This window comes from Hafnia paralvei ATCC 29927, from assembly GCF_001655005.1.
In the GTDB taxonomy this organism is placed as follows: domain Bacteria; phylum Pseudomonadota; class Gammaproteobacteria; order Enterobacterales; family Enterobacteriaceae; genus Hafnia; species Hafnia paralvei.
In genome coordinates this window covers 1-57,671 of the sequence record NZ_LXET01000047.1, presented here as the reverse complement: position 1 = coordinate 57,671, position 57,671 = coordinate 1, and the positions used below count along the sequence as shown (strand labels likewise).

General features: G+C 46.7%; 56 protein-coding genes and 4 pseudogenes (1 of these 60 running past the window's edge). 38 read left to right on the top strand and 22 right to left on the bottom strand.

Annotated features, from left to right (window positions below; translation table 11 throughout):
- The 26 genes from cbiD to M988_RS22480 all read left to right on the top strand — a co-directional run.
- Positions 1-1,085: the 3' portion of a cobalt-precorrin-5B (C(1))-methyltransferase CbiD gene (gene cbiD, locus M988_RS15480; protein ID WP_008812537.1), read on the top strand. Its footprint begins 79 nt before the window's first position; 1,085 of the gene's 1,164 nt are visible here — the last part of the coding sequence; its start codon lies beyond the left edge, outside the window; it ends in the stop codon at positions 1,083-1,085.
- Positions 1,082-1,684 (top strand): cobalt-precorrin-7 (C(5))-methyltransferase, encoded by a 603-nt coding sequence (locus tag M988_RS15475; RefSeq protein ID WP_039187370.1) that lies wholly within the window; start codon positions 1,082-1,084, stop codon positions 1,682-1,684. Before cbiD ends, M988_RS15475 begins: the two co-directional genes overlap by 4 nt.
- Positions 1,674-2,243 carry a decarboxylating cobalt-precorrin-6B (C(15))-methyltransferase gene (locus M988_RS15470; RefSeq protein ID WP_039187367.1) on the top strand — a complete coding sequence of 190 codons (570 nt, stop codon included), beginning with the start codon at positions 1,674-1,676 and terminating at the stop codon, positions 2,241-2,243. Before M988_RS15475 ends, M988_RS15470 begins: the two co-directional genes overlap by 11 nt.
- Positions 2,236-3,009, top strand: a complete 774-nt coding sequence (locus M988_RS15465) for a cobalt-precorrin-4 methyltransferase (RefSeq protein ID WP_039187364.1) — start codon at positions 2,236-2,238, stop codon at positions 3,007-3,009. The genes M988_RS15470 and M988_RS15465 overlap by 8 nt, the downstream gene beginning before the upstream one ends.
- Entirely contained in the window at positions 2,990-4,099 is a 1,110-nt protein-coding gene (locus M988_RS15460; RefSeq protein ID WP_064574907.1) for a cobalt-precorrin 5A hydrolase, read from the top strand. The genes M988_RS15465 and M988_RS15460 overlap by 20 nt, the downstream gene beginning before the upstream one ends.
- The gene (locus M988_RS15455) at positions 4,099-4,839 is read left to right on the top strand and encodes a precorrin-3B C(17)-methyltransferase (RefSeq protein WP_008812542.1); all 741 of its coding nucleotides are present in this window, start codon (positions 4,099-4,101) and stop codon (positions 4,837-4,839) included. Before M988_RS15460 ends, M988_RS15455 begins: the two co-directional genes overlap by 1 nt.
- An 86-nt stretch (positions 4,840-4,925) precedes the next feature.
- Positions 4,926-5,753 carry a cobalt-precorrin-6A reductase gene (locus tag M988_RS15450; protein WP_064574902.1) on the top strand — a complete coding sequence of 276 codons (828 nt, stop codon included), beginning with the start codon at positions 4,926-4,928 and terminating at the stop codon, positions 5,751-5,753.
- Between the two features lie 15 nt (positions 5,754-5,768).
- Positions 5,769-6,560, top strand: coding sequence for a sirohydrochlorin cobaltochelatase (gene cbiK / locus M988_RS15445; protein ID WP_061060469.1), 792 nt, complete (start codon positions 5,769-5,771; stop codon positions 6,558-6,560).
- Positions 6,560-7,300 (top strand): cobalt-factor II C(20)-methyltransferase, encoded by a 741-nt coding sequence (locus M988_RS15440; RefSeq protein WP_130996287.1) that lies wholly within the window; start codon positions 6,560-6,562, stop codon positions 7,298-7,300. Before cbiK ends, M988_RS15440 begins: the two co-directional genes overlap by 1 nt.
- A complete protein-coding gene (locus M988_RS15435; protein WP_008812546.1) occupies positions 7,297-8,025 on the top strand; it encodes an energy-coupling factor ABC transporter permease in 729 nt (242 codons plus the stop codon). Before M988_RS15440 ends, M988_RS15435 begins: the two co-directional genes overlap by 4 nt.
- A gap of 1 nt (position 8,026) precedes the next feature.
- A complete protein-coding gene (locus M988_RS15430) occupies positions 8,027-8,308 on the top strand; it encodes an energy-coupling factor ABC transporter substrate-binding protein (protein WP_008812547.1) in 282 nt (93 codons plus the stop codon).
- Entirely contained in the window at positions 8,295-8,972 is a 678-nt protein-coding gene (gene cbiQ, locus M988_RS15425; protein ID WP_008812548.1) for a cobalt ECF transporter T component CbiQ, read from the top strand. Before M988_RS15430 ends, cbiQ begins: the two co-directional genes overlap by 14 nt.
- Complete coding sequence (locus M988_RS15420; RefSeq protein ID WP_008812549.1) at positions 8,972-9,787, top strand: ATP-binding cassette domain-containing protein; 816 nt, start codon at positions 8,972-8,974, stop codon at positions 9,785-9,787. Before cbiQ ends, M988_RS15420 begins: the two co-directional genes overlap by 1 nt.
- A 9-nt stretch (positions 9,788-9,796) precedes the next feature.
- Positions 9,797-11,341, top strand: a complete 1,545-nt coding sequence (locus M988_RS15415; RefSeq protein ID WP_064574897.1) for a cobyric acid synthase — start codon at positions 9,797-9,799, stop codon at positions 11,339-11,341.
- Positions 11,338-11,886: a bifunctional adenosylcobinamide kinase/adenosylcobinamide-phosphate guanylyltransferase gene (gene cobU / locus M988_RS15410; RefSeq protein WP_064574895.1), complete on the top strand. Its 549-nt coding sequence runs from the start codon at positions 11,338-11,340 to the stop codon at positions 11,884-11,886. The genes M988_RS15415 and cobU overlap by 4 nt, the downstream gene beginning before the upstream one ends.
- A 108-nt stretch (positions 11,887-11,994) precedes the next feature.
- Complete coding sequence (cobT, locus tag M988_RS15405; protein WP_008812552.1) at positions 11,995-13,044, top strand: nicotinate-nucleotide--dimethylbenzimidazole phosphoribosyltransferase; 1,050 nt, start codon at positions 11,995-11,997, stop codon at positions 13,042-13,044.
- Positions 13,045-13,832: 788 nt separating this feature from the next.
- Complete coding sequence (locus tag M988_RS15400) at positions 13,833-14,378, top strand: fimbrial protein (RefSeq protein ID WP_008812553.1); 546 nt, start codon at positions 13,833-13,835, stop codon at positions 14,376-14,378.
- A 151-nt stretch (positions 14,379-14,529) separates the two neighbouring features.
- A complete protein-coding gene (locus M988_RS15395; RefSeq protein ID WP_008812554.1) occupies positions 14,530-15,057 on the top strand; it encodes a fimbrial protein in 528 nt (175 codons plus the stop codon).
- Between the two features lie 185 nt (positions 15,058-15,242).
- Positions 15,243-17,798, top strand: coding sequence for an outer membrane usher protein (locus M988_RS15390; protein WP_008812555.1), 2,556 nt, complete (start codon positions 15,243-15,245; stop codon positions 17,796-17,798).
- A 4-nt stretch (positions 17,799-17,802) separates the two neighbouring features.
- Positions 17,803-18,525, top strand: coding sequence for a fimbria/pilus periplasmic chaperone (locus tag M988_RS15385; protein ID WP_008812556.1), 723 nt, complete (start codon positions 17,803-17,805; stop codon positions 18,523-18,525).
- 11 nt (positions 18,526-18,536) lie between these two features.
- A complete protein-coding gene (locus tag M988_RS15380) occupies positions 18,537-19,160 on the top strand; it encodes a fimbrial protein (protein ID WP_008812557.1) in 624 nt (207 codons plus the stop codon).
- A 49-nt stretch (positions 19,161-19,209) separates the two neighbouring features.
- Complete coding sequence (locus tag M988_RS15375) at positions 19,210-19,740, top strand: fimbrial protein (protein WP_008812558.1); 531 nt, start codon at positions 19,210-19,212, stop codon at positions 19,738-19,740.
- Between the two features lie 148 nt (positions 19,741-19,888).
- A complete protein-coding gene (locus tag M988_RS15370; protein ID WP_248846515.1) occupies positions 19,889-21,514 on the top strand; it encodes a PglL family O-oligosaccharyltransferase in 1,626 nt (541 codons plus the stop codon).
- Positions 21,511-22,170 carry an EAL domain-containing protein gene (locus tag M988_RS15365; RefSeq protein WP_064574889.1) on the top strand — a complete coding sequence of 220 codons (660 nt, stop codon included), beginning with the start codon at positions 21,511-21,513 and terminating at the stop codon, positions 22,168-22,170. The genes M988_RS15370 and M988_RS15365 overlap by 4 nt, the downstream gene beginning before the upstream one ends.
- A 22-nt stretch (positions 22,171-22,192) precedes the next feature.
- Positions 22,193-22,894 (top strand): LuxR C-terminal-related transcriptional regulator, encoded by a 702-nt coding sequence (locus M988_RS15360; protein ID WP_008812561.1) that lies wholly within the window; start codon positions 22,193-22,195, stop codon positions 22,892-22,894.
- Between the two features lie 126 nt (positions 22,895-23,020).
- On the top strand, positions 23,021-23,284 hold the full coding sequence (locus tag M988_RS22480; protein WP_020303900.1) for a FaeA/PapI family transcriptional regulator: 264 nt from the start codon (positions 23,021-23,023) through the stop codon (positions 23,282-23,284).
- A gap of 269 nt (positions 23,285-23,553) precedes the next feature.
- Here M988_RS22480 and M988_RS15350 read toward each other — a convergent pair whose 3' ends face one another.
- The 3 genes from M988_RS15350 to M988_RS15340 all read right to left on the bottom strand — a co-directional run bounded on the left by M988_RS15350 (position 23,554) and on the right by M988_RS15340 (position 26,321).
- Positions 23,554-24,555: a fimbrial protein gene (locus M988_RS15350; protein ID WP_008812562.1), complete on the bottom strand. Its 1,002-nt coding sequence runs from the start codon at positions 24,553-24,555 to the stop codon at positions 23,554-23,556.
- Between the two features lie 10 nt (positions 24,556-24,565).
- Positions 24,566-25,102, bottom strand: coding sequence for a fimbrial protein (locus M988_RS15345; protein ID WP_020303899.1), 537 nt, complete (start codon positions 25,100-25,102; stop codon positions 24,566-24,568).
- Between the two features lie 337 nt (positions 25,103-25,439).
- Complete coding sequence (locus M988_RS15340) at positions 25,440-26,321, bottom strand: LysR substrate-binding domain-containing protein (RefSeq protein WP_008812564.1); 882 nt, start codon at positions 26,319-26,321, stop codon at positions 25,440-25,442.
- A gap of 108 nt (positions 26,322-26,429) precedes the next feature.
- On the opposite strand from M988_RS15340, the gene M988_RS15335 reads away from it, so the two are divergent.
- The 3 genes from M988_RS15335 to M988_RS15325 all read left to right on the top strand — a co-directional run bounded on the left by M988_RS15335 (position 26,430) and on the right by M988_RS15325 (position 28,511).
- Positions 26,430-27,407: a TDT family transporter gene (locus tag M988_RS15335; RefSeq protein ID WP_224452295.1), complete on the top strand. Its 978-nt coding sequence runs from the start codon at positions 26,430-26,432 to the stop codon at positions 27,405-27,407.
- Positions 27,408-27,659: 252 nt separating this feature from the next.
- Positions 27,660-27,968: an ArsR/SmtB family transcription factor gene (locus M988_RS15330; RefSeq protein WP_008812566.1), complete on the top strand. Its 309-nt coding sequence runs from the start codon at positions 27,660-27,662 to the stop codon at positions 27,966-27,968.
- A gap of 9 nt (positions 27,969-27,977) precedes the next feature.
- Positions 27,978-28,511, top strand: a complete 534-nt coding sequence (locus M988_RS15325; protein WP_064574887.1) for a rhodanese family protein — start codon at positions 27,978-27,980, stop codon at positions 28,509-28,511.
- Positions 28,512-28,565: 54 nt separating this feature from the next.
- Here the strand turns inward: M988_RS15325 and M988_RS15320 are convergent, their stop codons facing one another.
- The 4 genes from M988_RS15320 to M988_RS15305 form a co-directional block, all read right to left on the bottom strand.
- Positions 28,566-28,901, bottom strand: coding sequence for a hypothetical protein (locus M988_RS15320; RefSeq protein ID WP_008812568.1), 336 nt, complete (start codon positions 28,899-28,901; stop codon positions 28,566-28,568).
- 262 nt (positions 28,902-29,163) lie between these two features.
- Complete coding sequence (locus M988_RS15315) at positions 29,164-30,357, bottom strand: MFS transporter (RefSeq protein WP_020303898.1); 1,194 nt, start codon at positions 30,355-30,357, stop codon at positions 29,164-29,166.
- Between the two features lie 233 nt (positions 30,358-30,590).
- Positions 30,591-31,085 (bottom strand): FidL-like protein, encoded by a 495-nt coding sequence (locus M988_RS15310; RefSeq protein ID WP_008812570.1) that lies wholly within the window; start codon positions 31,083-31,085, stop codon positions 30,591-30,593.
- The gene (locus M988_RS15305; protein ID WP_008812571.1) at positions 31,082-31,954 is read right to left on the bottom strand and encodes a winged helix-turn-helix domain-containing protein; all 873 of its coding nucleotides are present in this window, start codon (positions 31,952-31,954) and stop codon (positions 31,082-31,084) included. The genes M988_RS15310 and M988_RS15305 overlap by 4 nt, the downstream gene beginning before the upstream one ends.
- A 471-nt stretch (positions 31,955-32,425) precedes the next feature.
- Here M988_RS15305 and M988_RS15300 point away from each other — a divergent pair, with 471 nt between their 5' ends.
- Positions 32,426-33,001, top strand: coding sequence for a helix-turn-helix domain-containing protein (locus M988_RS15300; RefSeq protein WP_008812572.1), 576 nt, complete (start codon positions 32,426-32,428; stop codon positions 32,999-33,001).
- A gap of 213 nt (positions 33,002-33,214) precedes the next feature.
- Positions 33,215-40,174 carry an autotransporter outer membrane beta-barrel domain-containing protein gene (locus tag M988_RS15295; protein WP_064574884.1) on the top strand — a complete coding sequence of 2,320 codons (6,960 nt, stop codon included), beginning with the start codon at positions 33,215-33,217 and terminating at the stop codon, positions 40,172-40,174.
- A gap of 57 nt (positions 40,175-40,231) precedes the next feature.
- Here M988_RS15295 and rcnR read toward each other — a convergent pair whose 3' ends face one another.
- Positions 40,232-40,504: a Ni(II)/Co(II)-binding transcriptional repressor RcnR gene (gene rcnR / locus M988_RS15290; RefSeq protein ID WP_064574882.1), complete on the bottom strand. Its 273-nt coding sequence runs from the start codon at positions 40,502-40,504 to the stop codon at positions 40,232-40,234.
- Between the two features lie 120 nt (positions 40,505-40,624).
- Between rcnR and M988_RS15285 the strand changes: the two genes are divergently transcribed.
- The 5 genes and pseudogenes from M988_RS15285 to M988_RS23385 all read left to right on the top strand — a co-directional run.
- Entirely contained in the window at positions 40,625-41,776 is a 1,152-nt protein-coding gene (locus M988_RS15285) for a nickel/cobalt efflux protein RcnA (RefSeq protein ID WP_064574880.1), read from the top strand.
- A gap of 124 nt (positions 41,777-41,900) precedes the next feature.
- Positions 41,901-42,233, top strand: a complete 333-nt coding sequence (locus tag M988_RS15280; RefSeq protein WP_064574877.1) for a TehB family protein — start codon at positions 41,901-41,903, stop codon at positions 42,231-42,233.
- A 14-nt stretch (positions 42,234-42,247) separates the two neighbouring features.
- A complete protein-coding gene (locus tag M988_RS15275) occupies positions 42,248-42,586 on the top strand; it encodes a DUF1869 domain-containing protein (protein ID WP_039187428.1) in 339 nt (112 codons plus the stop codon).
- A gap of 991 nt (positions 42,587-43,577) precedes the next feature.
- A complete protein-coding gene (locus M988_RS15270) occupies positions 43,578-46,520 on the top strand; it encodes an autotransporter outer membrane beta-barrel domain-containing protein (RefSeq protein ID WP_064574874.1) in 2,943 nt (980 codons plus the stop codon).
- Positions 46,521-46,684: 164 nt separating this feature from the next.
- Positions 46,685-46,901, top strand: a pseudogene (locus M988_RS23385) (phage polarity suppression protein); the annotation flags it as partial.
- Positions 46,902-47,474: 573 nt separating this feature from the next.
- Here the strand turns inward: M988_RS23385 and M988_RS15260 are convergent.
- From M988_RS15260 to M988_RS22470, 5 genes and pseudogenes are all read right to left on the bottom strand, one after another.
- Positions 47,475-47,975 carry a hypothetical protein gene (locus M988_RS15260; protein ID WP_064574867.1) on the bottom strand — a complete coding sequence of 167 codons (501 nt, stop codon included), beginning with the start codon at positions 47,973-47,975 and terminating at the stop codon, positions 47,475-47,477.
- Positions 47,953-48,291 (bottom strand): STAS-like domain-containing protein, encoded by a 339-nt coding sequence (locus M988_RS15255; protein WP_064574864.1) that lies wholly within the window; start codon positions 48,289-48,291, stop codon positions 47,953-47,955. Before M988_RS15255 ends, M988_RS15260 begins: the two co-directional genes overlap by 23 nt.
- Positions 48,281-49,387, bottom strand: coding sequence for a hypothetical protein (locus M988_RS15250; protein ID WP_064574862.1), 1,107 nt, complete (start codon positions 49,385-49,387; stop codon positions 48,281-48,283). The genes M988_RS15255 and M988_RS15250 overlap by 11 nt, the downstream gene beginning before the upstream one ends.
- A 14-nt stretch (positions 49,388-49,401) precedes the next feature.
- Positions 49,402-50,601 carry an integrase domain-containing protein gene (locus M988_RS15245; RefSeq protein WP_064574860.1) on the bottom strand — a complete coding sequence of 400 codons (1,200 nt, stop codon included), beginning with the start codon at positions 50,599-50,601 and terminating at the stop codon, positions 49,402-49,404.
- A gap of 326 nt (positions 50,602-50,927) precedes the next feature.
- Positions 50,928-51,056, bottom strand: a pseudogene (locus M988_RS22470) (DUF4942 domain-containing protein); the annotation flags it as partial.
- 372 nt (positions 51,057-51,428) lie between these two features.
- Here M988_RS22470 and M988_RS15240 point away from each other — a divergent pair.
- Entirely contained in the window at positions 51,429-52,760 is a 1,332-nt protein-coding gene (locus M988_RS15240) for an AAA family ATPase (RefSeq protein ID WP_064574858.1), read from the top strand.
- On the top strand, positions 52,760-53,461 hold the full coding sequence (locus M988_RS15235; protein ID WP_064574856.1) for an HNH endonuclease: 702 nt from the start codon (positions 52,760-52,762) through the stop codon (positions 53,459-53,461). Before M988_RS15240 ends, M988_RS15235 begins: the two co-directional genes overlap by 1 nt.
- Before the next feature lie 190 nt (positions 53,462-53,651).
- Here the strand turns inward: M988_RS15235 and M988_RS23380 are convergent.
- The 9 genes and pseudogenes from M988_RS23380 to M988_RS15195 form a co-directional block, all read right to left on the bottom strand.
- Positions 53,652-53,929 (bottom strand): annotated as a pseudogene (locus M988_RS23380) (type IV toxin-antitoxin system YeeU family antitoxin).
- Between the two features lie 18 nt (positions 53,930-53,947).
- Positions 53,948-54,067: pseudogene (locus M988_RS22890) on the bottom strand (DUF987 family protein); the annotation flags it as partial.
- A gap of 3 nt (positions 54,068-54,070) precedes the next feature.
- Positions 54,071-54,553, bottom strand: a complete 483-nt coding sequence (locus M988_RS15225; protein ID WP_064574854.1) for a JAB domain-containing protein — start codon at positions 54,551-54,553, stop codon at positions 54,071-54,073.
- Between the two features lie 8 nt (positions 54,554-54,561).
- Positions 54,562-55,020: an antirestriction protein gene (locus M988_RS15220; RefSeq protein WP_064574852.1), complete on the bottom strand. Its 459-nt coding sequence runs from the start codon at positions 55,018-55,020 to the stop codon at positions 54,562-54,564.
- 102 nt (positions 55,021-55,122) lie between these two features.
- Positions 55,123-55,362, bottom strand: a complete 240-nt coding sequence (locus tag M988_RS15215) for a DUF905 domain-containing protein (RefSeq protein WP_057056085.1) — start codon at positions 55,360-55,362, stop codon at positions 55,123-55,125.
- A gap of 77 nt (positions 55,363-55,439) precedes the next feature.
- Positions 55,440-55,850 carry a hypothetical protein gene (locus M988_RS15210; RefSeq protein ID WP_064574849.1) on the bottom strand — a complete coding sequence of 137 codons (411 nt, stop codon included), beginning with the start codon at positions 55,848-55,850 and terminating at the stop codon, positions 55,440-55,442.
- Between the two features lie 66 nt (positions 55,851-55,916).
- Positions 55,917-56,354 (bottom strand): hypothetical protein, encoded by a 438-nt coding sequence (locus tag M988_RS15205; RefSeq protein WP_064574847.1) that lies wholly within the window; start codon positions 56,352-56,354, stop codon positions 55,917-55,919.
- Positions 56,355-56,395: 41 nt separating this feature from the next.
- Positions 56,396-56,932 (bottom strand): DUF4339 domain-containing protein, encoded by a 537-nt coding sequence (locus M988_RS15200; RefSeq protein WP_064574845.1) that lies wholly within the window; start codon positions 56,930-56,932, stop codon positions 56,396-56,398.
- Between the two features lie 25 nt (positions 56,933-56,957).
- The gene (locus M988_RS15195; protein ID WP_064574948.1) at positions 56,958-57,668 is read right to left on the bottom strand and encodes a DeoR family transcriptional regulator; all 711 of its coding nucleotides are present in this window, start codon (positions 57,666-57,668) and stop codon (positions 56,958-56,960) included.
- Positions 57,669-57,671 lie beyond the last annotated feature (3 nt).

Here is a 57,671-nt window from a genome sequence, read left to right as displayed (position 1 = left end):
CGGCAGCGGCTAAAGTGGCGGCGTTGATGGCGCTACGTCAGCAGGTGATTAATCAGGTTTCGATTGTGACCCCTTCTGGCATCACGTTACGGCTAAACGTTGAACAACCGCTCATCTGCGGGCAGCAAGCCAGTGCGGCTATACGCAAAGACGGCGGAGATGACGTTGATGCAACCCATGGAATGTTGATTTTTGCGCAGGTCGCACTTAATGACAGCGGCAGCATTACCATCGGCGGTGGTGAAGGGGTCGGTACCGTTACGCGTAAGGGGATTGGGCTACCTATCGGTAGCGCGGCAATAAACCGTACACCGCGACAAACTATTGAGCAGGCGGTGCGTGAAGTCATAGGTCCCGAACGCGGCGCTGATATCGTGATTTTCGCCCCTGAGGGTGAGGAGCGGGCGCAAAAAACCTATAACGGGCGGTTAGGCATTCTGGGGGGAATTTCGATTATCGGCACCACCGGCATTGTGACCCCAATGTCGGAAGAGAGCTGGAAACGTTCGCTGGCTCTTGAATTGGAAATGAAGCGCGCTCAGGGCATGACAAGTGTGATTTTGGTGCCGGGTAACCACGGCGAACGCTTCGTGCAGGAACATATGCAAATTGACGCTGAGCGCGTGGTGACTATGAGTAATTTCGTTGGCTATATGCTGCAAGAGGCACAGCGACTGGGATTCCAGCACGTAGTGCTGGTGGGGCATTTAGGCAAACTGATCAAAGTCGCGGCGGGGATTTTTCATACCCACAGCCATATTGCCGATGGGCGGATGGAAACACTGGTTGCTCGATTGGCGTTGTTGGGGGCCCCGCATGAATTTCTGCGCGCGGTCTTTGAATGCAGCACGACGGAAGCTGCAATGGAGCTGATTGAACAGCAGGGTTGGCAGGCTGTTTATGATGATATTGCACAGGCCATTGGTGAACGGGTGAAACAAATGCTGCGTTTTGCTCCACAACCTTTTTGCTGCGATGTAGTGCTGTTTTCATTCGACAACGTTGTGCTCGGAAGTAACCGTCCAATCAGCGAGATTGTGTCAGCGCTCCACACACAAATGACCTACGAAAAGGAGTCGTTATGATTCACATAGTTGGTATGGGGCCAGGAGATCTGGATTACATCACCCCGCTAGCGCTGCGTTTAATTGCGCAAGCCGATGTGTTGGTCGGCTGGCCGCGTCATTTAGCGTCGTGTGCTGATTTCCAAGGAGAAAAACGCTCAATTGGCACCGATCTGGCTAAAGCTGCGGCGTGGCTACAATGCAATGCCGATCGCAATATCGTAGTGTTGGCGTCGGGCGATCCGATGCTATTCGGCATCGGTAAACGGCTATCGCAAGATCTCGAACCGACCAAGATCCGGATCGTACCGGGAATTAGCTCGATTCAGTATCTCTTCTCGCAGATTGCCATCGATATGAATGACATCTACATCACCAGCAGCCACGGTAAAAAGCCGGATTTCAATTTCATCTTGCAGCACGACAAAGTGGCAATGGTCACGGATTTGCATATTGGCCCTTATCAGATCGCCCAAGAGATCCTCCTCCGCGGACAAAAGCGCACGCTGGTTATCGGCGAGAACCTGACTTATCCCGATGAATGTATCCATATCTTGCCGCCTGAAAAGGTACAGCAAGCGTATGCCATGAACGTAGTGGTGATCCTCAATGAAAGATGATCTATTTTTGCGCGGCCATAAAGTGCCGATGACCAAAGAGGAAGTCCGTCTAGCGGCACTGGAGCGTCTGAACCTGCCAACGGCGAAACGCCTGATTGATGTAGGCGCGGGAACCGGCAGTGTTTCCCTAGAAGCCGCTTTACGTTACCCCGATTTACAGATTACCGCCATCGAACGTAACCCCGTAGCGCTGGCGCTGATCGCTGACAACTGCCGCCATTTCGGTTGTCCCAATATAGCGATTGTTGATGCTGATGCACCGCTGCCGTTAGACGTACGCGCTGATGCGATATTCATCGGCGGTAGCGGAGGAAACCTTGCTGACATTATCGACTGGTCATTAGGGCTGCTTAACGACGGCGGTAGTCTGGTGATGAATTTCATTCTATTGGAAAACTATCAGCAGGCATTCAGTCAGCTACAAAACCGCGCTGTTACCGAGCTAGAAAGCAGCCTGATTCAGGTATCCCGTCTCACCGCCTTGGGCAGCGGACACTATTTCAAACCGAACAATCCGACTTACTTGATTTCCTGCCGTAAGGAGCAAACGCATGGTTGAGCCTATCGACCCTTCACAGGTCTATTTCATCGGCGCAGGGCCGGGCGATCCTGAGCTGATTACGCTGAAAGGGCACCGGATTTTGTCACAGGCCGATGTTGTGATTTATGCCGGATCGCTGATTAATCACGATCTGCTGAACTACTGTAAGCCGCAGGCGCAGTGCCACGACAGCGCAGGTTTAAATCTCCAACAGATTATCGATCTGATGGTGGAGGGGGTACGTGCAGGAAAACGAGTAGTGCGTTTACAGACCGGTGATTTGTCACTGTACGGCTCTATCCGTGAACAGGGCGAAGAGTTGGGTAAGCTGGGCATCGGGTTTAGCTCAGTACCGGGCGTTAGCTCGTTTTTAGGTGCGGCTTCGCAGCTTGGCGTGGAATACACAGTACCAGAGGTTTCGCAAAGCTTAGTGATCACGCGAATGTCGGGGCGAACGCCAACGCCAGCACGTGAGTCGTTGGAGTCATTTGCTGCTCATCAAACCTCGATGGCTATTTTTCTATCGGTTCAGGAAATCGAAGACGTTGTTCAGCGCCTGATCGACGGTGGCTACCCAGCCACAACGCCGGTGGCCGTTGTGTATAAAGCGACGTGGCCGGATCACCAAACGGTGCGTGGCACCTTGGAGAATATTGCCCCACGAGTGCGTGATGCGGGTATTCGCAAAACTGCGCTGATTTTAGTTGGCGCATTTTTAGGTGATGAATACCACTATTCCAAGCTGTACGACGCGGGTTTTAGCCATGAATACCGTCAGGCCTGAGGCAACGAAGCTGAATTCGCTAGCGTTGTTTTGCCTGACGCCGGGCGGCGTTCGCTTGGCGCAACGCCTACAGCCGATGTTGCCGCAGATATCGCTATACAGTGAGAGTTTCACTAGTGAAAAACTTGCAGTGTCTGGATTCAGTACGTTTGACGGATCTTTTGCCGCCAGTATGGCTCAGGCATTCACGCGTTTTGATGCGCTGGTGGTCATTGGCGCGACCGGCATCGTGGTACGGGTGCTGGCTCCGCTGCTGCAAGACAAATTGCAAGATCCTGCGGTTGTGGTGCTCGATGAGCGGGGCCAGCATGCAATTAGCCTGTTGTCTGGGCATCTGGGCGGAGCTAATCGGCTAGCGCGACAAATCGCCGCGCTGATAGAGGCAGAACCGGTGATAACGACCGCCACCGATGTTAACGAGGTCGCCGCGCTGGATATGCTAGCGCAGAGGCTCGACGCGCAGCTGGCTGATTTTCGTCAGGGAGTGAAACGCGTCAACCAGCTGCTGGTGAGTGGCGATCGTGTTGGTCTATGGATTGATCCGATGTTCGACGAGCATGTGAGTGAGCAAGATCGGCGCGGATTTATTGTGGTTGACGATCTGGCGGCGCTGCCGGATCTCACGGCTTTGGTGTGTATTTCATGGCAGGCAAATTTGCCGCCGTTGACGCTGCCCGTTTTCAAACTTGTGCCGAAGCGTGTGGTGCTGGGCGTGGGGTGCCGCCGAGATACACCTTTTGCCACGGTACATCATCTGCTGTTGCAGCAACTGACCTTGTTAAACATCGATCCGTTAGCGTTTCGCGCAATCGGCAGTATTACTCTCAAACAGGATGAGGCCGCGCTGCAACAGCTTGCGCAGCGTTATGCGGTGCCCTTTCACCTGTTTACTCCCGATGCGCTTCGTGAGCATGAACACCGTTTTCCGTGTTCCGAATTTGTACGTAAGACCGTGGGCGTGGGGTGTGTTTCACAGCCTGCGGCGTGGCTGCTGCTTGAGAAATATGGCGGCGGAAAATTCGTTGGAGAAACGCTGCGTGAACAGGGCGTAACTCTCACCTTAGCCTTAACTCTTCAGGAAACTTTCTGATGTTATATGTAATCGGCATTGGGCCGGGCAGTCAGTCCATGATGACGCTAGAAGCCATCGAAGCGATCCGTGACGCGGACATTATCGTGGGCTACAAAACTTACACCCATCTGGTAAAGGCGTTGACCACCGATAAAGAGGTGATCAAAACCGGCATGTGCAAAGAGATTGAGCGTTGCCAAGAAGCCTTGAACTTAGCGGTTGAGGGTAAAAAAGTTGCGCTGATCAGCAGCGGCGATGCCGGCATTTATGGCATGGCGGGATTGATTCTTGAGCTGGTCACTAAGCAAAAACTGGATGTCGAAGTGAAGCTTATCGCGGGTGTTACCGCCAGCACCGCAGCGGCTTCGTTGCTAGGCGCGCCGCTGATGCATGATTTTTGCCATATCAGCCTAAGCGATCTGTTAACGCCGTGGCCGGTCATCGAACAGCGGGTGATTGCCGCTGCGCAGGCCGATTTCGTGGTCTGTTTCTACAACCCTCGCAGTCGTGGTCGCGCAGAACATCTCTCCCGCGCTTTTGATCTGATGCGTCCTTATGTCGCTGCGAGCACTCCCGTTGGCGTGGTGAAAGCGGCGGGACGTAAGAAGCAGGAAAAATGGATCACTACCTTTGGTGAGATGGATTTCGAAAACGTTGATATGACCAGTTTGGTGATTGTGGGGAACAAGACCACCTATTGTCAGGATGGCCTGATGATTACGCCGCGCGGTTATGTTCTAGACCCCAGTGATGCCTGAAGTTGCCTCTCCGTTAGCTGCGCTCGTTGACCCGAGCCACTGACTTGCTGCCTTAATGCAACGCCGATTACTTTGGGGATAAGAGGATGTTTAATAACGATATGTCTCATAACGCGACCGCAAAAGAATTCCGACTTCATGTCTTTGGTGGAACCTCAGATGCACGCCGTATTTGCCAACGTCTTGATGCTATAGGGGTGAGTTACAGCCTATCGGTAGCGACCGATGCGGGTCGTGAGTTGGCTGGCGAGATCAAGGGCGAAATTATAGTCGGTCGTATGGACGCGTCTCAAATGAGTGCATGGCTGCAACAGCAAAATATCACCCACGTTATCGACGCCTCGCACCCCTATGCGGGTGTGCTGAGTGCCAATATTGCTGGAGCTTGTTCCGAGCTGCATATCACGCTGACGCGCTACCTGCGTCCGAGTGAAATTGAGGCGTTAGAACATCCGCTGCTACACAAAGTTTCTAGCGTGGAAGAGGCATGCGTTTTGGCTCGCAATCTTGGGGCGCGCATTTTATTGACGACAGGCAGTAAACAGTTAGCTGATTTTGTGCGTTTGCTAGCGGACCGAAATCTGTTTGCCCGGGTGTTGCCGACGCCAGAAGTATTGATGCAGTGCCGTGATTTGGGGCTCGGCGTTGACAACGTGCTGGCGTTGAAAGGGCCATTTAGCGCCGAGATGAATCATGCCACCTATCGTCATTGTCAGGCCGACGTCGTGATCACCAAAGAGTCAGGTGCTGAAGGAGGCTATCAGCAAAAGGTCGCGCCTTGTCTGGCGTTGGGCATTCACTGCATCGTAATTTGCCGTCCACCAGAACTATTCGTTGCTGGGCAAACTCAAGTCACGTCACTGGCTGAACTGGAACCCCATCTGGCGAGCTGGTTGCAGCTTCAGAATAATTAATACGGAAGAAAAATGATGAAAAAAGCCATTTTGATTATCAGTTTTGGTACCAGCTATCACGAGACGCGAGAGAAAACCATTGACGCCTGTGAGCGCCGCTTAGCAGCGTCCTGCCCCGATCGCGATGCGTTTCGCGCCTTCACCTCGGAGATGATTATCCGCAAGTTGGCAAAGCGTGATGGGATGAATATTGATAACCCTCATCAGGCACTGATGCGTTTGGCAGATCAAGGCTATCAGGATGTCGTGATCCAGTCATTACACATCATCAACGGCGACGAATATGAAAAAGTCGTGATGCAGGTCAACGCTCATGCGGGAATGTTCAAGCGTATTCGCATTGGTGCGCCTTTGCTGAGCAGCCATCAAGATTTTGAGCAGTTGATTGGCGCGATGCAGTCACAAATGCCCGCGTTGGCAGATGATGAGCGCGTGGTGTTTATGGGACACGGTGCGACGCATCACGCCTTTGCTGCCTACGCCTGCTTAGACCACATGCTGATGGCTCATCAGATCCCCGCGGTGGTCGGCGCCGTGGAGAGTTATCCCGAAATTCATCATGTGGTCGCACGTTTGCAGCGGCAACATGTACGCCATGTTCACCTCATGCCGCTGATGTTAGTGGCTGGCGACCATGCGATTAACGATATGGCTTCCGATGAAGAGGATTCGTGGAAAACTCAACTGGCTCAGGCGGGGATCGAGGCCACTCCTTGGCTGCAAGGCCTAGGAGAGAATCCGTTGATTCAACAGATGTTTGTCGAGCATTTACACGAGGTGATTAACGACGTGGAGGAGGTCGCCTGATGAACATATCGGTGAAAGGTAAAGTCTGGGCGATATCCACGGGACCCGGCAGTAGCGATCTCATCACGGTGCGCGCGGCGCGCCAGTTGGCGACGTTGGACGTGCTGTATGCACCCGCGGGGCGAAAAGGCGGAGATAGCCTAGCGTTGTCTATTGTGCGCGAATATCTGCGGCCTGATCTGGAAATTAAAGAGCGCCACTTTCCAATGAGTGCCGATCAGGGCGAAAAGAGCTCGGCATGGGACGGTGTCGCGCAAGAGATGCGCGCCGATGCAGACCACGGGCTGCAGGTAGGATTTATCACGCTTGGTGACGCGATGCTGTTTAGCACGTGGGTATTTTTGCTTGAGCGCTTGCAGGGTGGAGTCGATATCGAAATTATTCCTGGGGTCACCTCATTTGCCTGTATTGCTGCTCGCGCCCAGTTTCCTTTGGCGATGGAACAACAGTCGATGGCGGTGGTGGCTTGTACGGCTCCAGAATCGGAGTTGGAGCAGGCTCTGCGGAATCATGAATGCGTCGTGATGATGAAAGTCTACGGTCGAGTGCCGCAGATACGTGAACTGCTGCGACGCTTAAACCTACTGGATCACGCCATGTTAATGGCCGAGGCGTCGCTGCCTAATGAACAGTGTTTCCGTCATCTTGATGAGATTAGCGAGCAGACTGTGCTGCCATATTTCTCAACGATCTTGGTCAATCGCACCGTGTCGACAAAACAGTCTAAGGAGCATCAATGAAAAATCTCCAACGATTTCCTCTCTATGGAATGGCATTAGCCGTTCTGCTGACGTTAGCGCCTCAGGAGGCTTTTGCCATGCATATCATGGAGGGTTTTCTGCCTCCGTTTTGGGCGCTGGCGTGGTGGCTGATGTTTTTGCCCTGTCTGGTGATTGGCGCGACGCGGCTAAAAAATATCGTGCGTGATGATAGTGATAAAAAGGTTCTGCTCGCGCTGTGTGCCGCCTTTATTTTTGTGCTGTCGGCGCTGAAAATACCTTCGGTAACCGGTAGCTGTTCACACCCCACCGGCGTTGGTCTGGCGGTAATTTTATTTGGGCCGTGGGTGGTGTCGGTACTGGGCGCAATTGTTTTACTGTTTCAGGCGCTGTTCTTGGCCCACGGCGGTTTAACCACGCTGGGCGCCAATGGTATGTCAATGGCGGTCATTGGCCCGATGGCGGGTTACGTGGTGTGGAAATTAGCCACGCGGGCGGGCATTCGCCGTGATGTAGCGGTGTTCCTGTGCGCTGCGTTGGCGGATCTGGTGACGTATTTTGTCACGTCAGTGCAGTTGGGGTTAGCTTTCCCCGACCCTCAGCTTGGGGTCATGGCGTCGGTCACCAAGTTTATGGCGATATTCTGTCTGACACAGGTGCCCATTGCGATCGCTGAAGGACTTCTGACCGTTCTAATTTATGACCAGCTTTGCAAACGCCAACTGATTGGCGCAAGGAGTCACTAAAATGAAAAAAACGCTGATTTTGATTCTCTTGGTTATTGCATTAGCGGTGTTGCCATTCTTTATCAATCACGGTGGGGAATATGGCGGTTCCGACGATCAGGCCGAGGGCGTTATTGCCCAGATGGCTCCGGATTATAAACCGTGGTTCGAGCCTTTGTATGAACCTGCCAGTGGAGAAATCGAAAGCTTACTGTTTACGCTACAAGGTTCATTTGGCGCTGCAGTCATTTTCTATATTTTAGGCTACTACCGCGGGCGCCGCGCTGCTCATGTTGGAGATTGATAAACTCTCTTACGGAAGCCGTTGGAGCCAGAAAAAACCGGAGCATAAGCTGGTTCTTTATCTGGTTTTACTGCTCATGGCGCTGCTAGGGACACGCCTTATTCAGCTTGGCGTGTTACTGCTGTGTGCGGGGCTAACATGTTATTTACTGCGTGTTGGATGGCGTCGTTACCTGCGCTGGCTAGCGGTGCCGCTGGCTTTTTTATTCACCGGGTTGCTGGGCGTGGTGCTCTCCTTTTCGTGGCAGGCTGACACATTGCTTTATAGCATTCGCATCGGCCACTTGGCGCTGGGTGTTGAGCGTAGCGGTCTGATCACAGGCATTAATACGCTGTGCCGCAGTCTGGCTGCATTGGCTTCTACTTATCTGTTTGTGCTAACGACGCCGTTTAGCCAGTGGGTTCTGCTGTTAAAACGCAGCCGTTTGCCGTTGGTTTTGATAGAACAAGTGCTGCTCACCTACCGTTTTATCTTCATCTTTATTGAAGAGGCTGCGGCGATTCATCGTGCGCAATCGCTGCGTTTTGGCTATGTGTCTTTGCGGAGCAGCTACCGTTCGCTATCGATGCTGGTAGGGATGCTGCTGGCGCGCGTTATGGAGCGCCACAAGCAAATGAGTATCGCGCTAGAAGTAAAACTGTATAACGGAGATTTCCATCTGTGATGACCCCAACGTTCGCAACTCAGCACCTGAGTTTCCAGTATCAGGATGGTGAAACAGTGCTGCATGATTTGTCGCTGGACTTTAGCCGTGGGCAAGTCACGGGGCTATTGGGGGCTAACGGCTGTGGAAAATCGACGTTGTTCATGAATTTGCTGGGGATTTTACAGCCACAGCAAGGAGCGGTGTTGTGGCAGGGCAAAAAACTGGGCTATGACAAACGTAGCTTACGTGAGTTACGCCAGCAGGTTGCCATGGTTTTTCAGGAACCCGATCAACAGATCTTTTATACCGACATCGACAGCGATATTGCTTTTAGCCTGCGTAATTTAGGCATGGATGAAGAAACCATCCGCCAACGCACCGAGCAGGCGCTTTCGCTGGTGGATGCGCTCGGTTTTCGCCATAAGCCAGTGCAGTATTTAAGCCACGGGCAGAAAAAACGGGTGGCGATTGCAGGGGCATTGGTGATGAATGCAGAGTATCTCCTGTTGGATGAACCTACTGCCGGACTCGACCCAGCGGGGCGCCAGCAGATGATCCATATTATTCACAAAATTGTGGCTCAGGGAAAACGCGTGGTTATTTCGAGCCACGATATTGATTTAATTTATGAAGTTTGTGATTACCTGTATGTTCTCGCGCAGGGAAAACTGGTGTGTGAAGGCAGTGAGCGAGACGTTTTTCTGCAGCAAGAAATGCTAAAACAGGCCGGATTGGTACAGCCATGGCTGGTGAAAATTCATCAACAGCTGGGGCTACCCTTGTTTAAGACTGAGCATGAGCTGTTTGCTTCCATGCCAAAATACGTTAAGTAGGCGGAAATTATGGGTTTATCCATTATGGTGCAGGGCACGGCATCAGACGTCGGAAAGAGTGTGCTGGTTGCTGGACTCTGTCGTATTTTCCATCAGGACGGGTATCGTGTCGCCCCCTTCAAATCCCAGAATATGGCGTTGAATTCAGGTATCACCGCTGACGGCGGCGAAATGGGGCGTGCGCAGATTTTTCAGGCAGAAGCTGCTGGTATTGAGCCTGATGTCCGAATGAATCCGGTGTTGCTCAAGCCTACCAGCGATTTGCGGGCTCAGGTGGTACTGATGGGGAAAGTGGCGAATCAGATGGACGCCGTAACCTATCATGAATTCAAACCTCAGTTGCTTGAGCAGATTGCAAAGGTGTATCGCAGCCTCGCCGATGAAGTGGATATTATGGTGCTGGAAGGGGCGGGGAGTCCTGCGGAGATCAATCTGCGCGACCGCGATATTGTGAATATGGGGATGGCTGAGAAAGTCGACGTGCCCGTGATTTTAGTGGCAGATATTGACCGCGGCGGGGTGTTTGCTTCGATTTATGGCACCTTGGCATTACTGGAACCGGCTGAAAAGGCGCGCGTCAAAGGGGTTATCATCAATAAATTTCGTGGTGATGTCAGCCTGCTAACGTCGGGCTTGCGCCAGATTGAAGAGCTTACCGGTGTACCCATTATCGGTGTGATGCCGTGGATTGAGGTGCAACTAGAGGACGAGGACGGGGTTGCGCTGCAAAAAGGGAAATATCGCCATCAGGATGAAAACCTGTTGGATATTGCCGTCATTCAAACTCCCTACATTTCCAATTTTACTGACTTTAATGCGCTCAATGCACAGCCTGATGTTCGCCTGCGCTATGTGTCCCACCACGATGAACTAGGATACCCCGACTTACTGATTTTACCCGGTAGTAAAAATACCCTGAGCGACCTTAGCTATTTACACAAAAGCGGCCTGACTCATCAAATTTTGCTGGCGCATCAGCAAGGTACACCAGTGTTGGGGATTTGCGGTGGTTTCCAAATGTTGGGAAAACATATTGTTGATGGCGTGGAGTCTGGCGTTGAACAAATGGCAGGGCTTGGGTTGTTGGATTGTGAAACCACATTCTCACAGCAAAAAGTGACTACTCAGGTAAGTGGGGAAATTCGGCCAGATTTGGCGGGGGTTTTTGCTGCCTGTCAGGAGCACTCTCTGGTGGGCTATGAAATTCATATGGGGCATACCGAACTCGGTGAACAGGCACAGCCTTTTAGCGTTTTGCATAAGCGCAACGGTGAAAGTATCAACCAGTGTGATGGTGCAATCCATCTCGATGGTTCGGTGGCGGGAACCTATATCCACGGTTTCTTTGATTCAGATGGTCTGACTCGTAGTTTGTTGAATTCGCTGCGTGAGCGCAAAGGATTAGAGCCGCTGTTGGGCGCTGAATTCCACTATCAGGCATTCAGAGAGCAGCAGTTTGATCGACTAGCTGCAGCGATGCGCGAGAATATCGACATAGAAGCCGTTTACGCGATTATGCGTGATCACGTCGCTATGCAGGAGAAACCACAGTGATTTTGATTACCGGCGGAGCTCGCAGTGGAAAAAGTGCTCTAGCAGAAAAACTCGCGGCTCAGCATGGCCATCGAGTTTTGTATATTGCCACCTCGGTGGTGACCGATGAGGAAATGGAGCAGCGCATCGCTCATCATCGCGAAACACGTCCAGCACAGTGGATGACCCATGAAGGATATCGCGATCTGGGGGAGATTATTCGCTCGCAAGGGGGGAATAGTGACGCCGTTATGTTGGAGTGCATAACGACGATGGTCACTAACCTGCTGTTCGATCAGTCTGGAAACGTTGCTCCTGAAGAAATGGATTTTGAGCATCTGGAGAAAATGATTCATCTGCAAGTTGATGAGTTAATTCAGGGCTGTGAACGTTGTAACGTACCGGTGTATATCGTCACCAACGAACTGGGGATGGGGATTGTCCCTGATAATCTTTTAGCGCGACGTTTTAGGGATATTGCGGGGCGGGTTAATCAGCGTTTGGCTGCGCAGGCGCAGCAGGTCTATCTCGTGGTTTCGGGGATTGAAGTGAAAATAAAGGGATAGCTTAACCCTTTAGCAAACATCCTTTCGACAGATCACGAAAACGACTTACGTTATCGCTTTTGTAACGGCTTTTATCGCGTGACCCTTTTAATTTCATCAGAGACAAACATGCAAACACTAGAACAAATTATTGCTCAGATTCAGCCCTTGAACCAAGACGCAATGGTCAAGGCACAGGTTAAGTTGGATGGTTTGTTAAAACCGACAGGAAGTTTAGGGCGTTTAGAGACACTGGCGATTCAGTTGGCTGGGATCTTCGGCGAAAAAAACGTAAACGTGAACCGCAAGCAGATTGTAGTGATGGCAGCGGATCATGGTGTTTATGATGAAGGTGTGGCTATATCTCCTCGTGTCGTCACCGCGATCCAAGCGCAAAATATGATTCACGGCGTTACAGGCGTATGCGTTTTGGCTAAGCACGCAGGTGCTGAAGTGGTGATTGTGGATGCTGGCATTGACTGTGAGCCGATCGAGGGCGCCGTTGATATGCGGATGGCTCGTGGGAGTGGCAATATCGCCCGCGAAGCAGCGATGAGCCGCGAGCAGGCGGAGTTTTTGTTGACGAAAGCGGCAGATTTCGCCATGACGCAGGCGGCAAATGGCGTGCGTTTACTTGGGGTTGGCGAGCTTGGGATGGCTAATACGACACCTGCCGCGGCAATTGTGAGTGTCATGGCGAAACGACAACCGGAGGAAGTTGTTGGCGTTGGCGCAAATTTCCCGAGCGCACAGCTACACCATAAAGTTGACGTGGTACGTAGAGCGATTGCCTGTAATCAGCCAAATGCGACTGATGGCGTTGACGTTCTAGCAAAAGTCGGGGGCTTTGATTTGGCTGGTATGACAGGCCTAATGCTAGGTGCTGCGGCAGCGGGTATTCCGGTAGTATTAGATGGTTTCCTGTCATATGCGTCGGCGTTAATTGCGTGTCAAATTTCACCGCGGGTGCATGATTATTTAATTCCCTCTCATCTCTCCGCGGAAAAAGGGGCGAGAATCGCACTCCAGCAACTGAAGCTGGAGCCTTACCTTCAGCTAGAAATGCGTTTGGGGGAGGGGAGTGGTGCTGCCGTTGCTATGAATATTGTGGATGCTGCCTGTGCCGCCTATAACGAAATGGGGAGTTTAGCTGACAGCAATATTATCCTTCCCGCCTAAGTCCTTTTCTTTTCTTAACCACGCCCTGCGCTCATACATGTGCAGGGCGTTTTTTTTGTAAAGAACACGGATAACCCCCTGTATTTCACTGCACCTTAGCGATAACTCTCTGCCATCTAAGGTGGTATCGCACATCATTTCTTATAATTAGTAATTATCCTATTGTAGTGCGTTTGTGCCTAGCGAGATGGGGTAATGTATTTTCGATAATCGTAAATACTATTTACACAAATTTCTTTTGATTTATCCGCAAAAGGTAAAATTTATTATTTGGTATTAATCCTAGTCTGGCGAATTGTATTTTTACTCCTCTTTGTTAATTATTTGTTATATCGTTGTTTTGAAATTGATCTAAAATGGCCTTTTTTGGCTTTAAATACCGATTTTATCTGCTTTATAAAATTTTACTTTCTATATTGTCTTTCTTTAAAAGATAATGTGTCGCATCTTATGATTTTGCGACAAATTAGCTCGCATAAATGATAGGAAATATCTTATTTGGGTGAAACTGTCGTATTAACCTATTAGTGTAAATTTTTGTTTTTTTATGACATGGTCGGAATTATTATTTCCTCATCCAGATGTGAGTGAGAATTGTGCATTTTTATCTGGGGAGTGAAATTTTCAAACTGGCTATATGACTTAATCTCCTGTTTGCATGAGATAAATTATTAAATATATTTATCTGAAAACAATGAAATAAAATTTCACAGGGAATAAATGCTTTATGGATATTTTCGCCTTAGCTGGCGAAGGATCTCTTATTACTTAAATTTATGGAAATAAAAATGAAACTGAATAAATTAGCTGTGGCATTGGTTATGACTATGGGTATCGCTTCTGCTGCGGCTAACGCTGCAGGCACTGTGGGCGGCAATGGTACTGTTAAATTCCACGGTTTTATTGTTGATGCTGCATGTTCTATTGCACCAGGTAACAGTGAACAAACAGTTGATCTGGGTTCCATTGCGATTAAAGCATTGAAAGACGGTGCTAAATCAACGCCAGCTAACTTCAAAATTGTTCTGGATAACTGTGATGTAACCGGTGGTGCTGCGCCTAAAGCCTCTATCACTTTCAACGGTTCTAACGCAGGCGGTTCAAGCAACCTGCTGGGTATTACCAGCAGCACCGCGTCTGGCGTAGGTGTTGGTATTGCTGATGCAAACGGTAAAGATTTCGAGCTGGGTAAAGAAACCGAAGTTAAGACTTTGATTTCTGGTACCAACGAACTGGACTTCACCGCTTACGTTCAGGCAACCGGCGCTTCTGGCTCTTCAATCACCGCGGGTGAATTCAACAGCCAAACCGACTTCGTAATTTCTTACAACTAATATGTCTTTATGGTTCGGGCTGCCTCTCATTGGCTGAAACTCAATCTCCTGACGTAGCTCGAATTATTCAAGATATTACGTTGTATTAATTACTCAGGGCGTAAATTGCTACGCCCTTAATTCAAAGTCGCGGTTTAGCAGGAGAGATAGCATGGTAGTCCGCACGCTCTGTGCCTTTATGGTTTTCTTTGTGACAACGGCGTGGGCGATGGGAGAGCAACAAGGGCGCGTTAAAATGACGGGAACCTTGGTGGCGACTGCATGCAGTATATCTTCTGAGTCATTGGAGCAGGTGATTGATTTGGGCTCTATGCCAATCAGTGAACTCGCTAAAAATGGTCAAGGCCCAGAAAAAGAGTTTGTTATTAAATTAGAAAACTGTGAGCTGACTTCTCAAGACCATTTACGGCCAGATTTTAAAAGTGTGCACCTGACGTTTGATGGGACTCGGGATGAAATTGCAAATTTACTGAGTTTGCAGGGTGAGGCGAGTGGAATAGGTCTGGTTCTAAAGGATGAGGCAGGCAATATCATCGTGCCAGGGCAAAACTTGCCGGATATACCACTGAATGTTGGCTCGATGGTGCTCAATTATAAGTTAGCCATCCAACGGAATAATCATGAGCTGCGAGCAGGGAATTACAGGGCAATCGTAAAGTTCAAAGTGGAATATCTATAATAAAAATAGATTAATCCGAAAAATAATTATTTCTCTTGCCATGAACATTTTCGGTGGGAGAGGTTCGCGCAAAAAATAAATCGCCGATGACGTTTTATCTCTGTGGTATGCGCGCATGGACGAATAGTTTTCTGTAAGAACTGTTTTTGTTTGGTGCATCTGAGCTAGAAATAATAGAGACGGTAATGTCTACATTCCATATCAATAAAATCAGTTTGGCTATGGCGTTAGCCGTGGCTGGCACCAGTCTATCGAGTGAAGCCGTTGAGTTTAATACGGACATGCTGGATACCGCGGATAAGGCGAACATCGATTTCTCTCGGTTCTCAAAAGCAAACTATATTTTGCCGGGGCTGTATCAGCTAGCGCTGCGAGTGAATGACCAAAGCGTGGGGGAATATCCCTTTAACTTTTATCCTCGCGAAAATGAACCCGATAGCAGTGAAGCTTGCCTTTCACCAGAGCTGGTGAGTGAGCTGGGATTAAAGCCCGCCGCACTGAATAAAGTGACCTACTGGCACCAGGGAGAGTGTGCGGACTTTAGCCAACTTCAAGGCACCACCGTACGCGGTGATTTATCCAATTCGAGCTTACAGCTTTCGATTCCACAGGCGTGGATTGAATACAGCGATCCGAACTGGGTGCCCTCTTCACGCTGGGATGAAGGCATCCCTGGTTTATTGCTGGACTATAACCTCAATGCGTCGGCAACGCGTCCAAATACGGGGGGCGATAGCCAGAATGCCAGTATTAGCGGGACCGTTGGGGCGAATGCGGGGCCGTGGCGTTTGCGCGGTGATTATCAGGGGAGCTATAGCCGCACCTCTGGCTCAGATCAGGGCAGCCAGCACAACATGGATTGGAGCCGCGTGTATATGTACCGCGCGCTTCCTCAGCTGCGTTCGACGTTATCGATGGGTGAAAACTATCTGTCGTCCAGCATTTTCGACTCATGGCGTTACACCGGCCTATCGCTGAGTAGTGATGACCGTATGTTGCCTCCTGCTCTACGAGGCTATGCGCCAGAAGTATCAGGGATCGCCAAGACTAACGCCAAAGTGGTGGTCTCCCAGCAGGGACGTGTGCTGTATGAAACTACGGTGCCTTCAGGCCCGTTTCGTATTCAGGATTTAAGCAGCGCCGTTACCGGCAAGTTAGATGTAAAGGTTGAAGAACAAGACGGAACTGTCCAGACATTTCAGGTTGATACCGCGACGATCCCGTATCTGACTCGTCCCGGAATGGTGCGTTATAAGCTCGCGATGGGGCGGCCATCAACCTACGAACATCATTTGCAGGGACCAACGTTTGCTACCGGTGAGTTCTCATGGGGTATCGCCAACAGTTGGTCACTGTATGGCGGTAGCATTCTTGCAGGTGATTACAACGCTGCATCAATCGGTATTGGGCGTGATTTGTTCTTACTGGGGGCGGTATCCGCGGATGTTACCCAGTCGTTTGCCAGCGTGCCTGGTGAAGCAAAACGTCAGGGGAAATCTTGGCGTTTAAGCTATTCCAAACGTTTTGACGAATACGATAGTGAAGTGACCTTTGCGGGCTATCGATTCTCCGAGCGTGACTATATGTCGATGGGGGAATACCTCGATGCGCGTTACCACGAGCAAAACTCAGGTCACGATAAAGAGTTGTATACCGTTACGGCGAATAAAAACTTCTCTGATGTGGGGCTGAGCTTTTACTTCACCTATAGCCATCAGACCTATTGGGATCAGCCTACCGACGATCGCTACAGTCTATCAGGTAGCACTTTTATGAATTTGTGGGCGCTGAAAAATGTCTCCCTCAATATTTCGGCTACGCGTAGCAAGATTAACCAGCGTGACGACGATGCGGTGTTTGTCAGTCTGTCTATCCCAATGGGAAGTTCGGCATCGGTGAGCTACGACGGCCAGTACAACAATAGCCGCTATAGCCAAAACGTGAGCTATTACGACCGTATTGATAATAACAATAACTACCGTGTTTCTACGGGCTTGAGCAGCGGCGGCGATGAAAGTACTCGCGGTCAGTTTAACGGTTATTACAGCCATCGCGGTGACTTCGCCAACATGAGTGCTAATGCGGCCTACTCACAGGGGAACTACTCCTCGGCGGGTATGACTATGCAGGGCGGCGCAACTATTACGGCAAAAGGTGCAGCGTTGCACTCCGGCGGTATCAGCGGCGGAACGCGTTTGATGGTCGATACCGAAGGTGTCGGTGGCGTGCCAATCAACGGAGGTCGTGTTCATACCAACGGTTATGGTATCGGCGTGATTACCGATATGAACAGCTATTACCGCAATTCTACCAGCATCGATTTAACCAAAATGGCCGATGACGTGGATTCCAGCCGCTCGGTTGTTGACTCTGCGCTGACGGAGGGTGCCATCGGTTACCGTAAGTTTGGCGTAGTGAAAGGGGCGAAAGCGTTAGCGGTATTGGCATTGGCTGACGGTAGTCATCCTCCGTTTGGTGCCAGCGTGAAAAACAGTGAAGGCCGCGAACTGGCGATTGTTGGTGACGGTGGTATGGCTTGGCTAACCGGTTTACAGGGCGGGGAGTCTCTCGACGTGCTGTGGGATGGTGCTAAGCAATGCACGGTGGTTATTCCTAAAACCTTGAGCCAGCAAGAACAGTTGCTGCTGCCATGCCATCCAGAGAGCCAAACACAAATTCCTGCAGCGGTGAAAAATGTTCCTGCGGCAAACCCAATTGATAACATCCATGAAGAGCAATAACACCATGAAATTAAAACAGACTTTATCATTAAGCTTCGTTTTGTTACTGAGCGCGCAGGCCGCCCAGGCGGCAATTGCTCTAGATCGTACACGTGCGATTTTCGAAGGAACTCAGAAATCAATCAGCCTAAATATTCGTAACGACAACACTCAGTTACCGTATTTGGCGCAGTCCTGGCTGGAAGATATCAACGGGAAAAAGATTAGCGATCCATTAGTGGTCGTTCCCCCTGTTCAGCGCGTCGAACCGGGTTCAAGAAGCCAGATTCGTATTAACGCGACGGGCGGTATTGCCAAATTACCTCAGGATCGAGAGACCGCGTTTTACTTCAATGTGCGCGAAATTCCACCGCGTAGCAGCAAACAAAACGTGATGCAGATTGCGCTGCAAACCAAGATAAAACTGTTCTATCGTCCTGCCGCGATTGCCATCGATCCAGATACCGTATGGCAGGATCAGATCGTATTGACCAAAACCAGTGACGGCTACCAAATCCAAAATCCGACACCTTACTACGTCACTGTCATCGGTATTTCCGGCCAGCCGAAAGGTGAGTCTGCGAAAGATTTTCGTCCGGTGATGGTTGCGCCTAAGTCGACTCAAAAGGCGGTTACTCCAGCGTATTCCACTCCTTATGTCACCTATATCAATGACTTTGGTGGCCGTCCAGAGCTGAAGTTCACGTGCAGCGGCAATGAGTGTCGTGCAACGACGAACCGGAGCTAGTGGCCAACGCTATGCGTACTTCATATCTAAGATTGACTCGCACTACGCTGTGGATCTGCCTGCTTTCTGGGGCTGTGACCTTTTTTGATCTACAGCTGGCTAAAGCGAAAAGCATCGATGGATGGGACGTGTATGGCATGCATGGCGAAATGACGGTTCAAGGCTCATTGACTGAGCCCGCCTGTGTGTTGGCGATGGAGTCGAAAGATCAGTCGATTGATTTAGGTATAACTTCTCGCGTCAGTTTGAATCGGATCGGTAATCGTACCGATCCAGTGACCGTGCATTTTCAATTGAAAGATTGCGGTGTTGTGGGGAACTCGCCCAGAGACGACTCCCACGGCGGCAACATCACCTTTCTTCCTGGGCAGTTGGTTTCTTATGTGACCGTCAGTGGGGTTGCGAGTGATAGCAACAAATATCTGATGAAGGTTTCTGGCTCCGCTGGAGGGGTGGGATTGCGTTTGGAAGATTACAAACATCGGCAACTGATCCCCGGAGAGCACAGCGAGCCTTTGATTATGTCGCAGGGAAATACGGATTTGGTGATGTATGCCATGTTGGAACGTATTCCTGAAGAACTGATTGAAGGTGAATATCACACCACGATTAATTTAAACCTTACGTATCAATAAGTACCCAGACTAGAAATAGGCGTTCGTGATTTTGCAGAGGGAAATATATATGAGGCTCTTAGCTTTGCTAGGTATGGCGCTATTTTCTAGCTCTTCATTGGCAGCGGTAGATATCAATTTTCATGGTGAGGTTGTCAGCGAACCCTGCGAAGTCGACATCAATGCAGACGGCCAAGATGTGGATTTTGGCACTATTGCGATTAAGACATTTTATGCCGAGGGTCGCTCGGAATCGAAGCCCTTCAGCATCAACTTAAAAAACTGCGATATTTCGATCTCAAAAACCGTATTGGTCTCATTTACTGGCACAGAAGATGGCGAGCAAACAGGCTATCTCTCCTTGCAAAGTGCGAAGGTAAAAGGCTTGGCAGTGGGGCTTGAGTCAGTGTCTGGCGATGTGCAGAGCCCAACATCGTTCATTCCGCTCAACAACGGCTCGGCTAAATACAACCTCAATCAAGGGGCTAACTCCCTTAAGTTTTCTGCATTCATTAAAGCGTCATCCAAAAGTATCGCAGACCACAGTATCACCGAGGGGGATTTTAGTACTACGGCGGAATTCCATCTTGAATACCCGTAGTTGATGTTTCCTGTTGATGTTAGGTCACGCGTTTTAAGAGCAAATTATGCAAGCGATAAACCGAACGGCAATTTTTATTATTTTGCTAATTTATTTGGCGATAGGTATGCACATATTTATTCCTGGCATGGGCGGGAGTGGATTGCGGATGCCTGGAAATATTGTCGCTTGGGTCTTTATCGCGCTGTCTGTATTAGCCTACTGGCTACTGAATTCGCATCGGAATATCACTATTACCACAACGTTTAGACTGATCTTCACTGGCGTTGTCTTCTTGCTGATCCCTTTATTGTATACGCCAGAGAAATGGCTACGCGATGCGCTATTCCAGATGGCTGGCGTTATGGCTGGATTGGCCTTTTATTTCACGCTGTTACAGTGCCGTTTTAGCGAGTTTTGGCGGGTAAGAATCATTAACCTGCTGTTGTTTGCGGTTTTGCTACAGGGTGGGATCGGGTTTATCCAACTTTCACTATTATCACCAGACTCAGGATTAATGGCGCTAAGCGCAGAAGGGGCAAGGCCGACCGGAGTCTTCCGTCAGGTGAATGTTATGGCCTCTTTTATGGCTACCGGCATCGCCAGTGCACTCTATCTGCTCTATTTACCCCAATCATCTGACGCCTCTCAACAAAATGCACCTTTGGTCCCGCGTTTACTGCGGTTGCAGCAGTTGGCTGCCCTTGTTTTGCTACCCGCCATGTTGGTCTTACTTCAGTCGCGTGCTGGCTATATAGGTGCAGTGATCGTCATCGTTGCAAACTTTGCCCTGCGATGGCGCGAGTTCCCACGCCAAACCATCGTATTTGCCGGCCTGATTATTCTTGGTCTTCTGACTGGCTATTCGCTAATGATGGCGGCGGATCTCGTGACGCCAGTCTCCCATGAGGGATCAAATCTTGAACGTTGGAAAATCCTACAGATCACGTTAGCCATGATTGCCACTCATCCGTTAAGTGGTTGGGGATACGGCAGTTTCGAATATAGCTTTGCGCATTTTGCCTTGGGCATGACGCCGCCGATCGCTGGGATGGGGGTGATCACGCATCCGCATAATGAGTTGTTATTTGGCTGGGTAGAGGGGGGCATTTCGGCACTGCTGGGCTATGTACTGATCGCCGTGGCTTTTATCCGTCTGATGTTTTTGGCGTGGAGGCAGGTGAATAAACATTGTTTTGCGCTATGGCTGTTGATGATGCCGATAGCAATACATAGTCAGCTTGAATATCCGTTTTATATGTCTACCGCTCACTGGCTCATCTTTCTCTTATTGCTGAGCCTGACCGATGTTGCGGTTTCAAATATCACCGTTGTGTCTAAGCCAAAAATGAACGGTGTGATTCGAATGGCCATGTGTTTGGCTGCGCTTGCAGGACTGGCACTGATGCTGCCTACGTTGCAAACCCAAATTCTGCTGACTAAGGCCGAACAGCTACAGATGAAGCAAGCAAGAATTCACTTTCCACTGCTGGAACAGCAACTTTGGCAGCCATGGTTGCTGAGAGAACGCGTTGATTATGATCGCCAAGTTAGCCAACTGCTGCAATACAACCAGAGCCGTGCCCCTCAGATCTTACAACATTATTTAGATTGGTCGCAGGTATACCTTTCTCGCCATGTGGACGCGAATGTGTATGCATCCCGAATTGCCATTCTGCGCTTCAACAGAGATGTGGATGAGGCTGAAAAATTGCGTCAGGAAGCCAGCCAAATTTTTAATCGGGATATTCGTTTCCAATTACCGGCTGTGATTGCCGTACAGGAGTCAAAATGATGTTTACTCATTACCCATCTCCGGTCGGAATAAAACTCCAGCCCATTGTTGAATTGAAAACGGGCTTGGTCATTGGTTACGAAGTGCTCAGCCATTTTTCTGATGCCGTTGATTCTGAGAGTTACTTTCGGCAAGTGCCTTCAAATATTGTATTTTCCATGTTTAACCATCAGGTTGAGCGAGTAACAAATTCTTCATCTGACGTGCACTATTTTATCAATTTACCCGTTAGGGATTTATCACGCTCAGATTTGGGCGAGTTGATTCAAATATCACCAGATAAAAAAGTCGTGGTTGAACTGCAAGATCCAGAAAATTTAGTTGGGTTAACGTGTGCCGAGCAGCAAACGCTGGTCAAAAATCTGAATGCATTGCATGAGCAGAATATTGCCGTTTGGCTTGATGATATCGAGGGTTCAATGTTGTCTGTAGTGCGTGAGATCAATTTTCGCTTCGATGGAATAAAAATCGATAAGCATGAATTTTGGCGCTCTCAGTCAATGCCAAGCGTATTGAATCAACTGGTTAAAAACTGCTATCAAATTTCACCCAATGTATTAATTGAAGGCATTGAAACTTTACAGCATAGGGAGATTGCTGCTTGCTCTGGCGCTAGCCATTTACAGGGCTATCTGTGGCCAGAAACGATTATTTAATAATAATATTCCGAGTAATGATATGACGAGAGTTTTGATTGATGATGAAAATACATTCTATCGCGATGGGCTTTGGCATTTTATTAAGCAACATTTTGCTTTAAATGCCTTAGGTCCCGTTGAACTGCTAGAAAGTAGTGAAGATAACCTAAATTCTTCCGATATTATCGTGAAGGTATTTCAAAATGGTGCTGCCTCCGTATGCCATTACGAGTTATTACATCGTAAGAGCAATTCCTTACTGATTGGCGTTTGTACTGGGGAGTGGAAGACATCGTTAGCTCGATTGCCTGATTGCTTAAAAGGTGTGCTGTTCATTAAACGCAACGAATCTTTAAAATCGCTAAGTAAAAAAATCATACTTGCTTGGAAAAACTCGTTCGCCGGAAATGAAAAAGTACGACATTGTCATGAATGTCAAGCGCTCTATTTTTCTCCTCAAGAGGAAAAGGTTGTTCGCTATATATGCTCGGGGTTTAGCGTTGCCCGCATTGCATGGATACTCTCTTTAAACATTAAAACCATCAGTAGCCATAAACGTTCTGTTATGCACAAGTTTAATTTAAATAGCGATGCAGAACTCTTAGCTCTGATGAAAAGCTATGAAGACAGATTGACTTATTCTTCTGGCCGTAAAAGATTTTTCTATATGAGCCCATCCGCGAGAGAGTTAAATATTCGGCATCGCATAGTGGAAAGATTAATACACACCGTAGCTATTTAATTATTAAATTTGGACGCTCATCTCCGATGAGAGAAGTATCTGCTAAGGACAGTAGAATTGCCGCAGATGCGGTAGCAACAACAAAGACACATAACGTTCAATGATAACGAGTCAATGGAGTTGGAAATGGATAAGTTAACGAAGAAAGAAAGAATTTACATGAATCTGGGAAAGATATGTTCAACTAGGATGGGAGAAACTCGGAGTACAGATCCCTATCTACCAGAATCATGTTGGCCAAAAACGAGAGAAGTTGCAGAAGAGTGTGGTGAAAGTATTTACGTAACTCGCCACTGGCTGTTGCAACTTGTTGGTGAAGGAAAAGTAAATTGCTATCAAGGAGGAGCTGGTCGTAGTAATTCTCTACGTTGGTGTATTCCAAATCGCTAATTTTTAGCAAAATAATTCATTATTGATTTTTAGTTTTATCAGGCATGTCCCTCAGGGATAGGCTGTTGCATTGCCAATTTCTCCGAGCATATTTATGTACGGAGCAATTTTCGTGATATTTTGCAATGGAATAATCCTAATTATCAATTATTGACTTTATTTCTACTATTAATAATAGCGCAGATGGGGGGAACCTCATCTGCGTTTCTGCATGCGTTCCTATTATTAATTTCATTGTTAATTTCATCGATAGGATGATTCTTAATCATTTAATAATAATTCACTTTAACAATGGTGGTTGCAACAAATGGACCGGCCTTAATGGTTTGGCCTGGTATCATTGAAATGTTCGCTGTGTAATTTTTACTGATCTCGGTAATACCTTTCATACTGCCAAAATTAGTATATTTATTAAACTCTACGGCTTTATTATCTTGGTCAAGGAAACCAAGCTTTACACCATTGTTTAAGTTTATATTCGTACTATCTAATAAAGTTTCAGTTGTGGCAAATTGGGATGTTAAAGAGAAATCCTCTAGACACCCACCTTCTTTTACGGCCTTCACGGTGAAGCTTTTTGATAATACATTCCCGCTGCTCAGTTCTGTCCGATCGATATCACCAAAGTCCAGATTCTGATTCTCTGGATAAAGCTTGATTTGAGCACCGCAGCTTAAAAAACGTGCGCCGGTTAAGCCTGAAAGCGAGTATTTGAGGTTTTTGGCATCAGGGCGAAAGTTGATTCCGCTTGAGCCATCGAGCTGGAACACGACAAATTCGTCAGCGCCTTGGTAATGCCCAGAAGCAGGAGGCGTTCCATCTGTACGAATATAGAGACGAAAAGTCACGGTTACCGTTTTGGATGTAGGTGTTCCTGATCCCTTTTTATACACTGGGCCGCCGTTAGGTACTTGTAAAGCCTGACCGTCTTGTTCTAGATCTTTCCCTTCATAGGTGACCCCTAATTTTAGCCCCTGACCCAACGATTTTGATTTTGGGTTGAAATAGAAGGTCACATAGTCTTTAAAATTAGATTTGGTGTTGTTATCACAAAAGGCGGTAACGGTGATCGGGTTTGATTCCCAGACTTTGGTCTTATCCGGCACATTAGCGGGTATGGCAAGTTCACCGATATCAATAGGGGGTTTATCAACGACGTTAGTACCGCTTTCGACGCAGTCAAATGCGGATGCATGAAAAGATGCCAACAATAATCCGGCTAAAGGTAGCAGGCGTTTTCCATGAAGTTTTGAAGGTAATGCGTATTTCATTAAGCACCTGTCATAGATAGCGTGTAATCAGCGTGGATGTTGCACTGAAAGTGCCTTCGTTCAGCTCCACCGCATCAGAAATTTTTGTTGGTACTGCGCGTAATTGGATAGTTTGTGTTTTCTGTATGGTGAAGAATTTATTAAGCTCAATATTATTGCCCGTGCTGTCGTCTGAAAGCGCTAGCGCTAAATTGTCCAAGCTGGTCGTCAGGTAATGACTCTTCCCTGAAGAGGTTCCGGTGAATTCTAATTGAACCGTCGCTCCGGTCGTGATACTGCAAACAATATCTATAGGCGTTATGTTGGCATAAGCAATGCCGTCAATTTTATTCAATGCGATGCGTTTGAAATCGATATCAAGGTTTTTATCGTTATTAATCTTGCAGGCTGCAGGCTCATAAATATTGCCGCGAATGTAAAGCGTGCTTTTTGATTCATCATCAGATCGACCGCCGCTAATCGGCGCTAGCGCGGCGAAGGCTGAGCCAAAGAGAGAGGATGAGAATAAAAAAACTAACAACGTTATGTTGCGAAGGCGCATGTTCATCTTATTAACTCGTTACAGCATTGACGGAATTTACCCACTCGTTTTTTCATTGTTCAAATGTCTTGGGGGTATATTGAGCGCAGTAAGGGTAACGTATTCATATGCTGGTAAAAACTAACTTTGTTACTGTAAATAAAATGCGAGTTAATTTGTCGCGTGAGGGCAAATGAGTTGCTCACACGACTAAAAATATTGTGATTTATCTAAATGATAAAATAATTATCTGTTAGATTTATCTTAGTAAGTGTTTCTACTTGTTTGTTGTTTTTTCTTTTTTAAAACAAATGGTTAATCTGTTTATACAGAGAGTCGCCAGGAGAATGGTCATGCTGTTTATCTACACGTGTGTCCACGAGTGGCTGAAGGAGAGCCAACTTTGCAGCGTAGGCGAAATAAATTTATTTTTGTGGTAGCACAACGTTAGCTTTCGCATAAAGCGTTGCTCTGTATGTAGCTGCACAAAGTGTCCTGCATAAAAAGGCTGCTGCAATACGCGTTTAGAAATAAAAGTGATGCCTAGATTGTGTGCTACACAGGAGAGAATAGCGTCAAAGGCATTTAGCGAGAGTGCAACCTGTGGGTTATCAAGATGCAGTGCAAGCTGGTTGTCAAAGAAGGCACGACTGCTGGAGCCTTGTTCGCGTAGTAACCAACGTTCTTGACTGAGTCTGGAATAGGGGACGATTTTTTCTTTCGCTAAGGCATGATCTCGCCCAGCAATCACCACCATCTCATCGTTAAGCCAAGGTTCGCTGATAAGATTAGGTTCGGTGGCGGGGCCTTCTAATAGCGCAACATCGATTTCAAAATGATCCACCATCTTGCTGATTTCTTGGGTGTTAGCGATGACTGATTGCGGCATCCAGCCATTGCCTTTAGCAAAACCTTTTAACATATCAGGCAGTAAGTAGCTGCCAATCGTTTTAGTGCAGCCTAATCGCAGGTGAGTGTCCTGACTCTTTTCCCCAAAGAGTGTTTCCACGCCTTGCATCCGCGCGAGTAGTTCATCTGCGACGGGCAATAACTTCCTTCCTTCGTGATTAATGAATAGACGAGCATGCTGTCTATCAAATAAGCGTACGCCAAGCTGATTCTCTAGCTCGGCCAGCGTTTGCGATATGGCTCCCTTGGTCATAAAAAGAGCGTCTGCGGCGAGAGTCATGCTGCCGTGATGGGCGATAGTGACAAATACGGATAGTTGCTTGAAGGTAATGTTCATCGTTTAGTTTCTCTAAACTCAGTGTCAAAAATAACTCGATTTTTTAAATAATACCCGATGGATATAGTTTGTGTCGCAGAAGAGATGAAGAAAAATCGAGGTGATAACGTGTTGAGACATTTACATCATAGAGTTCGAGGATTACCGACGCCTGTTGCAGGTTTGGCATTAGGGATCGCAAGCTTGGGGTGGTGTTTAGAGAATGCTTTACCGCTGCACGGCGTGGGGCAAAACGCGGGGGCTTTGATTGCGGCAGTGTTGCTATGTGCGATGGCGGCGCGCTTTGTCCTTCATCCCGATACGTTAACGCAGGATCTCAAACATCCGGTTGTGGGGAGTATTGTTCCAACTTTTGCGATGGCTGCGATGGTTGTGTCTAAAGCGTTAGGTCATTTTCTGCCGCTGGCGGGTCAGGTTCTTTGGCTGGGGGCTGTCGTTGTACATCTGATCGCGCTGGCATTTTTTATCTATCATCGTGCACAAGAGCCTAATCTGCATCATATGGTACCGAGTTGGTTCGTACCGCCGGTGGGTATTATCGTTGCAGACGTTACCTGCCCAAGTGATGCCTACACCGAGTTTGCTTTGATTCTGCTGGCGATTGGTATGGTGAGCTATCTGATAATGCTGCCAATGATGATTTACCGTTTTATGTTCCGTAATGAAGTACCGGATGCAGCAAAACCGACGATTGCGATATTAGCAGCGCCGGCAAGCTTGTCATTAGCGGGGTATCTGACCGTGGTTAAAGAGCCGTCGATGCTGATTTGTGCTGTGTTGCTTGGTATCGCCTTACTGATGACCCTTGTGATTTACTGTGCTTTTTTCCGGCTGATGAGACTGCCGTTTAGTCCGGGCTATGCAGCATTTACTTTCCCGATGGCGATTGGTGCAACGGCACTTTATAAAATGGCAAATTTGGTGAGTAGTTATCCACATGCCGCCGAGTATGCTCGCCAACTGCATATGATGGCGACCGCAGAAGCTGCGATTGCGACGTTGGTGATTGGTTATGTATCAGTACGTTTTATCCATAACTATCTGCTCCCTAGCCGGCTGAATATTCATCAAGGCGCGGTCAAATAGTGGGATATAGGAGTTCGACAATAATGAAAGATTCAGAGCAGGTTTCATTCGTTCCCGCTGCGGCATTGGTTTTGTTTTTAGGCTGTTTTGTGTGGGCGCTGTTTTTATAGTTTGGTGTAGGTGGCTTCTGCTGAAGGCTCGTCAAGTGACGGGCCTTCGTCGTATTAATCTATTGGTATTTCTCGCTTGCATTTCATTTGGCTTTATTTTAGATTTATCTAAATTTAGAAAGTTCTAAAGTAAGGCGTCAACATGGATTCTCCCTTCAATCTTGCAGAGTTACAGCAACGCGCGAGCCTAGCCAGTTCCCTATTGAAATCAATGAGTAATGAAAGCCGATTACTGATTCTATGCATTTTGCTTGGTGCGGAGCGTACCGGAGCGGGAGAACTTGCGGCGGCAGTGGGGTTGAGTCCTTCAGCAACGTCCCAACACCTGGCCCGAATGCGCGAAGAGGGATTGGTTGATTCCGAGCGCGTGGGCACTAGCGTGCTGTATTCCATAAAAAACCCAGCTGTTGAGCGCGTTATTGGCGTTCTTAAAGATATCTACTGTTCTTAAGGAGTCATTATGTCATCTGCTATTACTATTTCTCCGCAAATGGCCAGTAAAATGCTCGGGGAAGGCGCACTTTTGGTGGATATTCGCGATCCTCAAGAGTATGCCCGAGAGCACATCTTTCAGGCTCAGCTCTATCCTCTTGGCGAATTAGAGAAGGGGATGAAAATCTCTGGTGTAACGCCTACAAGCAAAGTGATTTTTCACTGTTTATCAGGCATGCGCTCCTCTAAAAATGCCGAACGTTTAGTTCAGGCTGCGGCTCCTGCTCAGGTTTATCTCATGGAGGGGGGAATTAACGCGTGGAAAACAGCGGGATTGGACGTTGAGATAGATAAGCGTCAGCCGTTACCTTTAATGCGTCAGGTTCAGATTTCCGCGGGGACATTGGTTCTGTTGGGGGTTATTTTAGGTTATCTAGTGAACTCCGGATTCTTCTTGCTATCTGGTTTTGTCGGCGCAGGGCTGCTGTTTGCAGGTATCACAGGGTATTGTGGTATGGCTCGTTTGCTGATGAAAATGCCTTGGAATAAAAAACCAACATAAGTGTTCTCCGTTGTAGAGGAGTGGCACAAACAATGTAGCTGGCTTCGAGTGGGTTCAACACGACAGCGATTTAGCTAGGTAGTGAGTGTGTAGATAAATCTCCGCCAGTTCATCCACACTTGACTGTTCCATCTGGGGACTTGCATATTCCAGCACGATCCACAGTAAGGCGCTGCATTGCTGAATAACTAAGCTAACCGAATTATACGATAGCGTTTGTCGCGCTTGCTGCTGTTGGATTAACTCGTTGTTACTCATGTTTAGTAAATTAAAGCCCAACGCCAGTACATCTAATAGGTTATCGGGTAAACCATTTTCCGTGCTGGTGTTAATCACTTGATGCAGGCGCAACATGTTACTGTGCAAAATCGTTAACGTTTTATCACTCATTAAAATCTCCAGTGCTGAAAATTCATAATCTCAAAAAGCGGTTTTCTAGCGATAGTGGCTTCTAGCGATAGAGAATATGCAGCTACCCAATTTGAATCCCTTGCCGAGGAGTCGAAATCGTATTCCTTTAAAAAGTGGCGACAAATTGAAATAGTAGGAAATGAGATGAGCATTCCAAGCAGAATGCGGCAGGAATGTCGTACGACAAATAGACTGGAATCAAGGTAACCCCCGCGAACAATCGCGGGAGCTACCCGTTTGGCTATGCGTTAGATTTTGGCGGTTCCCCTACCGCGGGAGCTAACCAAATGGCAAAGGTGACTAGCGCCAAGACGACGATCATTGCTGAGCGCAATCCTAAGTGCTCTCCCAAGAAGCCAAGCATTGGCGGCCCCACTAAAAAGGCGATATAGCCAGTAGTCGCTACGGCGCTCACGCGCGCCGCTGGATTGGGGCCAGTGTCACTCGCTGCAGACAACGTGAGTGGGAAACCAAGCGATGCGCCTATACCCCAAAATAGAACAGATGCGCTCACCAAAAATGTGTTTTCAGCAAAGATAATCAGTCCTAGACCGATAACGCCAAATATGGCGCTACCCCGTACGACGTTAACACGACCAAATCTGCGTAAAAAATAGCCGCCACAGAATCGTCCAACCGTCATGCCTAATGCAAATCCTGTGTATATCAGCGAGCCTGACGTTGGACTAAATCCATGTCCGTCGACCATTAATAGTGGTAACCAGTCATTAGCTGATCCTTCTGCAAGCGCCATGGCTAATACAATAAGGCCAATGAGGATGAGGCGGCGATCTTTCCAGACGTTAGTTGTCACGCCCGTTGATTTATTGTTATCGGCAGTGTCTGTCACTGAAGGGCGTAGGCCATTACCTTGCGGCACGGATTTTAATGCCCAGAGTGTTGCGGGAATGCAAATAACGCCAATCAATAATAGATGCCACTGAATAGGAAAATTGACCGAGGTTAAACCGTTTCCAATACCGGCTCCGACTAAGGTACCTAGGCTAAAACAGCCATGTAGCATAGGCAGTAGAGGGCGATGAGAGAGACGTTCTACATCTGCGCCTTCAACATTAATAGCAATTTCTGCGGAGCCCATCCCTGCGCCAAATAGACACAGTCCAGCAGAGACGGTGAGCGCCGAAGAACAAAAAGCACCGAGCGCGACAAGTAATATCCCAGCAATAACCAAACTGGTGCCGGCAGCAATGACGGGCTTAGTACTAAATCGTTGTACGAGATATCCTGAGCTGAGAATGCCAGCCATTGAACCAATGGATAGCCCGAATAGCACTAACCCCATTTCTGCCGTGGATGCGCCAAGTTTGTCGCGAATTGCTGGCGTTCGAGTGACCCAAGATGCCATCGAGACGCCAGGTAAGAAAAAGAAGATGAATAGGGCGAGGCTGCGGTGTTTTAGTGAAAGACTGGGCAAAGGAACCGTCCTAAAGGCGTAAAGACTGAGAAACTCAATGAAGGAGAAAGTGAATGTGTCTGATTACACTAAACTGTTTAGCAGGTATTTCAAGGACGAGATGGTGGAGTGGTAGCCTTGAACCTCTAACGCCATGGATAAAATCAATGGCGTTTGTTTGATCCTTTTCTATCTTAGGGGAATGGTTTGTCGTCGTGTTATAGCAAGATAGCTATAAACGTTGTCCTAATGAGTTAGTTTGGTTTTACCACGCAGATTGTCATGGGGGAGAATGAACCACCTAGTAGGTAGGTATTATTGTTTACTTTTTTGATTGTCAGTGCGTACTCATAGGCTTGTTTGATCATGAAACTATTCTCTATGAAATGATCCGGCGCATTATCGGCTAGCGATCTAAGCACTTTTGTTGGTGTTACTTTGTAATAGTCAGCCCCTTCTCTCTCGTAAGTGATGCTGATATCACGATTTAAAAAGTAGGATTTATCACCAATGTCAATCTTAGTTTTGATGCTGATACGCCCCGTGTAATCCGTATTGAAGCGATAGGTGGTTGAACCGTCAGCGCGTATTTTCACTTTTTCATTAGCAATTTCACTCATGCCTGAGCTTTCGCAATTGATGTTAAGGCGGGTTTTATAAGAGTAAAAGAAGTAAGCTATGTTAATAAGAGAAATGAAAGCAATAAAAAGAAGGATGTGATTTATTTTCACTTTTATTATCAGACTCATTTTGTATCCCAAGGTGAATAGTAAGAGCTATCGCATGCAATGAACTGGTTTGTACTCGCGTCTCGCAGGGTACATCTGGCGATGAAAATGTCGCCAATTCGCCCAAAGACTAAACTGTCATCAATGTAGGTATAAAATTCAGTCCCAGTAATGCAGCTGAGCTTGCTCCTGGTTATTGCAGTTTCAAATATTTTCTTTTTTATTGGTATTGCCTGTTCCGAGTTGGGGTGCAATGTGTAAACTCGACAGCTATCAATAGTGGTCAATAAATAGCTATGTACGGTTTCGCTTTTGATCTGATTACTAAAGCTAAATACAAATAGTAAAACATTGCCAATAAATAAGATTAGAAGTGAATAAAAAACACACCGTTTTTGGGTGTCATGGCCGTTTTTGTCGTTCGGCGTTGCTTGGATATTTTTCGTTTCATATTTTTCTTCATGATTAGTTTGGTGTTTTTTTATTGGCACAGCATCTGATTTTTCAGACTGACTCTCTTTTTCATGTTTGTCTTGGTAGGAGTCGTCGGCATCCTCTATACGTTGAATTATACTAGGATTAAGTTTGAATCCAACTTTAGGTATTGTGATTATTGAGTTCTCTGCAACCCCAAATTCATAAAGGCATTTTCTTAGAGTGCGTATATATTGATTTAATCCTGCATTAGATGAACGCTGCCCATGATTTTCCCATATTTTTTCAAATAACTCTTCTCGACTCACCACGCAGCCATAATTTTCCAGCAGTAAGTTAAATAACCTTGCTGTTGTTGTGGTTAGTGCTAACTGGTTTTCATCATTTTGAAGTGACCTTAGAATGCCATCTTCAGAGTTATAAGTAACAAGATCATCGACGATATAAATACTCATTATTAAGTACCATAAATATCAAGGGGGTTTTTATGATGCATATAATATATTTTTTGGTCAAATCATGAGATTTTTCTAACGACAGTGTTGAGTGAAAATATAATTTTATTTAACAGGTGTGTATCTTGGCGTTATAAAAATTAACTCTAATTATGAATAAATGAATATATATATTTTTATGTAATTATCTTGCTGGAAGTATAGCTGCAATATTAGCTTTTTTAATGGCTTTTTAATATGAAAAACAAATGATTTTCAGACAAAAATATCATTTTTTCGATGAATATAGGTTCATCTGTCTAGGTTGTGGGCGGGTGGTTATAATTACCACACAAAAGTATTGAAGGCTGTTTTGTTGTAGGAATAATCTTAACTGATTTTGTGGTGCTTTTTCACTAATGTTGGGAATGTTTTTTATTACCAATGAGATTTAGCCTAAGCCCACAGTATCTGTGACTTCTGGTGGATGAAATGGTTAATGTCGTTACCCAAGGTTTAGATAATTATGCCAAGAAAGGCATTTATGCAGTTGTTGAGGGGATATATGGTGAGGACTCAATCAAAAAGAGTGAGATTGATGATTTAGACGATCCTTGCGAGGACGTCACATTATACTTTCGTACTAAATTTGAGGGATTAAGTCATTGTACTTGTCATCTGACAAACAATAATGTCGCAGTGGTTACAGTGCTAAGTGATAAATCCGATGTAGGACATCTGGGTAATGAGGCGACTTTTACTATCTCGGATAGTTTTACGGATATCGAGAATAAAATAAAAAAAGTAATGAATCTCCATAAGAAAATCATGAATGAGGCAAGGCCTTCTCAATGCCTGTATTGCAAGATGCTTAAGGTATTAACACCAGAGGAGAAAAAGGTTGTTTTATTAATGAATAAAGGCCTTAGCTCAGTCATGATCGCTACATTACTTAATAAGAATATTAAAACGGTGAGCAGCTATAAACGCAGCATCATGAGGAAAATTGGTGTTAGGAGTAATGTGCAGCTGTATCGTTACCTTTCGACGATTTCGGTAGACCATTGATGTTTAAATTATAACTAATCCATTTCATGCTTAATACATGATATGCGATATCTATTCAGCCATCAGGCTTTTTTCAGGTTTTCTTTAGGACATTCATAAATTTTTTACGTTTCAGCCGTAAAAAATTCCAATTCCAGGTTTGTCAATCAGCGAAACTCAGATATGGAGTCAATTCTTTTCGAGCCATGCTGATATTAACAAAGGCATATTATAGTGAATAAAATTTTTAAAGTTATTTGGAATCATAGCTTACAGTGCTTTGTCGTTGTGTCGGAGCTAGCACGTGGAAAACTTAAGACTGATTCTACAATAAAAATGAATGAGAATGCTCCTAAAAATCAATTTAAAATTTCCCTGCTATCAACTTCTTTGCTGATGGCAATATCGGGCTATGCTCAGGCTGCGGATATTACTGTTCATGATTTTAAACCTACAGACCCTTTTGAAGAGGTTATTGTTGGCTCAAGTAATTTAACAGGGAGTTTTGCGGGTATCCAAAAGGGAGAAAGTGGATCCAAGTGGACGACATTGGGACAAGCTAAAGCTGATGGCTTGATCACAGGCGATAGTGCCCAATGGGTTGACCATGATATTTTTAGAATTGGTTCACAGACTAAATCGATTAACTACATAGATCCTGTGACTGGCAACACGGTGACGATGAAAGTCTATGATAATAACGATATTCAAACGGAGCCTGCTGCAGATTTTCGTATAACAATCTCAACCCCAGTGGGAAAAGATGGTCAATATGTCGATAGAAACTTTTACCAGATTGGTTCTGGCGCGTCTCTAGACGTCAATGTTGGTAAAACCACAGGAAACTGGGTCGGAGCTGCAGAAAACCAATTCAACGTTATTTTGAAAAGTTCTTCCAAAACTAAGAATAATTCTTCAGCATTTCATGTGACAGATGGGGGTCAACTTAACTATCTGTCGAAGACCGTTGTTCAGCTCGGTAATAATGATAATAACATCCGAGATTCCAGTAACCCTGTTGCTTGGATGACGACAGCAGACTTTGTTGGCTCTTTTGATAGTGTGATTGGCCCACAAAATATTACTAACATTGATGAGTTTAAAGCCTATAACGATGCTTTAATTAAAGCCCTACAAGACGGTAAAATTCAGTTAACTGAGGCTGAATATTCTGCTGAATTGAACAAGGCCAGAGATCAAACATTACATGGGATTGTCGTTAATACAGATAATATTGCTTCTGACGATGCAGTAAGAGCGACTGTCAATCGAGACGTCGTGTCTTATCTCCATGCTGAAGGTGCTGGTTCTAATATTAACATTGGCGCTGACGCTAACATCCAGCTAGTCGGCTCTGATGCCACCGTTGTTAATCTGGAGAATGGGGCTAAATTAACCAACAATGGCACCTTGGGGACGGCGGGAAATACTTTCCGTGGTGCTTATGTTATAGCAGCCCGCAGTACATCCTTTGTTGAAAACAATGGCGTGATCGATGCAGGTACAAACCCTGAAATGGCAGACTTCTTTCAGGGCGGAGCTGCAGGAGTGGCGAATGGCACCCATACCGCAATCTTAGCGAACGGCGCGTCGGTAGTTAACAACAATAACACTGGCGTGATTAATGTTGCCGCAAGAGGTAACTACTATGGCAATACCGGAGTATTGCTCGGCTCCTCTGCTACGTTAAATAACTATGGCGCGATTAATATTGCGGCTAGCAATGAAGCAAGCAGCATTTTGGGTGACGGTTCTAATATTGGTGTGGTCACTCAGCAAAACACCACATTTAATAATGAAGGTACGTTATACATTGGCCGTATGGCGCAACGGACGCCATCTGATAGCACTGATGATTTGGCCATAAAGCAATCATCAATAGGCGTGCATCTCTATGGTAATGGTACTTATAACGGAAAAACTAATTCAGAAATTATCATTGGTTCTAAGGTTCAGAATGCGACTGCTATTGATGTTGGTGGCTCAGCAACGTTAAATCAGCAGGGTACTATCCAACTTAATGGCGCGGTATCTGGAGAGTCTGTCTCTAGTAATACAGGGATTCTTGTTCGCGAAGGCACCAATGCTAACAAAGTAATCAATAGTGGCACTATTGATATGAATGGGTTGAATAGTACTGGGATTAAGGTGTTAGCGAATGGGCAAATTACAAATTCAGGGACGATCAATGTTAATGGTGGCCTCGACCCAGTAACACATTACGCCAACTATGGTATTTACGCTCAGGGTGAAAAAGCATTAGCGATCTTATCCGGTAAAGTGAATCTTACCGGTGATGGCGCCATCGGCGTTCATGCTAGAGATAAAGGTGAGATTGATGTCACTCAAAATGGTGTTGTGACGTTCAACGGCGGTACTAACCAAACGGGTTACTATATTTTCGGTGCCGGCTCAAAAATAAAAAACGATGCTAGCAGTGTGCAAGATGTGTCAACGCAAGACTCAACACTCTACCGAGTTGACGGAGGCGCCTCCTTTGACGGCTCTGGTAATAGTGCTGCGCAACTTAATGCCTCTGGCGATAATGCGACCATCATTCGCACTACTGGTGCGGGGAGTCAATTCAGCTCAGGCAAATTAGCACTTAGCGTTACCGGAGAGGGAGCCACAGGGATCCGAATTGAAGGCGGTGCCACGGGAGAAATTACTGCGGACGCCGTGATTGTAAAAGTGGCGGGCAAAGATACTACTGCGGGCATTGTGGACGGTAATTACTATGAGTTGGATGGTTCTGAGAATGCCGCTAAAAAAGGTAATTCCGTTCTGACCAGCTATGCCAATTTGGAAACAGCAAATACTGCTGATGGGGCATTTGGCTATATTGCGCGTAACGGTGGCAAGTTGATCCATGAGGGAAGCATCGACTTCACCGAGGCGAATAGCACGGGAGTATTGGTTGACGGCGGTATTTTGGATAACCGGTCTACTATTGTAGTTAATGGTGTCGCGGTGAATATTCAGGGGGCCAGTTCTGAAGTCACCAATACTGGAACGGTCACTGCAACGGATGGTACTGCCGCCTATTTAGTCGGGAAAGACGCCACATTGGCGCTAAACGGTAATGGTATTACGCAGGCTGCGGGTTCGGCTCACGGTATTTTATTAGATACCGGTGCGAAAGGCTTAACGGTAGACGGTGCCACCATAACCATGAGCGATACCGGCAGTGGTAGTGCTATTGAAAACAAAGCCGATATCGTCGGTATTCAGCTTAAAGATACGACGATCAACGTCGGTAGCGGTATTGGTGTTCACACTGGAGCCTCTATGGCTCAAACCAACTCCGGTACGATTAATGTCACCGGCAGCGGTACCGGTATCCTGTTTGAAAACATTGATGGCTCGCAGACCGATCAAACACTGGATATGTCCGACTCAAAAGATTTGGTGATTAATGTTCAGCAGGCTGGAGGAAAGGGGATTGTGACCAATGCTTCTTCTGACCTGAAAACCGGCGTGAGCGTTAATGTACTCGATGCTGCGGGAGGCGCAGCGCTGATAGTCAAAGGTTCAACACAAAAGGTTGAACAGTCAGGAAAACTTACCTCTAAGTCGACGACGGATGCGGTGGTTGATATTAACAACGGTAGCGTAAGCGAATTCGTGAACCGTGGTGATATTTTGGCACTCAATGCCTCACAGAAAGCCGTCGAAACGACCAGCGGCTCAGGTGTGCAGTTCACCAATGCTAATGGTGGGAACATCATTGGGCAGGTCAATCTTCTTACTGGTAATAACGTTGTGACGTTGGAGTCAGGCAGTACGGGAACTGATTTCACCACGGGTAGTGGTAGCGATCTGTTCTTACTTAAAGATGTTCAAGAGAGTGAAACCAACCTGTTTACATCTCTTAATGGTGGGCAAGGCGAGGATGTCTTGAAACTGGATAATTCCAGCTATGTGTTAAATCGCGCCGATGCCATTACCGGAATGGAGCATATCGACCTCACTAACGGTTCGACTTTCACCCTAGATAACGTGCTGCTGGCGCTAGGCGATAGCCGTGATGATAGTGTTTCAACGGGCTATTCCATTGATTCTACGAGTACTTTAGCCGTTAAAAATAGCGCTAGCGTTGCTTTTAATAGCCACTTATCTGGCAATGGATTGATGACGGTTGATACCACGGGTAACTCGTTTGAATTCACGTCCAACAACGCTGCCGATGGCTTCGCAGGGACGTTTGCCATGGGGAATACTCGTTTTGAGCTGGATGGGCTTAATACTCAGGCTTTAACCAATGCCACGCTGCGTGCGGACAACGGTAGCATTACCCATGTTGGCGCTGGGCAGCAAACTATCGGTGGGCTGGCGTTTAACGGCGGTACAGTGAAGTTTGATGGTGTGACACCTGGCGTGACAGAGGCCGCAGGGACTATTCATACCACCGATAACATGGATCTGTTGGGCAAAGGTGTTGTTCAAGTCGATGCAGGCAGCGTGAGCAACGATCGTCCTTTACCAAATACACATGTTTCCCTTCTCGAACAAGATGATACTGGAAGCCTGATTAAGCTGGCTGATTCTGATGCGGCGGTTCAAGGCAGTGGCGGTAATTTAGAGCTGCATGACGCCAGCGGTAACGTCATTTCAGATGGTGTGACGTTAGATATTGTTCAGGATGGAACCACTGTCGCCAAAGGCACTTATGACTATCGCCTGACCAGCGGTGAAAATAACGATGGTCTTTATGTGAACTACGGTCTCACTCAGGTTGAACTGTTAGGAAGTGGCAATGATGCATTGGTGCTCGATGCGAATGGCAAAACGGGCAATGCTGCAGATTTGAGTGCCAAAGTCACAGGCAGCGGCGATTTAGCATTAGATAGTCAAAAAGGTGAGACGGTCTCTTTATCTAACATGGATAACGACTATACCGGCGTCACCGATGTTCGTAGCGGTAACCTCTTGATGCTGAACGACAACGTTCTGGGATTGACCAGTGAACTCAAGTTAGCGTTGGATACCGTACTGGATATGAATGGTCATAGCCAGACGGTGGGCAAACTGGCTACGGATGCGGGCTCTTTGCTGAACATCAACGGCGGTAAATTAACGTTAAGCCACGGTGGAATTTCTTCGGGTGAGTTAGCGGGTAGCGGAGAATTGGTTGTTGCCGCTGACACGTTAACGGTGAATGGCGCCAATGCGAATCTCTCTGCGACGACCACGATTGAGCAGGGGGCTTTAGCTGAGCTGAATAACACTCTGGGTCTGGGTATCGGCGATATTGTAGATAAAGGTGAGCTGTTGCTGAATAAGGCGGATGGCGTTCTCTATAACAATATCAGCGATAACGGTGCTGTAGCTTTGAAAGATAGTCACGTGGTTCTTGCGGGTGACAACAGTAAATTCGCGGGCACATTCACTATTGATTCTACGTCTCAATTGACGGCGGGTTCTGCACAGCATTTGGGGACGGCCGATATAAAAGATGAAGGCGAACTGGTACTGAATACTCAGTCCGATTGGGCATTGGCTAACAACGTGACCGGCAGTGGTTCGCTTATCAAACAGGGTAGTGGCAGCGTGACCCTTAATGAAAACGTAGCCTATACCGGAAAAACTGACATCCAGCAGGGCGGTCTGATTCTTGGCAATGAGAATGCGCCAATGACGCTTGCCAGCCAGCAGGTCAATATTCACGAGGGGGCGAAGCTCTCTGGATTTGGTGGTGTCGCTGGCAATATAGATAACCAAGGCTTGCTACAGATTGGCTCAGATACTCAAACTGATGGTAAGACCCAAACTTTCACCATTGGCAAAGATCTGGTAAACAGCGGAACCGTTCTGGTCGGTAATAATACTGGACATGCGACCGCGGGTAATCAGCTGTTGGTAAAAGGTGACTACACCGGTAATGATGGGCACATTCACTTTAATACCGCACTTGGCGACGACAATTCGGTTACGGATAAGCTGGTCGTTACTGGAGATACGTCTGGGAAAACCGGAGTCAGCGTCAGCAATGCCGGCGGCACAGGGGCTCAGACGCTAAACGGTATCGAACTTATCCATGTGGATGGGGCATCTAATGGTGAGTTCAATCAGGAAGGACGCATCGTGGCGGGCGCTTATGATTACACGTTGGCGCGTGGTAAGGGGGATAGCAGTGGAAATTGGTATTTAACCAGTAAGCAAAATGGTGAAAATCCTGATCCAGGCCCAAATCCAGAGCCGGGTGAAAATACCGAGCGTCCTGAAGGTGGGAGTTATATTGCTAACCTTGCAGCGGCGAATAATCTGTTCGTGACACGTTTACATGACCGCTTAGGTGAAACTCAGTATATCGATGCGCTAACCGGAGAGCAGAAAGTAACCAGTATGTGGATGCGTCAGGTCGGTGGACATAATAACTTCCGCGACGCTGCTGGCCAGTTAAAAACTCAAAGCAACCGTTATGTGATGCAGATGGGCGGCGATATTGCACAGTGGAGTACCGATGGGCTAGATCGCTGGCACTTAGGTGTGATGGCAGGCTACGGTAATAACCACAGCAACACGCACTCCAACATCAGTGGCTATAGTTCGAAAGGTTCGGTTGATGGCTACAGTACTGGTATCTACGGTACGTGGTATGCCAATGACGCCGAGAAAACAGGTACCTACGTTGATAGCTGGTTGCAATATAGCTGGTTTAACAACCATGTTAACGGTGAACAAATTGCCTCTGAATCGTATAAGTCACGCGGAATCACTGCATCGGTAGAAGTGGGGCAGACCATTAAGCTTAATGAGTTTAAAGGCAGTCTTGGTAGCACGAATACTTGGTACGTTCAGCCGCAGGCACAGGCCGTTTGGATGGGTGTTAAAGCGAAAAACCATACCGAATCTAATGGTACTCGCGTGAGTAGCGATGGCGACGGCAACCTAATGACTCGACTGGGCGTAAGAACGTATCTCAAAGGGCACCATGCAGTTGATGAGGGGAAAGGACGTGAATTCCAGCCGTTTATTGAGGCCAACTGGATCCACAATACTAGAGATTTCACGGCTACGATGAATGGGGTTGCCGTTAAACAAGATGGCGCACGCAATCTGGGCGAAGTTAAAGTTGGTGTTGAAGGGCAGCTAAATCCACGTCTTAACCTGTGGGGCAATATTGGCGTACAGGTGGGGGATAAAGGCTACAACGACAGTGCTGCAATGATTGGCGTAAAATATAATTTCTAATCATATAGAAACTGAAAAAGGGGCTTCGGCCCCTTTTTTCTTAATAAAAAACAGTCTCTATTTTATGTAAGAGTCTAATACCTGCAGTACCACGCTCAGATCTTCTTCTCTTTTACTTTCTGAATCTTGGTGGACAATATGTTCAGTGAGATGACCTTTAATCACTTCTCGCATCAAGCCATTCACAGCGCCTCGAATTGCCGCAATTTGTTGTAAAACTGCGGAGCATTCATGAGGTTCATCAAGCATTTTATTCAGCGCTGCAATTTGCCCCTGAAGCTTGTTTGTTCGCGCTTTTAGTTTTTTCTTATCTCGAATGGTATGTGACATGTTAACACCTTTGTTACATCTTTATGGGTTAAATATAGCACTCACCAGATACTGGGGGGTAGTATTTTATACTGGGGGGGAGTAGAATTCCGGTTCTCTATCATATTAAGAATTATTCTCATGAACGAATTTACTACTCTATTTCAACAAGGGAATGCTTGGTTTTTTATACCGAGTGCCATCTTGCTTGGCGCTTTACATGGTTTGGAGCCAGGCCATTCAAAAACAATGATGGCAGCGTTTATCATCGCGATAAAAGGCACTGTTCGGCAGGCAGTCATGTTGGGGTTGGCTGCCACGTTCTCCCACACGGCTATTGTATGGCTCATTGCTTTTGGTGGAATGTATGTCAGCCAGAAATTTACGGCACAAGCGGTTGAACCGTGGCTACAGTTACTGTCTGGCGCGATTATTTTAGGTACTGCATTTTGGATGTTTTGGCGAACATGGCGAGGAGAACGAAATTGGCTTGAAAAGATGCATGCTGATGACAATCATACGCATAATGAAGCGCAACAAATAAATACCAATAATGGGGAGGTGGAGCTGTCCATCCATGAAGAAAACCACGTTGCCCGTTTTAGATTTAAGCAAATAACAGGACATGCTGACTTTGCTGAGAATATTTCAGCGATCGTTGATAGAGGAAATGGTGAGCAAGAAATATATCGATTTACTCATAAAAATGGATGGGCTGAGTCAGAAAGTGAAATTCCAGAACCACATGGATTTTCAGTCATATTAAAGCTAGGCATTGCAGGAGATATTAGAGAATATCAAACTTATTTCCATGACCATGACCATGACCATGACCATGACCATGACCATGACCATGACCATGACCATGACCATGACCATCAATTCAAAGGTTTAAATAAAGACTCTAAAGAGTATCAAGATGCTCATGCGCTGGCTCATGCAAACGATATTAAAAAACGCTTCACAAGTAATAAAGTAACTAACTGGCAAATTTTATTATTTGGCCTTACCGGTGGATTAATGCCTTGCCCTGCGGCAATTACTATTCTTCTTATCTGCATCCAATTAAAAGCATTAACCTTAGGCGCAACACTGGTTGTTTGTTTTAGTATTGGCTTGGCGCTGACGTTAGTCACTGTCGGTGTGGGCGCGGCGGTTGGTGTTAGAGAGGCACAAAAACGATGGCGCGGGTTTAACCGATTAGCGCAAAAAGCGCCCTATTTTTCTAGCGCTCTGATCGCGGTCGTTGGGATATATATGGGGATTCATGGCTATATAGGGCTTCTTGGATAGCCGAAAGCTAGATGATGCGTGATGCATTTACGCTAACTCATAAAATGGTATATGATATGCATCATATAGATAGGTAGCCCTGCGTTCTTAAGGTGCAGAGGTGAAATTCATATGAGGTCGAAATATGCAGCGCATCATTATTCCTACAAACTATATCCATACCCGCACAACGCCATTGTGGACCAAGGAAACCGCTCCAGCATCTATCTGGAAGCGCCACCTAGACGCGGGCACACGGCAAGGCGTTTATCCACGTTTATGTGTGATGCAGGGAACCATTCGCTACTACGGCTATGTTGATGAAACCAGCCCTGAGCCTATTGAAACGCTGACGATTGAGGCGGGGCAATTTGGTGTATTTCCACCAGAGAAGTGGCACAGAATTGAAGCGTTGTCTGATGACACTGTGTTCAATGTAGATTTTTATGTAGATCCCAAGATTTTGTTAGAAGATTAAGGCTGGTAAATATGATGACAACTGAGAATCAAGGTTACGCACTTACGCTATCTAATTGTGAGAATCATCGAAGTGCAGAAAAAATATATCTGAAACCAATGGCATTATATATTCCGGACGTTGCTGCTAGTGTGGTCGCGGAGTTAATTACGGATTTAGGTGATAAAAACAGTAATGGTGAGGCCTTCTTACTGACGGTGACTAATAAAAATAACGGTGTGTCAGTAGATAAAGAATTTTTATCTTTAACTGAGTTAGAAAATCCTGCTACGTCAGCGGATGCGGTTAAAGAACTGGTTAATATTGTCCGTGGGTATGAAACGGATGAAGATACCAATGTTTGCGGTTGGTAGAGGAAAGAATAAATTTGAACGAGCTTGAGTTTCTAGGTCAAAGGACCTGACCTGCTTGGCCTGCTATGGTTTTTCCCTGTTACCCGCGTGACGCTCATTACGTTTTCAAGAGAAAACAAGTAACTCTTTCTGAGTAAAGTTCTGATAATAAAACGTCATAATTGGACCATGATATCGGTGTGGCAAGCACTTGGTTTTTTATGGTGAATACCTTCAACTCTATTTTTTCTCTGTAATAGAGAGATAGTACATGGTTTTGTGCATAATCTAAGTGCTTTCTCTATAGTGTTATATTTTGTTTTTATCGAATGTAAAAAACAAATCCCCGATAGTCCATCCCGCTAATATAAAGTAACGTGTGTAAGTCTATTTTTATGTTTATTTATTTTCCATTTAAAATCATATGGATGATGTTTTTTTATGAGTTTTTATATGTAACTTTTCGATTAATTTAATTTTTTTGATAGATTCTGGCAATCATGTGACGTGTTTCATGCAAAATTGATTGTTAAAATACCCATTGATAGAATGTGTGAATGCTTAAGTTTGCTATTGAACGTGAAGTTATAGCTTAGGATAAATCTTTATTGTGGGGTTTCATGGATGGCATGTCTTATTTTAGTGGTTTAGCTTTGTTAATTTAAATGAACAGATAAATAATACTTCTGTGGCGTGGAATTTATAATAATTATCCCCGCGTGTTTTTAATAATTAATAGGCTTGGTATCAGCTGGATAAAATCGCGGTAGATATTTCAACGGCTATGTCGAATTTTTACTAACTGCACTCTCAACTCGTTAGGAGGTGATGGCCTATTTTATAAACTAAATAAATGTACCTTATCAGAATTACGGTGAGAACTGTATTCAAGAAATAGGAACGCTCGTTTTAGCTTATACCTATTTTTACCAAGGAGATTTGGAAAAAATTCTCCTCTCTGCTTAAAAGCATTTCACTTTTGGGTAGTATAATAATTATATAAGGAAATCACATGAGACTTACAATCTCACATGCGCTGCTTCCAGTCATCTATCTGGTTGCATTACCGCTGAATGCTGCGGATTCAATACCAGAGTCTTTCCAACCTAAAAAAGAATCGACTGTTCCTACTGACTTGAAGACTAACTCTAGTTATCAGGACTCATGGGACTATACCCAAGAGAAGTGGGGACAAAAATATCCAAATCTGCAAATCAAAGATAATAAATATCTTGCTGACCGTGACATTGTTTTACTCAATCCTGCGTTTAGCAAGCAAGTTGTAACGCTAATCAACCATTCGTACAGCGTTGGCAATACGCTGAATTCGGTGCAGCTCAATATTGGTGATGGAATCAATGAGGCGAATGGCTCAGAAGCGCTGAATACCCTCGTAAAAGGGGAGTATGTTAACAGCAGAGGCAATATTGAAACGGGGGTATTGTCTGTTAATAGCAATGGTAAAGCCTTTAATACCGTGGTTGACGCTTACGGTTCGCTTTCAGTTTCTGGCGATGGCGAAGTTTATAATTCACTAATAAAAACTGGCGGTTTACAAGTTTTAGGCACCCGTGCCTACGCGCAGGCCAATATTATCGATGGCGGTGTTCAACAGCTATCGGTCACGGGAAACGCCGTGGCTGAAGACAACATAGTCAAAAATGGTGGTCAACAGATTATTTATGCTGGCACCGCAAAGAACTCGCACATTGGTGACGGCAGCTACCAGTTGGCCAGTGGCTTAGCGCAAGACTCCGTTCTTTATAGCGGTGCGTTCCAAGAGGTCTATTCAGGCAAAGGAGAGACGCACGTTGCCGATAGCAACACTCAAGTACTGGCAGGCGCTTTTCAGCAAATTACTTCCGGTATTTCAGAAAATGCTCAGGTATATGGCACTCAAACGGTCAGCGGCGTTGATGTGACTTGGAAGGATGGTAGTTGGACATCAGATGAAGGTTCTAAAATCAGAATTAATGGCCAAACAGCTAAAAATTCAACTATCTATGCGGGTGGTAAACAGCGAATTCAGTCTGGCACTGCGGATGGTACTCAAGTCTATGGGGTGCAAACCATCAGCGGGCAAAAAGGCGGCTGGGTCGATGGTAAATGGGTCGATGCCGATGGCTATACAGGTGGCATCAGGGCTAATGCGACTAATACCACGGTTTATGCAGGCGGTTTACAGCAAATAGCATGGTATGGTGAAGCCGATCAAAACATCATTGACGGCGGAACCCAGCAGGTTGATGAGCTTGGTCATATATCGAATACCACTATTCAGAACGGTGGGGCTAGCACCATTGCCTATGGCGCTTATTCCAGCGGAGATCTGATCGTTAAAGATGGCTCGCTGAGTATGCAAGCAGGAAGCGATCATGCATGGACTGAAAACCTAGGTAAAGGCGCTTATGCAGCGAACGTGGATCTGCAAAGCGATAACGCTTATCTCTATATTCAGCACAACGATGCGACGCCAGAGTCCGTTGTAACGATCAAACAGCTAACTAATAATGGCGTGGTCAATTTTGGTGCGCAAAATGGCAGTGATAATGGGCGTTTCAGCCGGCTCGATTTAAACACGCTGAGCGGAAGCGGTACGTTCATCATGAATACTAATCTTGCTGGTGAAGAGGGGGATTTCCTCAATATCTCTGATTCGGTCAGCGGCAATTTTCATGTGCTCGTTCGTGACTCTGGCTATGAGCTGACCGGCAGTGGAGCCAATCCGTACCATCTGATATATGCTAACGGTAGTTCGGCAGATACTTTTGCTATGACTAATGGCAGCGTTGATTTAGGTGCCTACAAGTATTATCTGGTACACGGCGATGCGAGTGATAAAGATAATTGGTATCTATCCCCCACAGCCGTTAAGCCAAACCCGGAGCCCGATCCTGATCCTACCCCCGATCCAGATCCGAAGCCGGACCCAGATCCAACGCCAGATCCTGGTACTGATCCCGGCCCTGCTCCGCAACCAGAGCCGGAACCAACGCCAGAGCCAACACCAGAACCGACGCCTAATCCAGGGCCAGGTACTAAACCTGAACTCTCGGAAAGTGCAAAATCCGTTCTCGCGATGGCTAACGTAACTCCAACGATTTGGGATGCTGAGCTTTCAACGCTGCGCAGTCGTTTGGGTGAAGTGCGTAACAATCAGCAGAATGACACTGGTGTGTGGGGGAAATACATTAGTAGCCGTTACCGCATTTCAACCAGCAACGTGGGATATAACCAAGATCTGAACGGGGTCATGTTCGGAGGCGATAGAACTATTGCTTTAGACAACGCCCAGATGATAGTTGGCGGCATGGCGTCATATACCCATTCCGAGCTTGAAGCATGGAAGAGCAATGGCAAAGTCGATAGCTATAGCGTGGGGGCCTATATCACTTGGCTGCACGACAGTGGTTACTATTTGGATGGGGTGGTGAAAGCGAACCGTTTCCGTACTGAAAACAATCCGTACTTTAACGGTGGTCGAGCGCACGCGCACGATAATAGCTTTGGTGCCGGTTTCTCGCTTGAGGCCGGAAGACACATCTCATTTGATGACTATTTTGTAGAGCCTTATCTACAGGCGGCATTCTTCCGCGGCGAGCGAAGCGAATATAAGCTCGACAGCGGTATGAAGGTGAAAGCTGATGCAGCGAAGTCAGTCAAAGGTGAGTTAGGTACAACGCTTGGAAAAAACGTTACCCTTGCTAATGGCGCAACCATTCAGCCTTATATGCGTCTGGCGGTTCGACATGAGTTCATGAAGGATAATGCGGTGGTCATTAATAACACTGAACACTTCAACAATGATATGTCCGGGACCAGTGGAAAATATGGTCTAGGTATCACTACTCGTATGAACGATCGCTGGGCAGCCTATGGTGAAATCAACTATGAAATGGGTCACCATATCGAAACGCCATACAGCGGCCAGATTGGCGTCCGTTATTCATTCTAGCGTTCAAGAATAAGTCACAAACTTCCCTCTAGCCCCGCAGATTGCGGGGCTTTTTGCGATCCTGAACGGAGTATCTTGAGCACTACAATAATCATAGTATCACGGCTAAATGCTTATTTTGCGGTAACGGCCTTATCTGGTGATAACCGAAACCTTATTTGGTAGAGCTGGCCGACGCAGAACAGGAATGCAACGAACTCATTGTCACCTGTGATGGCAGTGCCTCTGTGCGATATTATTGATGTGAAAAAGTGGGGAATTAATCAGGTGGCCGGTCGCTATATTCGCTCGCATTAAAACGTGCAGCGCATCAGTATCCATGACCGGCTGAATCATTTTATGCAGGCGCACGGCGCAGAGCTGCCCGTCAAAAAATCCCCTTAAATCCCGCCCTGTTTCCAGAATTAAGCCATGCATGCGTAAGGTGCATGGTTTTGCATGCGTTTTCAGCTTCCCAACTCCCTCGCTAGCGCCAGCATTAAAGTGTTCGCGGCCTGATCCCATAACCGTGCAGCGCGAATTTAAGGTCTTATCCCTGGAAGGAGTGGTGCTGTTCAAAGGGGAAGCCAGTGATACGATCAGGTGAGAGGTAAGAAAACACCGCCTATCGGTTATTTAGATGCTGATGGGAAATTTTGAAGCTGATTACCCTGTGATCTTATCACGCTCTCACTTGGCGTATTTTGTCTTCTAGTTGACTGATTCTCTCCATCCAGCTGTATGAAAACCGCCCCATGAAGGAAGCTGTCGTGGCGGGAAAACATTGCATGCGATATATCTTTTAAATTTTAATATCTTGAAATTAAATTTAGTTTACTCGTAAAGTGCGTTTATTTATATTTAATATGCTTGAATATAATGGCGGTTTTCTCTGAAAATCTGTGAATGATTGGTTAGGGAATTGTGTGAATGAGTTTTGAGTGCTTTATATTAAGGGGCGCACAGGCCCCCCTTTTATTTTGTACTTATTTTTTTTCGAATGTTGGTTATCATGTTTTCATTTTTAAAATACCATGATGTGTAACTTTCTTCGATCATTTCAAGTGTGCTGAATTTTAGCTCAGTAAGATTGTTTTTATAATCACCATTTGAAGTTGATAGGTAATCGTAAGGTTCACTGCGAATCTTTGATAATTGTGAGGCTGTAATGAGATTAATATTTATCTTTCTCTCTAAGTGGTTGAGGTGTAATTCAATAATGGATATTTTTCCGCTGATAAAATCATCAAGTTCACTTTCCTTTAGTGTCCGTGATTTCATTTTTTCTTCAAGGGCGTCGAAAAAAACCTCAGTCAAGGACGCTATTTTGTCTTTAAGTTTTGATGTTTCAGCTCTTCTAAAGGCCCTTGTGTTTATATACGAGGAAAATAGCCATCCGAGGACGGCTATAATCGAAGAGATAATCACTGCTATATATTTAGGGTCTAAAGTGTTATCTGTTATGGGCTGTGTCATAATCAGCTTTCTCTATCCGTTCTTTTATCAAGAGTTCAAAGCTTTTTAGCTCATCATGATGGTACTCTAATTTATTATCCAGTTCTTTTTTTGTGAAATTTTCTGCTCTTATTAATCCACCGAAAGCTTCATCAATGAAGGAACGACCGTAACGGTTATATCCTGTTAAATCCACTATGACTTTGTCAAAATTTTGTAAAGCAGGTACAAGGTGTTGTTTACGAAATTTTTCACCATTACCTGGACCATCAGAAGGATAGCGACCATATGGTTTTTTATTAAAGTCATTGATTATACTGATTTTTTTAATTCTCATCTAAATCAACCTTAATGTTCCACTGTATCAATGTGCCAGGCATACGTTTGGGTAAGTCTATGGTCTCAACACTACCAGATTTTAGCTTATATAGCCCATCATTGCTATAAATCCATAGCGTTCCAATATCATTATCAGCCACAAGAGCTTTGATGCTTTTACTACCTTGACCATGCTTGCTGGAATCAGTTCCCGTGACATCGCCGACCATTGAAATGGCAATTTTCATTGCATCTGTAACTCTACCATATTTATAGCGTAATTCTCCTATGGTTACCCCCTCTTTTTCCAGTTCTGATTGAATTTTATCATAAATTTGAGGGTATGTTTGTTGCAAAATGTTCCCATACCAAGCTCGTTTCATCACTGTTTCTGGGATTCCAACACCAAGATCATAAATCGCTAAAAATAATTGATCTCCTGCGAGATCGCATTTTGCCCACCATTTTTTATCATTATTGTCATGGATATTGGGGTAAGCATGATACGAAACATTATTAATAGCTTCTTGGATAGCTCCTCCATATATGCTTTCCGTGTGTGCTGACATTTGATTGTTATATATTTTATTTTGAATGAAATCTACGATTTCATCACGGTAATCTCCACCAACTCCACTGATGACAGGTATGAAGTCACTATCAAAATCAGGTATTAAAACCCCATCTCGACATAACTTATCAAGACCGGAACGTTTTATTGTTCTTGTCGCTTTGAATTCTCGAGGAAATGAGACTATTTTAAAATTAACACCATTTTTAATGGCTAATTCAATTGCAGCATAGAGAACTAATATTGATGCAACTTTAATGTTTTTTGTTTGAGAGAAATCTAAATGCACTTTTTTTGTGATTTTTTGATCGCAGCGAGATATAGCTGACACGATATTCATCGTATCTCGATATGATGAGTCCCTATCTTTGTCTGCAGAATAGATACTGAAATTGGCAGGAAAACGAATATATTCGACATCCTTTTTCTTAGGTCCTTTTTTGCGAGGTCTGTATGGATCATAATCAATAGTTTTGCGAGCTAGCTCGTTTTTCCATCTTTTTTGAGCAATGGAAAATTGTATTTTTTCTTTAGATACAGCCACTTAGCTATCCCTTCTCAATGGTTAATACCTTTGGCAACATATTTTCCCCACCAACTCATTAACTCAATATGTTGCGCTTTGTAGGTGGAGCGATTATACGCTCTTCGTACTTCATTTTTATCAATGTTAGCCAATGCTGCTTCAACAACATCAGAATTAAAACCGGCTTCATTCATTGCTGTACTTGCAATAGATCGCAGCCCGTGTGCCACTAATTTACCACCAAATCCAATTCTTTTTAAAGCTGCGTTGGCCATCTGGCTATTCATAGGCTGCTGAGTATTATTCCTGCTCGGAAAAACATGCGCACGGTGAAAGCTAATCGATTTCATTATCTCAAGAATTTCTAATGCCGGTGGTGATAAAGGAACAATGTGCTCACACTTAGCTTTCATCCGCTCAGCTGGAATTTTCCATAACTTTGCATCGAGATCTACCTCTGCCCATCGAGTACCAGAAGCTTCTGAAGGGCGAACAAAGGTCAGGAGTTGCCACTCAATAAGGCAGTGAGTCGGAATAGACAGATTCGACATGACCAGAGAACGCATAAGCTTAGGTAATTCTTCTGGCCGTAGCGCGGGCATGTTTTGCTTTCGAGGTTTCTCAAATGCCATTTCAGCCCCTGATGCCGGGTTAGCATCAATCAGGCCGGTGTTGACTGCATAAATCATTATTTCGTTAATGCGCTGGACCAAGCGACGAACAGTCTCTAATGCGCCGCGTGCTTTGATTGGTTCTAGTGCTTCAACTAACGTTCTGGCTATGATTTCCTGAACAGGGATCTCCCCAATGGCTGGGAACACGTCTTTATCCAGAGAACGCCAAATATCCTTCGCGTAATCTGCTGTGACGCTTTTGCTTTTGAGCTGAAACCAGTTAGCGGCCACGGTTGAGAAAATACTGTCGAGGGCAATTTGATGCTGTTCCTCTGTGACCTCAGCTTGAACCTGTGGGTCGATGCCTTTGGCTAACAATGAGAGATAGTCAGCTCGTAATGCTCGGGCATCCGCAAGCGAAAGGGCAGGGAAGGAATCTAAACCAACCATCGTTCTTTTTTTGGTGGTCGGTCTTTGATACCGAAAACGCCAGAGCTTTTTTCCGGTCGTCTTAACGATGAGGAATAAACCTTTGCCGTCATGAAGCGTCAGCTCTTTATCACCAGCTTTGGCTCGTAGAACTTCGGTGTTGGTCAGGGGGCGTGTTGTCCTTGCCACTGTGACCGCTCCTTCATAAATTGGTATACGCGTTTAGGTATACATCCTACCGTATACCTAAACGTATACCAATAATCACCGGATTTAGCCGGATGTTCTCGGACAACGACAGGCACAAAAAAGCCCGCAGGGCTTGCGCCGTGCGGGCTTCTAGGACTTCATCGGATGACTCTGGTAATCACCGATGGAGAATTTGGTGCTGGCGGAGTCTGAATTGGTTTTCTAACCAATTGAATTAAATCGTTAATTTATCAATTCAACTTTTCATTGGTGCCTAAGAGGGTGCCTAAAACATTTTTGCATTATTTCGGCTCGTTTTTCATCACCTAAAAACGCTGGTTAGTAGAAGGTGGGAGTTGGTCCGGGTAATGCTTAGCGATGATGTCGTTCATCTTCTCTATTGACGCAGGGCGCTTGAACGTGAGATGAGCAATTTTCTTTTGAAAGTAGCGAATTTCGCTTTACCATTGAGCAAAAAACAAGCGTTCTGCGAGTTGGTATTGTTACTTTTACGGCTGTATTTTATTCTGCATTTGCTTCTTTAATCCTGTAGGGACGTAACATTACCAACCAGAATCTTTTGACCCCAACACAGAGTCAGCATCGCTATCTGCGGTGTCTCGGCAATGGTATAAACAAAACAGTGCTTACGCCATCAAGCCTTCGCTCCAGTAAGACTAACCCTTTCAGCAAAGTTCCCCAGCTCACCAGCACATCTGTCCGCATGTTGTTCTTCTTACCGAATGAGAAAATGTACACAAGATGCAGTATGATGAGGCATGTAGTGTGTTGTCTAGTTATGCCGCTTTTAATGTGGAGCTGAGCTTTTGAAAATCAATCATATTGAAGTTAGTAATTTTAGAAAGTACAAAGCTGCAAGGTTCAGCTTTCATCCAGAATTTACGGTTCTGATTGGCAATAACGCATCAGGGAAAACAACCATACTGGATGCCATAGCGTTGTTACTGAATACCTACTTTCAGGGATCAGGTTTGACTACCGGTGGTGGGACGTTAAAAAAAGACGATGCCCGCTATATCCATACCCGAAAAGAAGAACAAGACTTTCTTGAACCTCAGTCACCCGTCTGGTTAAAGGGGGTTGCCGCGCTTGCGGGAGAGACGTGTGAATGGGTAAGAGAAATGGGGGATCGAGGTGGAAAGGCTAAAGCTTTCACGGCTTATGGGGCACTTGAACGTGAAGGTGTTGCCAAAGGTCAAAGTCCCTCGCTGCCTATGCTGCTTTATTATGGTGCCGGACGTCTGTGGGATTTACATCGTGATAACAAAATGGATGCAACAGGTTCTCAATTGGGTGCTTATCGCTACTGCCTGGACCCCAAATCAGATCAGTATTCATTTATAAAATGGTTTATCAAACTGACGATGACAGAACTGCAGCGCAAAACACCAGTACCTGCATTACGTGCTGTTGAAAGAGCTGTTTTGCAATGTGCTCCGGGTGCAAAATCCTTTTATTACGACGTAGGCTCAGAGACTATCTTAATAGAACTCAAAAAGGAAGGATTGGTTCGATTTAGCGATTTGAGTGACGGATACCGTAATATGGTTGCTATGATCGCAGATATTGCACACCGGTGTGCCCGATTAAACCCTCAGATGGGGGAAAATGTTACTTTCGAAACGAAGGGTATCATTCTCATTGATGAACTCGATCTTCATTTGCATCCTAAGTGGCAAAGACGTGTCGTACCCGATTTACGTAAAACATTCCCCAACATCCAGTTTATTACGACTAGTCATTCGCCCTTCATTATCCAGTCGATGAACCCGGGGGAAATTATTGATCTTGATAACATACTAGCAGATGAACAACCTCAGTCTGTTCCAGAAGGTATTGCTTCACCAGCACCCAGTATGTCGTTCAGCGCAAAATCCATAGAAGATATTGTAGAAAATGTAATGGATGTTCCGCTACCCCAGCGTAGTCAGCGTTATCAAGAAATGCATGATGTTGCAGTAAAATATTACCAGCTACTTGAACAAGGTCAAAATGCTGAAGGGGCAGAGGTTCTTCGTCTTAAGGATGAGCTGGATGCGCTGTCTGCACCCTTTAGTGATAACGTTGCATATCATGCCTTTCTGGAGATGGAACGAGCAGCAGCGGGCCTAGGCAGGTCTCGTGGAGAAGATGAATAATGCGACCAATCGAACGAGGAGGATGCCCGGTTGATAATAATCAGCAGAAAATCGTTTTTTCGCATTATTCTGATGCAAGAGGAGAACTGATTAAAAGAATGGGGCAGTATTGTTCCTACTGTGAAATGAAGCTAGATGCCTCACTGGCCGTTGAACATGTACAGCCAAAAAAAGCCCGTGGCAGTAATGTGGTGAATCAAACACTGTTACTGGACTGGGAGAATTTTTTACTCGCATGCACTAACTGTAATTCGACAAAAGGTAATAAGCCAGTTGTCCTAACGGATTATGTTTGGCCTGATACAGATAATACCTTCAGAGCGTTTGTCTATTCTACTGGTGGAATCATCTCAGCAGCCCCAGGACCAGTGCACCAGGAAGCTAAAAATATGATTGCTTTGGTCGGGCTCGATAAAAAACCCGATACCGCGGATGCTTCCGATAGGCGATGGTCTAACAGACTTGAAACTTGGGGCATGGCTGAACGCGCCAGAACGCGCTTGATAAATCGCGACTCTATTGAACTTCGTGAAACAATAGCGGAACATGCCTATTCCCAAGGATACTGGAGTATCTGGATGACGGTATTCAGTCATGATAGTGATATGCTGCGAAGGATAATCGCGCAATATATGGGAACAAGTGCTTTGTGCTTCAATAATACTGGGATGGCTCTTCCCAGGCCACAAGGGAAATGCTGATGAGGCCAATTACTAATATGCTGCGGAATGACCGACTCGACACAGAACGATGTATTTAGCTGCAATCTGACTGCTTTTCCAGCAGGTACACAATCAGTGTTTTTCAGTGCGCTTTGGGTAAAAGGCAGCATGATGGCGCCCACCTTGGATGAATTGCTGAGGTTGTATAATTGTGTTCTTTCGGCGGGTTCTACAGAGGTGTGAGGTAAATCCTGCTATGGATGTAACTATGCGAACCGATCGTACCGGCTTGACGCTCTGTTCGTTGAGTTCAATAGTGACGCAGTGCTGCTAGCGTGGATTCAGTTCACAAGAAGTCAACATTAATTCCATTTGGCTGGCTAGGTGTGAGAATGTTTCATTCAATTCAATATGTTCGGCGTCACTGAATTTACCTGTGATATTGGCCCGGTCACCCAGATATAGCGTGAAATCCCGTTGTAACCTCCATGTAAAGTTACTTCTCATCGGGCTTCTCCTTTATTGTCAGTACAGGGGGACACTCATCAGACAGGCATAGGGCCCATAGTGGTCCTGGCGGCGTTCGGTGCTCACCGCCAGTACTCCGGGAATGTCAGGAACTACCTAATCGGTGTAATGACAAACACCTCAAAGCAGACCATGTTCAGCGAACGACAATATCTGCGTACCACCGACGATAAGGTGGTCAGGCACACGGATATCAACGAGCTGAAGCGCCTGTACCAGACGCTGCGTTATGGTCTTATCTGCCTGGCTGGGGGTAGTGTCGCCGGAGGGATGGTTATGCGCCAATATTACCGCCGCCGCATTGAAGTACAGGGCGCTTTTGACCACCTCACGAGGATGTACCTCGGTACTGCTAATAGAACCGGCAAACAGGGTTTCGTGGGCAATCAACCGGTTCTGCTGGTTCAGATACAGCACCATAAACTCTTCGCGCTCCAGTCCCGCCATTTTCAGTTTCAGCCAGTCACGGGCAGCCTGAGTGGAAGTGAATGCTACGCCTGTTTCGCGCAGGTGTCGGTCAAGCAGCGTTAAGGCGCGTTTTACCGTGCGTTGTGCTGTTAGTGGTAGTACCGGAGTCAGTGGGATAAGTGACTGTTCCATCATGAGTATCCTTAATCAATAATGCGCAGAATGGCGCTGGATTCAGGGTGCTGCAGGGCATAGTCCCGCAAGCGATAATAGTGTGCGGTCATTGCGTCACATTCTGTACGACAGGCGTGATGGCTGTATTCAATCAGGCAAACAGCGATACCTGCGGCTTCTGCGCTCATTTCCGCACCATTGCCGTTCATGCCGTTGTGCAGATGCCATTTATCGTCACTGTCAGCATCAGGGGCCATAAACGCGCCGCCATTGCTGAGGGTGTAAAAGGACCAGATACCACCGCTGTAATCCGCGCAGAAGCGGCCCATCCAGGCGAAAATATGCGGCTCCAGGGTTATCCACTGCGGGATAGCGCCAAAGTGCTGCGGCCAGAAGCAGATACGCTGTTCGTCAGGAACCTGCGTTACGGTCAGTTCAAATTCGGGTTCGTTAGCAGATGCAAGGTTGTTTTGTGTCGCTGTTGTCATGGGTATGTCTCCATTAATAAAAAACGCCAGCGGCGATGGCTGGCGTATGGGGTAATAAAGTGGGTTCGGGAAGGTTAAATATTGGTGGTAAATGATTCAGGGTCAGCGGGTGAAAGTGTCAGTGCGGATGCCTGTCCTGCGAATAAAGCGGTTAAGACCTTCACCGGCATCCGGCTCAAAGTTCCATGCCCGCCAGACCATCCGGCCTTCGGCGTCGCGGACCACCAGGCGGAAGTGACTGCCCTGGTCGTCTTCAATGCAAACGTTGTGATAGCGACGGGTAATTGCTTCTGCCTGTTGCCGGGTGAACGGTCCTGGTGGCAGTAAGTGAGATTCAGACATTGGGTGTACCTTAAAAGCAAAAGCCCCTGACGCAGAAGCGTCAGGGGCTATGGGTGTATGCAGGTGTGGGATAATTATCAGTAACCGGTTTGTACCTTATACAGCCGCAGGGTTTTACTGCCCCGGACAATTTTCACATACAGGGCATTATCTTTCGTGCCTCGCACAAAACCGGCCTGCACATCGCCCTTACAGTCACCACCGTCGTAAGGGATGTTAAGTCCGGTGTTAAATACCAGGTCAATAATCCCGAAGCTTAAGTCCTCACAGGCCGGGCCCGGCAGGTCCTGAATCAGGGCAAATTTATGGTCGTCGCTGACACCGGTCAGTGAGCACATGGACGTATTGATGTCGTTTCCCTGGCACCAGTACTCCTGGCCGGGATTATCTTTATCCATCAGACTTGCCGGAAGCTGAGCAGCACCGGCACTGAATGCGGCAAGTGACAGAATGAGGGCGGGTACAGCAGAGGTCAGTATTTTCAGCATGGTCTTCGTCCTGAATTAATCCAGCCCGCAGTTGGGCAAAATAAGAGTGGTTGATATCGGGTGTTATCAGAAGCGCCGGTAGCGAAACAGCTCTTTGCCCTGGTAAAGTGCCACCAGGTCGTCATATTCCGGCTTCTTCTGGTTGGGCTTAAAGGTCACTACCGTGCCCGGACGGCACAGGTCTTTTACGGTGAGACCGAATTTCTTGTCCGGAGTAATGGTGAATCCCTTCGACACATCGTTGTGCATGATGGTTATCCAGCCCCACAGGCCACCTTCGCAGTCCTTAAAGGGTGCTGAACGCACCGTGACCATCCCGCCCTGACGGTCAACAGACATGGCTTCGCATTTTCCGGTAACCTGACGATGCGCATCGCACCAGAAAACATTCCCGTTGTTGTCATTGACGACTGCAGGTAGCGTCCGGTTATAGGGCTGGGCCTGAGCCCCTGCACAAAGCAGAAGGCTGCCGGTAATGCCCAGTATTTTAATCAGTGTTTTCATTACGTTGGTCCTTAACAGAGAAAGTATCAGGTAGCGGTGATTCAGGCCCAGACGGTCAGGCCCAGCATCACAAGCCATACCCAGAAGTAAGCCGGTTTCTGACCGAGGGTTTTCGCCCGACGCCACAAATAGAACGGCACCAGCCAGGCCAGTTTGCCGAACATGGTGGTATCCACTCCGGCCTTACGCAGACGTCGTTCATCGAGATACCCCAGAGCGATATTGAGCAGCAGCGTGATAAACCAGTACTGCCCACCCGAGACGGCCTCATATGCCTCGTCAAAAGACATTCCGTTCAGCCCTGCCATCCACAGCTCGAGCGCATAACCAATGAAAGGAGCAAATGCCAGCGTCCATACCACTCCGCCCGGAATGCGACTCCCCGGCAGCGCTGGTGGTATGGTGCTGTGGAGCAGCGCCGAAGCCAGCGGGGTGGCGGAGACCGGTTGCCAATCCGGCATGCCCTGTCGCCACACCAGCGTGGCAGCAGTGAGTTCACCGCGCTTAATCAGGCCAGTGATGTCGTCTTCGGTCACATTGTCGTGACGTATGCCATTTTTCTCGTAATGCCAGGTCATTGCTTTTCCTTCTTAACAGAGGTTATTAAATCAGTGTGTTGTCCGGCTTCTCCTCAGAGGGACCAGGAGACAGGACTTCACGGATGCAGCTGAAGTGCGGAAGGGCCCGGATAAAGCCCGCCTGTGTGGTTAAATGGCTGAGACGTTTTCGCGGGGTAAAAGTGGTGTTCAAAACTGTCACCGCATGGATAGTCGCCAGAGGATGCACGGTGATATGCCCGTTAAGTTCACCGGTGAGATACCAGCAGCCGTCGAGTGATATCAGGCGGTATGGGGCCAGCCCGTCACAGCGTTCTCCCTCGGCCAGCAGCAGCACCCGCTGACAGGCGGTTATGGCACTGACGAGACGGTAGAACACCAGTGAGATGGCCGGGGAAACAGACTGTGGCGGCTGCCATACCAGACACGGCATCCCTCCTGCAGTGAGCAGCATGCCCGCCAGACGCCGGTCCAGCCCCGGAAAAATATCGGCCAGTCCGGCCCGGTGAGCAAAGGTCAGCGCATCCAGCTCACCCTGTACGCCTCCACCGGCACTGCGCAGGCGGCATTGCCCCCGTCGATACTCAAGGTCGAGGTACATCAGACGTTCGCGAAAATCCCGTCGCAGGGTACGGACTGACACACCAAACTCTGCAGCCAGCCGCGCCATGTTCAGCGTTTCACCTGCAACCAGGCGGCTGATTATCAGTGACAGCCTGACAGCCAGCCGGTCATGACGGCGCTCTGCCTGTGTCATCTT

Bases quoted from the DNA above. Each gene is read 5' to 3' on its own strand.
- M988_RS15475 (WP_039187370.1), top strand. From the start codon at position 1,082: ATGATTCACATAGTTGGTATGGGGCCAGGAGATCTGGATTACATCACC.
- M988_RS15470 (WP_039187367.1), top strand. From the start codon at position 1,674: ATGAAAGATGATCTATTTTTGCGCGGCCATAAAGTGCCGATGACCAAA.
- M988_RS15465 (WP_039187364.1), top strand. From the start codon at position 2,236: ATGGTTGAGCCTATCGACCCTTCACAGGTCTATTTCATCGGCGCAGGG.
- M988_RS15460 (WP_064574907.1), top strand. From the start codon at position 2,990: ATGAATACCGTCAGGCCTGAGGCAACGAAGCTGAATTCGCTAGCGTTG.
- M988_RS15455 (WP_008812542.1), top strand. From the start codon at position 4,099: ATGTTATATGTAATCGGCATTGGGCCGGGCAGTCAGTCCATGATGACG.
- M988_RS15450 (WP_064574902.1), top strand. From the start codon at position 4,926: ATGTTTAATAACGATATGTCTCATAACGCGACCGCAAAAGAATTCCGA.
- cbiK (WP_061060469.1), top strand. From the start codon at position 5,769: ATGAAAAAAGCCATTTTGATTATCAGTTTTGGTACCAGCTATCACGAG.
- M988_RS15440 (WP_130996287.1), top strand. From the start codon at position 6,560: ATGAACATATCGGTGAAAGGTAAAGTCTGGGCGATATCCACGGGACCC.
- M988_RS15435 (WP_008812546.1), top strand. From the start codon at position 7,297: ATGAAAAATCTCCAACGATTTCCTCTCTATGGAATGGCATTAGCCGTT.
- M988_RS15430 (WP_008812547.1), top strand. From the start codon at position 8,027: ATGAAAAAAACGCTGATTTTGATTCTCTTGGTTATTGCATTAGCGGTG.
- cbiQ (WP_008812548.1), top strand. From the start codon at position 8,295: ATGTTGGAGATTGATAAACTCTCTTACGGAAGCCGTTGGAGCCAGAAA.
- M988_RS15420 (WP_008812549.1), top strand. From the start codon at position 8,972: ATGACCCCAACGTTCGCAACTCAGCACCTGAGTTTCCAGTATCAGGAT.
- M988_RS15415 (WP_064574897.1), top strand. From the start codon at position 9,797: ATGGGTTTATCCATTATGGTGCAGGGCACGGCATCAGACGTCGGAAAG.
- cobT (WP_008812552.1), top strand. From the start codon at position 11,995: ATGCAAACACTAGAACAAATTATTGCTCAGATTCAGCCCTTGAACCAA.
- M988_RS15400 (WP_008812553.1), top strand. From the start codon at position 13,833: ATGAAACTGAATAAATTAGCTGTGGCATTGGTTATGACTATGGGTATC.
- M988_RS15395 (WP_008812554.1), top strand. From the start codon at position 14,530: ATGGTAGTCCGCACGCTCTGTGCCTTTATGGTTTTCTTTGTGACAACG.
- M988_RS15390 (WP_008812555.1), top strand. From the start codon at position 15,243: ATGTCTACATTCCATATCAATAAAATCAGTTTGGCTATGGCGTTAGCC.
- M988_RS15385 (WP_008812556.1), top strand. From the start codon at position 17,803: ATGAAATTAAAACAGACTTTATCATTAAGCTTCGTTTTGTTACTGAGC.
- M988_RS15380 (WP_008812557.1), top strand. From the start codon at position 18,537: ATGCGTACTTCATATCTAAGATTGACTCGCACTACGCTGTGGATCTGC.
- M988_RS15375 (WP_008812558.1), top strand. From the start codon at position 19,210: ATGAGGCTCTTAGCTTTGCTAGGTATGGCGCTATTTTCTAGCTCTTCA.
- M988_RS15370 (WP_248846515.1), top strand. From the start codon at position 19,889: ATGCCTGGAAATATTGTCGCTTGGGTCTTTATCGCGCTGTCTGTATTA.
- M988_RS15365 (WP_064574889.1), top strand. From the start codon at position 21,511: ATGATGTTTACTCATTACCCATCTCCGGTCGGAATAAAACTCCAGCCC.
- M988_RS15360 (WP_008812561.1), top strand. From the start codon at position 22,193: ATGACGAGAGTTTTGATTGATGATGAAAATACATTCTATCGCGATGGG.
- M988_RS22480 (WP_020303900.1), top strand. From the start codon at position 23,021: ATGGATAAGTTAACGAAGAAAGAAAGAATTTACATGAATCTGGGAAAG.
- M988_RS15350 (WP_008812562.1), bottom strand. From the start codon at position 24,555: ATGAAATACGCATTACCTTCAAAACTTCATGGAAAACGCCTGCTACCT.
- M988_RS15345 (WP_020303899.1), bottom strand. From the start codon at position 25,102: ATGAACATGCGCCTTCGCAACATAACGTTGTTAGTTTTTTTATTCTCA.
- M988_RS15340 (WP_008812564.1), bottom strand. From the start codon at position 26,321: ATGAACATTACCTTCAAGCAACTATCCGTATTTGTCACTATCGCCCAT.
- M988_RS15330 (WP_008812566.1), top strand. From the start codon at position 27,660: ATGGATTCTCCCTTCAATCTTGCAGAGTTACAGCAACGCGCGAGCCTA.
- M988_RS15325 (WP_064574887.1), top strand. From the start codon at position 27,978: ATGTCATCTGCTATTACTATTTCTCCGCAAATGGCCAGTAAAATGCTC.
- M988_RS15320 (WP_008812568.1), bottom strand. From the start codon at position 28,901: ATGAGTGATAAAACGTTAACGATTTTGCACAGTAACATGTTGCGCCTG.
- M988_RS15310 (WP_008812570.1), bottom strand. From the start codon at position 31,085: ATGAGTCTGATAATAAAAGTGAAAATAAATCACATCCTTCTTTTTATT.
- M988_RS15305 (WP_008812571.1), bottom strand. From the start codon at position 31,954: ATGAGTATTTATATCGTCGATGATCTTGTTACTTATAACTCTGAAGAT.
- M988_RS15300 (WP_008812572.1), top strand. From the start codon at position 32,426: ATGGTTAATGTCGTTACCCAAGGTTTAGATAATTATGCCAAGAAAGGC.
- rcnR (WP_064574882.1), bottom strand. From the start codon at position 40,504: ATGTCACATACCATTCGAGATAAGAAAAAACTAAAAGCGCGAACAAAC.
- M988_RS15285 (WP_064574880.1), top strand. From the start codon at position 40,625: ATGAACGAATTTACTACTCTATTTCAACAAGGGAATGCTTGGTTTTTT.
- M988_RS15280 (WP_064574877.1), top strand. From the start codon at position 41,901: ATGCAGCGCATCATTATTCCTACAAACTATATCCATACCCGCACAACG.
- M988_RS15275 (WP_039187428.1), top strand. From the start codon at position 42,248: ATGACAACTGAGAATCAAGGTTACGCACTTACGCTATCTAATTGTGAG.
- M988_RS15270 (WP_064574874.1), top strand. From the start codon at position 43,578: ATGAGACTTACAATCTCACATGCGCTGCTTCCAGTCATCTATCTGGTT.
- M988_RS15260 (WP_064574867.1), bottom strand. From the start codon at position 47,975: ATGACACAGCCCATAACAGATAACACTTTAGACCCTAAATATATAGCA.
- M988_RS15255 (WP_064574864.1), bottom strand. From the start codon at position 48,291: ATGAGAATTAAAAAAATCAGTATAATCAATGACTTTAATAAAAAACCA.
- M988_RS15235 (WP_064574856.1), top strand. From the start codon at position 52,760: ATGCGACCAATCGAACGAGGAGGATGCCCGGTTGATAATAATCAGCAG.
- M988_RS15225 (WP_064574854.1), bottom strand. From the start codon at position 54,553: ATGATGGAACAGTCACTTATCCCACTGACTCCGGTACTACCACTAACA.
- M988_RS15220 (WP_064574852.1), bottom strand. From the start codon at position 55,020: ATGACAACAGCGACACAAAACAACCTTGCATCTGCTAACGAACCCGAA.
- M988_RS15215 (WP_057056085.1), bottom strand. From the start codon at position 55,362: ATGTCTGAATCTCACTTACTGCCACCAGGACCGTTCACCCGGCAACAG.
- M988_RS15210 (WP_064574849.1), bottom strand. From the start codon at position 55,850: ATGCTGAAAATACTGACCTCTGCTGTACCCGCCCTCATTCTGTCACTT.
- M988_RS15205 (WP_064574847.1), bottom strand. From the start codon at position 56,354: ATGAAAACACTGATTAAAATACTGGGCATTACCGGCAGCCTTCTGCTT.
- M988_RS15200 (WP_064574845.1), bottom strand. From the start codon at position 56,932: ATGACCTGGCATTACGAGAAAAATGGCATACGTCACGACAATGTGACC.
- M988_RS15195 (WP_064574948.1), bottom strand. From the start codon at position 57,668: ATGACACAGGCAGAGCGCCGTCATGACCGGCTGGCTGTCAGGCTGTCA.